The organism is Binatus sp. (SeqCode), assembly GCF_049584895.1.
In the GTDB taxonomy this organism is placed as follows: Bacteria; Desulfobacterota; Binatia; order Binatales; family Binataceae; genus Binatus.
In genome coordinates this window covers 1-57,320 of the sequence record NZ_JBAUYR010000051.1, presented here as the reverse complement: position 1 = coordinate 57,320, position 57,320 = coordinate 1, and the positions used below count along the sequence as shown (strand labels likewise).

Here is a 57,320-nt window from a genome sequence, read left to right as displayed (position 1 = left end):
ACGGGACTTCCATCTCGACGATGTGGCCGGAGTCGATGAGGCGGCGGATATGTTCGCGGGCGCGAAAGATTGCCGAGCGGCCGTCGTCGCTCTTGTAGCATCGCATCCCTTCGAAGACCCCGAGGCCGTAGTGCAGGCTGTGGGTCAAAACGTGGACGGTGGCCTCGTCGAAGGGGACCATTACGCCGTCCATCCAGATTCGATCCGAGCGGAGATTGTTCGCGGGCATAGTGGAGTCAAAAGTAGTCGAAGGTGACTGGTTAGTCGATGGGGCAGAAGAACCTAACCCCTAACCCCTAGTGGGAAGGGGGACGGAATGTGGGGCTTCCCAAGCGGGAAGGGGAACTAGAGTACAATGGTTAGTCGCGGCGCGTGGGGTCTGGCGATACGCTCGCGCCGTTCAGGTCGCCTGCGGCGATAGGTGCGACGCCGTGGCGCGAGCGGCGGCGACGACGACGGCGTCGTCGTCGAGTACTGGCGGGGGGCTGTACGCCGTTTATCGGGGATGCGGCCTGGCTTGCGGTGAAAGCGTCGGGGTCGGCGAGGAAGCGAATCGTGCGGGTCGCATCGATCGAGTAGGTCGGCGCGCTCATCTCGAAGAACATCCGGGCATCGGGAAAGTACGGCCGGCGCATCAGGCGCCGCGTGCGACGGGTGGGCGCGGCGAGATTCTGGAACGCCTCGAGGATGAGGCGCATCTGCTCGGTGTCGCCGCGCGCGAAGCCGCGTCCTCGGAGTTCGCCCAGGATGTCGACCCGGCGCGGATCGCCGCGCTCGCGCCGGTGCTCGTCGCGGTACAAGTCGAGCATCAGTGCGGCGAGCACGATCGAATGGTCGGGCGAGAGTCCGCTTCCGATGGCGCGGCCGAGCGCGGCCATGTTGCGGACGGCGGGCTGCTCTGCGAGCGTGGCGCCGCGCGATTTCAGATGTCTCGCGAGCACCGGGATTACGTGCTCGAGCAATCCCAGCTCTTCCATCAGGACGAGCGCGTGCGCGGCCTCGGGCTGGCCGAGCGTTTTATAAGTTTCATCGACCAGGCGCGGCACGCTGGCCTTGTCGAGATCGGCGCGATGACGCCCGATGGCGGCGCGCGTGGCAGGCTCGATTTCGAAGCCGAGCTTGGCGGCGAATCGCACCGCACGCATCATGCGCACCGGATCCTCGCGCATCCGCAGCTCGGGATCACCGATCGTGCGGATCAAGCGCGCCTCGAGATCGTCAACTCCACCCGGAAAATCGATTACCTCAAAAGTTTGCGGACTGTAGAACAGTGCGTTGACGGTGAAGTCGCGGCGAAACGCGTCTTCCTCCGGCGTGCCGAAAGTGTTGTCGAGACGGATCAGCGGATCGTCGGTATCGGCGACGGCCTCGGCCTGTTTGCGGAAGGTGGCGACCTCGACGTTCTGGCGGCCGAAGAAAACGTGAACCAGGCGGAAGCGCCGGCCTATCATGCGCGAGTTGCGGAACAGGTCGCGCACCTGCTGCGGATGGGCCGAAGTGGCGACGTCGAAATCCTTGGGCTTGCGCGAGAGCATCAGGTCGCGCACGCCACCGCCGACCAGGTATGCGTCGAAGCCGGCGCCTGCCAGGCGATAGAGCACCTTGAGGACGTTGGCGTCGATATCGCGGCGTGAGATCGGATGCTCGGCGCGGGGTAATATGCGGGGTTCCACTTGCCTTGCCCTTGCCCGAAATTCGTCCAAACCTAGCACGATGGCGCGCAGGCTTCATCGCCCCGCAACACCGAAAAAACTGCATTGAACCGCGTTTACCCTGCCCCCGAATCGCGAAAAGAGTTACGCTAATGAAAGAGCCAAAGGAGACCTCAACATGGATCAATTTATCACCGACGTGAAAAAGCTCCGGGACAACGCCCGCAAAAACATGGAAAAAGGCGCCGTCACAGACAGCTACAAGGCAGACGTCAAGCAGGTACTGAAGGTACTCAACGACGTGCTCGCGACCGAGTTGGTCTGCGTGCTGCGCTACAAGCGCCACTATTACATGGCGCAGGGCATCAACTCCGATTCGGTCAAGGAAGAATTTCTGCAGCACGCCAACGAAGAGCAGCAGCATGCGGATTGGGTCGCGGAGCGCATCACGCAACTCGGCGGCGAGCCAGACTTCAGACCCACGACACTCGCGGACCGCTCAGCCTCGGAGTATGCCGAAGGCAAGTCGCTGGTCGATATGATCAAGGAAGACCTGATCGCCGAGCGGGTCGCGATCCAACACTATTCAGACGTCATCCGATGGCTGGGCGACAGCGATCCCACCACCAAGATATTGATCGAGCAGATCAACAAGGTGGAAGAGGAGCACGCCAACGACATGTTGGACCTGCTCACCAAGATGGGCTGACGATCTGCGACGATGATAGGGACGCGGCTGATGCTTGTGCAGCCGCGTCTCTAATGCCCGCCATTGCGATGCGCTCTCTCGCGTCCGCTCTCAGCGCCCACGGCCGCAGAAAATCTATTGACTCGGTCGCTGTGCGTGCAATATTTGGTAGCCTGAAAGCGCGCGGGGCATCACGCTTCGCCATCGTGTTACCGGAGTCTTGCCACGATGAAGTCCGCACGCGTCGTTCCCTCTTTTCTGCTTGCAGCAACAGCGGTAGCCGTCTGCTTCAGTTTGGCTAGTGCGCAAGGGCCGGGTCCGATCGCCGATCCCAAGTCCACCAACCAGGTCGGCTTCCCGGCGACTCTCTATTCGTGGGTGATTCCGCCGGACAACGAGCAGACGCCGGCGAAGATCGCGCTCGGCAAGGCGCTGTTTTTTGAAGACGCGCTGTCTGCCGACGGCAAGATCTCGTGCGATCACTGCCACTCGCCTGCCAAGGGCTTCACCGATCAGCTGCCGACCTCGATGGGTATCCACGCGCAGTTCGGCCAGCGCAACGCACCGACAATCCTCAACGCGCTGTTCAATGTGACCCAGTTCTGGGATGGACGCTCACCGACGCTCGAAGCGCAGATCGAGGGCCCAGTTACCAATCCGGTCGAGATGGGCATGAAATCGACCGACGATGCGGTGGCGGCTATCAAGGCGATTCCCCAATATCAGAAGCAATTCCAGGAAGTCTTCGGGCGCGACGTCAACTTTGCCGATATGGAGCGCGCGATCGCGGCTTACGAGCGCACGCAGCTCTCGTTCGACTCGCCGTTCGACAAATTCATCAACGGCGATCAGAGCGCGATCAGCGATTCCGCCAAGCGTGGATGGTCGATATTCAACGGCAAGGGCCGATGCATGTCGTGTCACGGATGGAATCCGACATCGCCACTGTTCACCGATCAGAAGTTCCACAACATCGGAGTGTCCGCCCATAAGGCCGACTTCGTGCCGCTCGCGCGCAAGGCGCTCGTCATGCTCAGCACGAGTGGCGGTGGCTCCGAAGCGATCGATAAGCTGGCGATTGGGACCGACATGAGCGGGCTCGGGCGATTCCTGGTGACCAAGCAGCCGCATGACATCGGCGGATTCCGCACGATGAGTTTGCGCAACCTGCTGGTCACGGAGCCGTACTTCCACGACGGATCGCAGGCGACGCTGTGGGACACGATCGATCATTACAATAAGGGCGGAGTACAGAACCCGTACCTCGACGGCGGCATCACCCCGCTCGGACTCACCGAAGCGGAAGAGGATGACCTGGTCAATTTTCTCGCGACCCTGACCAGTCCCGAATATGCCGACGACGCGAAGCAGGAGTATGACCTGCAGTTCAAACGATCGCGCACGGACCGGCCGCAGCGCGACGAGGCCGCGGCCAACGGCGACAAAGGTCGAGGTCCGGGATTGGCGGGACCGTTTGGCGATATTGGACCACCGCAGGATCTCGAAAATCCGGCGCTGCTCGGTGGCGATTAACCTGATGAAAGAAAAAAGGCAGGCGGGCGATGGCTGCTCGGCATAAGAGCGTCGAAACGAAATACATGGAAGAGCGCGACGCGGTCCTGCGCGGACTGCGCGGCCTCGACCGGCGCACCTTCCTGAAAGTGCTGGCGGCGTCGGCGGGCGCCGTGATGGCGAAGAGCCTGATGCCGCCGCATACGTTTCAGCTGGTCGAGGTTGCCAACGCGGCGCCCGACAAGACCGCGGAAGCGACCGGGATGGCGGGCCAGCCGCCGTTCACCTTCGCCTACATCTCGGACACTCATCTATATCCGCGCACGCTCAACCAGCGCTTCGTGCGCGGAGCGGTCAAGGCGGTCGAAGACGTCAATGCACTCGATCCGCAGCCGGACTTTGTCCTGTTCGGCGGCGATCTGGCGCAGCTCGGGCGTCACGAGGAGCTCGAACTAGGCAGACAGATCCTCGCCGAGCTGAAGGCGCCGGTGAAAATGATGGTCGGCGAGCACGACTGGTTCTACGACCTGGGCGAAGCGTGGCAGGACATGTTCGGGCCGCCCAACTACTCGTTCGACTGGAAGGGCGTGCACGTCGTGGTGCTGATGAGCGTGCATGAGAAAGATTTCTGGACGGCGCGCAAAATGACGCCGGCCGAGCGCATGCAAACCGTCGCGGGTCTCGACAACGGAATCCAGTCACGCTTCGAGGTCGGCGACGAAGAGCGCAAGTGGCTGTCCGACGACCTCGCCAAAGTGCCGCACACGACGCCGCTCTTGGTCTTCTCGCATTCGCCGCTCTACAAATACTACCGCAACTGGAATTTCTGGACTGAAGATGCCGAGCAGGTGCAGGCGATTCTGAAGCCGTACAAGCACGTGACGGTGATCCACGGCCATACGCATCAAATGCTCTATAACCAGATCGCGAACATCAGTTTCTACGGGATGCTCTCGACGGCATGGCCGTGGCCGTACGCACCAACTGGGTTGCCGCCGCTGACGGTTCAGATGAACCGTGCAGATCCGTTCGATCAGTTCGACGGGCTTGGCGACGGTCAATTCAATGTGCGTCCCGACGGATTGGCCGACAAGATTTACAACCTGTGGGATCGCAACCCGGTGTCGGTCAAGGCCGATTACCTGATTTCGCACGGCAAGGTCGCGCGGCCGCCCGCGCCGCAATTCGCAAGCTACTGAGGCACGAGGTCCTTCGAGGCGAGCATGATCCGACGATCAATCGCATTGGCAACTGCCGCGGGATGTGCGGCCATCGCCGCGGCCGTCGCGTACGCGCCGCGGATTCGCGCGCAGCAGGCGCCGTCGACACCAATGCCTATCCATCAGGTGCCGCAAGCGAAAGACGGTGGCGTGGTCGTGATGCTATGCGACGGCAAGACCAGCATGGAAGTCAAAGGCCTCAAGACCGGCGAGTCGATGAGTCATGCGCAAGCGGTCGAGGTCACGCGCGAGCTGATGGCGAAGTGGCAGGCCGAGCATCCCGACGAAAAATGGCAGATGGCGCAGACTGACGAGTCCTCACAGCCGGTGCCCGCTCCGTCGGCAGCGTCGGGCGCGAATGTCTCCAAGCCAAGCAGCAACGTCCCGAGCATGGAGAATACCGGGAAGGCGCCCATCAAGGGACAGCAACAGGGCGACACCTACGCCAGCTTCACCGATCGCGACTACAAAATCTGGAAGAACGAGACCGACAACTTCGTCGCGGAAGGGAAAAAGATTTTTCACAGCGACAAGGAACTTGGCGGCACGATTGGCGTGAGCTGCGACATGTGCCATCCGGACGCGTCGAATACGCATCCCGAAACTTATCCGAAGTACCAGGTGCAGCTTCAGAAGGTGGCGCTGCTGCGCGACATGATCGATTGGTGTATCGAGAATCCGGTCAAGGGCAAGGCGCTCGATCCCAACGATCCAAAATTGCGCGCACTCGAAGCGTACATACTTGCCCAGCGCAAAGGCGTCCCGCTCGACTACGGCAAGCACTGATCGCTTGCGACCATTGAGCGCCGCGACGGCGTTGCGCAGATCTTCAATCATCTAAGCCTCGAACATTCGGCGCCGCACGCGTGTCAACGTCGCGGCACTGCTGCTGCTTCTATGGATGGCAACTGACTTTTCCGCAGCCATCCACTCACCCGCTTTATCGACGTTTGACCCGTTTTGCCTCACGGGTAGCTTGATTGCCTGACAGGCACCCTCCTTGCATTCTTGCCTCACAGGTAATTTTCACCCGCTCGCGGGCAACCGGCCAATCGCTCCTCGATGCGTTCGGCGGCTGCTCGACGAAAGTGATTCGGAGGGAATCTCTCTATGAACGCGGAATCTACCGGCTCTCTAAGGAAAGGATGCCTTAACTTCTCGGAGGTCACCTCGCTTGCGATCGCTCTGATCTCGCCGACGATGACCGCGGCGCTGATCATTCCGTTGATGTACAGCAGCGCCGGCAACGCGAGCTGGCTCGCTTACCTGTTCGGCACCGTGATGCTCCTGTTCGTCGCGTTGAATCTCAATCAGTTCGCGCGCCGATCGACGTCAGCCGGCTCGATGTATGCCTACACGGTGATGGGTCTCGGCACGACGGCGGGTGGCATTTCCGGGTGGTGCCTTGCGTGGGCGTATTTGTTTATCGGGACCGCGGGCATGACCGGTTTCACAATCTTCGCCAACACGCTGTGCGGTATGATGGGATTTCAGGTCCCGAACCTGGTGCTGTTTGCGATTTGCGCGGCGGTAATCTGGGTTCTGGCTTACAAGGACATCCAGCTTTCGAGCATCCTGATGCTCTTCCTCGAGGGCGCATCGGTCGCGCTGATCCTCTTGCTGTGCTGGGTCGTGCTTTATCATCACAGCTTCAAATTCGACACTGCACAGCTCAGCCTGAGCGGAGCGTCCTTCTCCGGCATCTCGTTGGGAGTGGTGACCGCGATTTTCAGCCTGGTCGGATTCGAGTGCGCGACCGCCTTCGGTGAGGAAGCCAAAAATCCGCTCAAGACGATCCCTCGCGCGGTCATCTGGAGCCTGATTCTGACAGGGCTGTTCTTCGTCATCGTTACCTACACCGAGGTGCTTGGATTCACCGGCTACAAGACCACGCTCGACAAGGTCGACGCGCCCCTCAACGTGTTGGCCGAATTGGTGAGCATGCCGTGGCTGAAGGCGCCCGTGTCGATCGGCGCAATGGTCAGCTTCTTCTCGCTTGCGCTCTCATGCTTGAACTCCGGCGCACGAATTCTCTACCCGATGGCGCGTCACGGCGTATTCCCGGCGGCGATGGGCAATGCGCATGAGACCAATGAAACTCCCCACGTCGCAGTCACCGTCATGGCGGCACTGATTTTCCTGGTGCCGTCGGTGATGCTGTTGGGGTTCGGAATGCAGATCCTCGACGTCTTCAACGATGCTGGAACTTTCGGCGCCTTTGGCTTCCTGGGCGCATACTTCCTGATTTCGCTGGCGGCGCCGGCGTACTTGAAGAAAGCCGGGATTCTGCGCGGCCGCGACACTGCACTAGCAGTCGCGTCGGTAGCACTCCTGCTGGTCCCTGCGGTAGGAAGCGTGTATCCGGTTCCGTCGTGGCCGGTGAACGTGTTCCCGTATATCTTCGGCGCGTATCTGCTCATCGGGATCGCCTGGATCTTCTCGGTCCACAAGCGCACACCCGGATACTCGGCTGAAGTTACGCGACGCGTGTACAGCGATCACGGCCAGCCGATCGAAGCCGAGGTTAGCGCGATGGAGCCGCAGCGGCAGGCGATTTGAGGAAATAGAACCGGTGTCACCAGAGAAAAATCATAAGTCGATAGGATCAATATTGTCGGTGTGGCGATACCCGGTGAAGTCGATGCTGGGCGAGGAGGTCGAGGCCACACTTGTAACCGAACGCGGACTGCTCGGCGACCGCGCGTACGCGCTGATGGATCGAGAGACCGGGAGAATCGTCAGCTCGAAGAACCCTCGCAGGTGGCCTACCCTGTTCAAGTTCAAAGCTGCGTTGATGGATCTTCCCGACGTGCGCGAACGAGTACCTCCCGTGATGATCGCGCTGCCCAACGGGACGCGCGTGAGCAGCGAACAGGGCGATGTGGATCGGGTCTTGTCCTGTGCGCTCGAACGGGAGGTGTCGCTGCTATCGCAAGTGCCGGAGCGAGCCCAACTCGAGCAATACTGGCCCGATCTGGAAAACCTGGCGCATCGCGAGGCGGTCACTGACGAGGAGATGCCGCCCAACGGTTTTTTCGACGGCGAGGTGATGCATCTCCTGACCACCGCAACCCTGGCCAGACTCCATAGCCTTTATCCTTCGGGAAGCTTCGATCCCCTTCGCTTTCGCCCGAACCTGGTGGTGACTCCCGCTCGCGCCGAGTCGGCATTTGTCGAAGACTCGTGGATCGGACGGACGATCGCGATTGGCGAGCAGGTTCGCCTGCGCATCCTTCGGCCCACCGGACGCTGTGTGATGACCACGCTCGCGCAAGGCGATCTTCCCAAAGACCTCGGCATTCTTCGGACCGCAGTACACGCCAATCGGGCGAAGGTCGGTGTCTACGTGACGGTCGCACATGGAGGCGTCATTCGACGCGATGACCCGGTGACAATCGAATAGAAAAATGGGTTGCCCAGCAGGCAGGATCAGTGTTAATCGACATTGCGATGGCCGCTGGAATAGACCGGCCGCTCGAGCAGATTCTGGTGACGCTGGGCACGCGGCTCAAATCCTTGCGCAGCCAACATGGATGGACGCTCGAGCAGCTGAGCAAACGCACCAAGTTGTCGGAGCCATATCTCTCCCGGCTCGAGGGAGGGACTCGCCAGCCTTCGCTGGCCGCGTTGATCACACTGGGGCAAGTCTACAACATACCGATTCGCACGCTGCTCGATGACGGCGACGAGCAATCGTTGCGATGCGCAGTGATTCGCGCCGGCAGTGCGCTCCCCAGGTCGGCAAACGGACTCAGCTACCGCCCGATTTCCGGGGGCGGCGCGCTCACCAATCTGCAAGCGATCGCAATCGAGATTCCCGCCAACCGGCACTACGAGAAATTCAACCAGCACGAAGGTGAGGAATGGCTCTACGTGCTGTCGGGGCGGGTCAAGCTGGTATTCGAGAGCGAAGAGCATCTGCTGGAGGCCGGCGATGCCGCCCATTTCGACGCCCGCACGCCCCATCGCCTGGCCGCCGACGGCAAGCGCGGCGCAGAGATCCTACTGGTAGCATCGGTGGTGCCGGGCCCATCACTTCCATTGAACCTGATTTAACCGCGTACTGCATTGAGCACTTAGCACCTTATTGGGCACTGCCGGGTTCGGGCGCGAGGGCGATCGCCACCGACTGCGTGAGAGTGATCGCGATTCGGTCGCCGATCTGCACGCCCTGCAACGCTTCCGGATTCGTCACGTGGATGTTTTCGGTTGAGCCGTCTGGAGCTTGCAATGTGACGCGCTGGTCGGCCTGATCGATCGCCGAAACTACTACGACCAGATGCGCCTGCCGCGCGACGACCGCGCCAGGAGTCGCACCCGGATTCGCCGTCCACAATCCTCCCGTCAAAGTAGCGACCGGCGGCTTATCGCTCGGCCCCTTGGCGACGATCGTCACATTTTCCGTAAATCGCGCCACGTAGCGGTCGCCAGCTTTCAAGGACTGAAGGTTGTACGGATTGTTCACGGTGAGGGTGACGTCTTTGCCGCGCGGCCCCTCCAATGTCACCTGCTTGTTTGCCTGATCGACGGAGACAATCTTGCCGTGGACCGTTAAGACGGTCTCGGCGGCAATTCCGGTTACCGGTGCTGCGCTCGCAGGTGCGGCACTCTGGGCCGGAGCACTTTGCGGCGAGCTCTGCGTGCTGGCGCATCCGCTCAGAATAATCGCCAACACCGCTAACACCGAGAATTCAAACCTCGCGCTCTTCTTCATGATGCCGTCATCCCCTTGAAAGTTTGCAAGCTCCGGCATCTTGTATCACCGGCTATCGAAAGGCGACAGGCCGGCGGTCACCGCTATCTAGTCGGGCGTATGCAAAGAGAGTGAGTCTTATTGGCGATGCGGATGGAGACGCAGCAACATCAGCATCAGCATCAGACGATCATTCGGCTTCAGCTGGCGCGCTGTGTTCTCGTCGGCCAGCATGTCGCGTTGTGCGGAATCCCCAAAGGTCTCGAATTCACCTCGCGCATCGCCGCCAATCGAGAATGGTTGCGACGAAGCCACATTCTCGGGTAGCTGGTGCGCAACTGAAAACCGTCTGGTCGAATCGATCGGACTGCTCAGGGAGTGAATATCGAGCGAAACCGGATTGAAAGCATCAACCTCAAAAGGGCTTATCGACAATGGCTGAAACTGCGCCAATAACAAATTGTTGAGGAAACCGCTCGATTCCAGGACCAGCAGGAGTATCGACGCTCCGAGGATAGCAGTCCATGCAACCGTCGCCGCGTGCCAGTCGCGCGCGCCGATGCTGACTGAGGGCAAGTGCGCTTGCAGTTTCATCGCGGGCCGCATGTGATCGAGCAAGTCCCATACCTACATTCGGTAGTGTTATCTGGTAGTTCGGTATAGCAAGGCTTGCGAGCTTTACGCTTCGCTTGAGGTTCGATTTCGAGTCAGCGCGGGCGGTAGTAGAGCCAGACGCGTTCTGAGATTGCGGCGATGTAGAACAGCGCGATCAGCGGAGCGAGGTCGCCCACGATTGTGCCGGGGAATGCAGGTGGCGGTGCAATTGCGAGCGCGATCACGAGTGCGTAGTTGATGATGCCGCCCCAATGCCCGAGACGGCTTCTGATCGGGCCGGTCGCGGGCTGACCTATAAGGAGGGAATCGATCGCGTACTGACCGAACGACAGCGCGACGAGGATCGGGATGCACAACGGTATCGCTCGCGCCGCCGCTTGGCAGAAGAGAGCAGCCAGCACGAAGGTCACGTCCGCGATTCCGTCCAGCCATCGCCCGCTGCCACTCGCGACTCCGAGCCGTCGCGCGATTCGCCCGTCGATGAAATCGCTGCCCGCGGCGACGATCGCGACAATCGCGAATGCCAACCTTCCTTCATGCCCGTGCGCGGCCAGTTGGATCCAGATTGCTGCCAGCGCGAATCTGATTGCGCTCAGGCCGTTGGGTATCTGCGCGAGAATCAGATTGCTGGGAGCGTCGCGTTTCACTTCGCTCGCCATGGCCGAATGCTCTACAATTGAACTCTTATGCTTGGAAAAACTTCCCGCACGATTCAGATCGTCAGCCACGGCCCCTCATGCCTCGACGGTGTGATGGCAGCGGCGGCGGTGGCGCGCTTTTACGATGGCCATAAAGTCTTCACGACCTTGGCCGGCAACAACGAGGCCGACCATACAATCGGGAATCTCGCGCTCAGGTCCGAAGATAACAACGATGAAATCTGGATCACCGATTTATCCTGGAACTCACCGGCGACCGGCGCGCATCTGACCGAGCTGAGCGAGCGGGGCACGCAGATTTACTGGATCGATCATCATCGGACCGCAGTCTCCCGCGCCGATGCCGCGGAGTTCAAGGTGCCCTTCGCGGGCAAAGTTCTGAGCGAACAATACTCGGCGGCGCGGCTGACATTCAATTTTCTGAAGGAATTGGGGCGCGATCTTTCCGAGGAGCAGCGCGCTGAGTTTGACGCCTTCGAGCCGTTCGTGATGATCGCCGACGATCACGATCGCTGGGTCCACCAGATTCCCGAATCGTCCCAATGGGCGCTCGCCGTGCAGACCCTGGGTGGAACGGCGTCGTATCGCGAGATTCTGAAACTGCGGGAGCCGCGGATGAGCCGCAAGCTGCGCGCCGCATTCGAGTCGGGTCAGGATGCGATGCGCCGCAGCCTCGAGTTGGCGCAGGCGACGATGGTCGATCGCAAGCTCGACAATGGCAACACGCTGCGGACGGCGTGTTGCTTCGGCTATAGCAGCGAAGTCGCGGCGCATCTCTACAAGGGGCAGACGCGCACCGTGGTCGCGCTGTTCGACTTGCGCAGCCAAGGCGTCAGCCTCCGGCGCAGCTCCGACAGCGACGTCGATTTGTCAGTCCTCGCGCAACATTTTGGCGGCGGAGGCCATGCAGCGGCGTCAGGCTTGATGATTCCCGATCTGCGCCGCGTACCGGCCGAGCGGTTGGCCGAAATTCTGGGCGATCAGCTCGAAAAGCCAGCGCCCTGAACTGACGCGCCAGCCTCTCCACACAGACTTCCCTCGGATTTCTCGATCGGCATTCCCCTTGCGTCAAATTTGGCTATTTGCCTAGACTGACCGTACGTTCATTTGACTGACTGTCCAGTTCGCTATGACCAAAGAAGAGGTAATCAAGGAATATCGCGTGCGCGAAATCCTCGAAGCCGCACGCCGCGTGATGGCTCGATACGGTATGCAGGGCACTACCGTCGATCGCGTCGCCGAGGAAGCGAAGGTCGCCAAGGGCACTATCTACCTATACTTCGACACCAAGGACGAGCTGGTGCATGCCGCCGTGCTCGAGGGTCTGCGCGAGATGGTGGCGGAGACGGTGGCGTCGGACGAACCGTCGATACCGCCGCTCGAGCGAATCCGCAAACTCATTCTGGCGCAGTTCCGAATCCAGGCGTCGAACCAGGATTTTCTGAAGACGCTGATTATCGGCAACTCGCTCGATATGGGGCTCGAATCGGAGGCTGGCCGCGAGTACATGCGGGTCTACGCCGGACACCTCGATTTCATGGCGTCGGTGCTGCAGGACGCGATCGATCGCGGCGCAATCCGGCGGATCGATCCGCACTTCGCGGCGTTCATGCTCGGCGAGATACTGACCGGTTCGTTGCGGCGTCGGCTGCTCAAGCTGGCGTCGAGTCCGATCGAGTCGGACGCGGAAGCGGTCGTGGAACTTTTCCTCAAGGGCATCGTGGCAGTTCCATGAAGCCGTTTTTGCCCATCGGAGTTCTCTCCTTGCTGGCAGCGTTCGCGCTTGCCGGATGCCATCAGCCAGCTGCGGCCGAGGTCGATAGCAAGACGGGGCCGGCGCCGATTGCGATCGCGGTTGCCGCGGCGCATCAGCAGAGCCTCGATCGCACCGCTGAGATGCAAGGCGCGTTGTTTCCGCGCGAGCATGCGGTGATGTCGTCGGAGGTCGAGGGCCGGGTGACGGAAGTAGTCGCGGACTTTGGCGACAAGGTCGCGGCCGGACAGGTGATGCTGAAGATCAATCCGCGCGAATACCAACTGCGGGTCGAGACCGCACAGGCTGCCCTCGACCAGGCGCGCGCGAAGCTCGCGAATTCGACGGCGCGTTACAATCGCGCGCAGACCCTGAAGCAAGCAGCGGCTATTTCGTCGGAGCAGTTCGATCAGTTTGCGTCACAAATGCGCGTCGACCAGGCGGACACCGAGTCGGCGGATGAAGCGCTCGCGATGGCGCGCAAGAAGCTCGGCGACACCGAAATCAAGGCGCCGTTCAGCGGCTCGGTGCAGAAGCGGATGGTCTCGCTCGGCGAGTACGTCGCGCCCGGCAAAGAAATTTACGAGCTGATCGCGACCGACCCAATCAAGTTGCGCTGCCCGATGCCGGAGCGACTCGTCCCGCTGGCGCGCGTCGGCATGCCGGTGAAGTTGGCGATCGACGCTGACCAGGGGACTTCGTACACCGGGAAGATCACGCGCATCGCGCCGGCACTCGATGAAAGCAGTCGGACCCTGCTGATCGAGGCCGAAGTCGCCAACCCCGACGGCGCCCTGAAGCCTGGATTCTTCGCGCACGTGACGATGGATCTGGGCCACGATCGCGCGCTGTTCGTGCCGACCGCCGCGGTGCTTCGCTATGCGGGCGTCGCGCGCGTGTTCATCGTCGATCAAGGCGTAGTGCGCGCGCGCGAGGTGACCACCGGCAGCGTGGTTGGCGACCAGACTGAGATCACCGGCGGACTGAAGGAGGGCGATCACGTTGCGGTGAGCGATGTCGATCGCCTGGCCGATGGCACCGCGGTTATCGCGAAGGAGCAGTCGTGATTCTCGCCGACCTGTGCGTGCGCCGCCCCGTCTTCGCGACGATGTTCGTCGGCGTGCTGGTCGTGCTCGGCTGGTTTTCCTACATGCGCCTCGGCGTCGATCTGTTTCCGCGCGTCGACGTGCCGACGGTGATGGTCACGACCTTCCTGCCCGGCGCCGCGCCTGAAGAAACCGAAGCGCGCGTCACCAAGCCGATCGAGGAAGCAGTGAACACCGTCAGCGGGATCGACGAGATGCGATCGAACACGCTCGAAGGCGTCTCCCGGATCATCATCCAGTTCAAGCTCGAACGCGACCTCGACGCCGCCGTGCAGGACGTGCGCGACAAGATCGGTACAGTGCTCGATCAACTGCCCGACGGCACCAAGCCACCGCTGGTGCAAAAGTTCGACCTCGACGCTGTCCCGGTCGTGACGATCACGGTCACAGGCTACCAGAGCCTGAAAGAACTCACCGAGCTGGCGCGCCGGCGGCTCAAGGAACCGCTCGAATCGGTCGACGGCGTCGGTTCGATCGACATCGTCGGCGGACGCCAGCGCGAAGTTCACGTCGACGTAGACGCCGACAAACTGCACGCGACCGGGGTGACGATTCAGCAGGTCGGCGCGGCGCTCTCACGGCAAAATGTCGAGTATCCCGGCGGCCGCATGAAGCAGGGGATGTCCGAGGAGATGCTGCGTACGCTCGGCCGAATCACCGAGGTGCCGGATTTCGCCAAGGTGATCGTGAGCGAAGTCGAGGGCCGGCCGGTCACGGTCGGCGACGTCGCGTCGGTCGAGGACAGCGTCAAGGAGCCGCGCTCGCTGTCGCGATGGGACAACAAGAACGCGGTGTCGCTGATCGTGCGCAAGCAATCGGGCGAGAACACGATCGAAATCGTCGACCGCGTCAAAGAGCGCTACGAAGAGATCAAGAGCACGCTGCCGCCGGGCGTCGACGTGATCTTCACGCGCGACGCGTCCAGCTTCATCCGCGCGGCAGTCGAGACCGTGCAGGAGCATCTGGTGCTCGGCGGTATCTGCGCCGCAATCGTGGTGTTCTTTTTTCTTGGATCGATCACCTCGACCCTGATCGCCGCGGTCGCGATTCCCGTTTCAATCATCGCGACTTACTCATTGCTGCTGTGGATGGGTTTCACACTCAACCGCATGACCCTGCTCGCACTAACGCTGGCAGTTGGAATCGTGATCGACGACGCGATCGTGGTGCTCGAAAATATTTTTCGCTTCATCGAAGAAAAGAACATGGACCCGATTTCCGCGGCGAAAGCGGCCACCGCTGAAGTCGGATTGGCCGTCAGCGCGACCACGCTCTCGCTCGCAGTAATTTTCGTGCCCGTCGCGTTCATCCACGGCGTGATGGGCCGCTTTCTGAATTCGTTCGGCTTGACGATGGCGTTCGCGATCATGGTGTCGCTGCTGGTCTCGTTCACGCTGACTCCCATGCTGTGTTCGCGCTACCTGAAACCAAAGGGCCCTGGGGGCGCGAAGCACAATCGCACCAAGGACTGGAAAATTTTCCGCTGGATCGAAGACTACTACGACCTGGCGCTGCGCTGGTCGCTCGACCATCGATGGGTGCTGGTCCTCGTGGCGCTCGCGCTGATCATCTCGATTCCGTTCCTGGGCAAGCTGGTCGGGGCGACGTTCATGCCCGACGACGACTCGAGCGAATTCGCCGTCAGCATCCGCACGCCGCCCGGCTATTCGCTCGCGCATACCGATGAGATAGTCGCGCAAATCGAAGATCGCCTGCGGACGATCCCCGAGGTGCGCGACCTGTTCACCACTGTCGGTGACACCAACGGCGACGATCGCGTGACGGTGGCCGAAGTCGACGCGAAGTTGTTCCCGCTCAACCAGCGCCATCGCAGCCAGGAACTCGTCATGGCCGACGCGCGCAAGTTGATGGACGCGTTTCCGGCACTGCGCGTCAGCGTCGATGCGATCAAGCCGTGGGAGCAGGGCGGCTATCGCGACGTCGCGGTCGAATATGACATGCGCGGCGCAGACCTCGACACGCTGCGAGTCTATGCCGACAACCTGATGACGCGGCTGCGGAAAATTCCGGGCATCGTCGATCTCGATTCGAGCTACGAAGGCGGGCTGCCGGAGTTGCAGGTCAATATCGATCGCGCCAAGTCGGCGGACCTCGGCGTGTCGGTCGACGATATCGCGCAGACGATGCGCACGATGGTGCAGGGCGACGTGATCACGCGGTTTCGCGAGGGCCAGGATACTTATGACGTGCGGCTGCAGTTGGCCGACAAGGATCGCAACAATCCGGTGGTGGTCGCGGGCCTGACGATTCCGTCGAGCAAGGTTGGGCAGGTGCGGCTCGACAACGTCGCCACGCTGACGCACGGGACCGGCCCGGTGCAGATCGACCGGCAGGATCGCCAGCGCAATATTGCGATCGTGTTCAACCTCGCGCCCGGATTCGCGATGAACAAGGTGATGGACGCCGTCACGCGCGAGGTGAATCAGATTCACCTGCCGCCCGGCTACATCACGGAGTTCGGCGGGCAGAGCAAGATTTACGGCGAGATGGTCACCGGCTTCGTGATAGCCTTTCTGCTCTCGATCATCTTCATGTACATGGTGCTGGCGGCGCAGTTCGAGAGCTTCATCCATCCGATCACGATCATGCTGTCGCTGCCGCTTGCGGTGCCGTTCGCGCTGATCTCGCTATTCGTTTTCCGCGAGCACCTGGCGTTGTACTCGACGCTCGGGATTTTGCTGCTCTTCGGCATCGTGAAGAAAAATTCGATCTTGCAACTCGATCAGACCCTCAACCTGATCCGCGCGGGACTGCCGCGCCGCCAGGCAATCCTCACCGCAAATCGCGATCGTCTGCGGCCGATCCTGATGACCACGGCAGCGCTGGTCGCCGGCATGATCCCCGTCGCGATCGGGCAGGGCGCCGGCGACAGCTCGGTCCGCGCAATCGCGCTGGTCGTAATCGGCGGTCAGACACTATGCCTGCTGATCACGCTCCTGTTCACGCCGGTCGCCTTCTCCCTGTTCGACGACATGGAAAACTGGTTCCGCAGCTTCCGCAAGCCAGCCGCGCGCCTCAAGCTGGTCGAACCAAACTACGAAGACGACCTCGAACGCGAAGCAATCGACTAGCCGCTCGCGGGGCTCCGTCTTCAATCCCGCTCCCGCGTTCTGATACTCTCGCGAAATTGTGAGCGCTGGAGACAAAACGACTATGGGCGAAATCGCGATCGTTCTTGCACTCGGACTTGCCGCGGGCATCCTCGGCGGTTTCATCGGCGTCGGCGGCGGCGTCCTGATCGTTCCGGTACTCGTGCTGGCGCTCGGTTTTGATCAGCATCTCGCGGTCGGCACTTCTCTCGGTGCCCTGCTGCCCCCCGTCGGAATCCTCGGCGCGTACGAGTACTACAAGCACGGCCATCTCAACGTCACTTACGCGCTGCTGCTGGGTTTGGGATTGCTGATCGGCGCTTACATCGGCGCTGTGTATGCCGTCAAAATGCCCGCGTCGACTCTTCGTCGCATTTTCGGTGTGTTCCTGCTGCTGACCTCGATTCGGATGCTCTATCAATAAAGTTGGACGCAGCGACTCAAACCGGTGCCGGCTTCGTTGGCGCGAAGCTGTCCGGAGGCCAGAAGCCAGGTCCTGCCGCTCGCGCTGCTCGCTTTGTCAGGATGACAACCGCCTTGCGATTCCGAAATCCAATTACTAAGTTCGCGATGTGGACGCCCAGCTCGAACAAGCACTCAACCTTTTGCTCGAATCAGAGCGCGCCGGCGTGATTGCGCTCGACGCTCTCATAGCCGACGTCAAGCAGGACGAGCTGAAGAAATTCCTGTCCGGCTCGCGCGCGATGGAACAGCGCAACGCCGAGGAACTCGAGACTTTGATTCGCAACAACGACGGCAAACCGTCCACCGCCGTCGGACCATTCGCGCGCAAGGCCGCCGCGCTCGGTTCGATTCGCGATCGCCTGAACCTGATGTCACGCGGCCAGGAATGGGCCGCGCGCAAAACCGAAGTCGCGCTCGCCCTCGCGCCTGCGGACGGCCCTATCCACGACTGCTTGACTGCGATGGCAAATCGGCATCGCGCCGAGGTCGAATGGGGCCGCGCCGAAGTCATCCGCCTCACAAATCTGTCATCCTGACGAAGCGAGCAACGCGAGCGGCAGGACTTGGCTTCTGGCCTCCGGACAGCTTCGCGTGAGCGAAGCCGGTACCGGTTTTGAAATCGCGCAGCGCTCCTTAGCGTGAACGCTTCGCGACGAAGATTTCCCTGCCCCACTCATCCATCAATTCGCGCGCTTCGAATCCCGCTTCGCGCAACAGGCGCATCCATTCAGCCCGCGGAAACAGGCCTTCGATGTGATAATCGTGCGTCATGCCCGTATCACCATTCCGATCGCGCAACATGATCGCGAAGTCGGTTCTATAGGTCGTGTCGGTCGGGTCGGGATCTACCGTCCACATTAGATAGCGAAGGCCACGGCCGTCGTCGCCGTCGTGGCCGCCATGCTTCGTTTCCGCGACGAAGGTCTCTCGCACGCGGTCCGGCACGAATAACGCGACGCCGCCCGCGCGACAGTGCCGGTATGCGTTACTCACCGCGGCTCCCAGCGCAGCCTCGCTCGTCATATATGCGATCGCGTCATGGATAAAGACCGCATCGAAGGTGCGTCCCAGGTTCACCGTGCACATGTCGCCCACGCGATGCTCGCATTCGGGATTGAGCTTGCGGCTGACGGCCAGCATCTGCGGCGACAGATCGACCAGCGTCATCTCGAATTTCGATTTGAGGTGGAGCGCATTGTTACCGCCGCCGGATCCGAGCTCGAGAACTGTGCGCGGCGCAGGTTCACACGCGTCAGTCAGCACCCGCGCAAAGAACGCCGCTTCCTCCGCATAGTCGGCGGGCGCCGAGAACAGCGGCCACCATTCCGCGAGCTCGTCGTACAGTTTCATCGCGCGCCTTAGGCCTTGCGCGGCGACAACGGAGCCGCTTCCCGACCCTGCGCCCCCGCCGCAGCGGGTGGCGCGGGCACTTCCTTCATGCGCACCGTCGTATCCGCGTCGTACTCGAGATGCAGCGCGCGCACGATCATTCCATGCATCCGCCACAGTCCGATCACATAGAACAGCTCCATGATCTGTTCGTCGGACAGATGACTTTTCAGCGCCGCGAACGTCTCATCTTCGACCAGATTGCGCCCGACGATTTCATCGGTCGCTTGCATCACCGCGCGCTCGACCTCGGTGAACTTGTCGCTGGTCGCCCAGCCTTTTATCGCGGCCAGCTTGTCTTCGGAAACGCCGACCATCCGCGCGACCTTCAGATGCTGCGAAAACTCGAACCGGGATTCGCCGACGATTCCAGTGCGAAGAATCGCCAGCTCGCGCAGTTTCGCCGCCAGCTTGCGGCCGGGCTGCATCAACGCCATCAGCGAGTTGCGCGCCTGAAAGAGCAGGTCGGGCACGAGCGCAAACGTCGTCCAATAATCACCGGGCGTCCCGGTTGCAGTGCCCGGCTGCGCGACAGGGTCACGGTCGCCGAAGAATTGCTTGTACAGTTCCTGGACTTCTGGTGTAGCCTCGGCCTTGCCCACCTGGCGTAGTCGTCCCATCGTTCGCTCCTCGACGTGGTGTGTTCGAAGCCACTAATATCGCCGATGTCCCGCGCTCTTGCGAGGCCGCGCGCACGGCGCGATAATCCCACCCTCCGGTGGACGCATAGCTCAGCCCGGTTAGAGCGCTTGCCTCACATGCAAGAGGTCCCTGGTTCGAGTCCAGGTGCGTCCACCAAATTAATCTACAGTTGAGAAACTTCTGTTTGGCGGTTGCCGCCGATTGAATTAGCGTTGAAGTCCTGTGATCCTGCGAATCAGGTATCGTCGCGAATTTGTACGACTACCGTGAGGTCTCGATATGTTTGAAGACGAAACGATAGACATTGCTTGTCCGAAATGCGGCTTCAAGAACTCATTGCTGGTGCGGGAAATCGAGCAGCACAGCGAGACCCATATCATCTGCCAGGGCTGCAAGGTTGGGGTGAAGGTCGAGGCCTCGGAATTTCAGCATCGGTTAAACGAAATCAACGACGAGGTCGAAGCGATGCAGGTCGAAGCCCGGCAGGGGAAGAATCCGAAACCGCGCAAAGGTGATTTTCAAATCTGAGGTTCTGGAACTTTCGAGACAAATCGCGAAAAATCGGCGCCTTAAGCTTGTCGCCTGATTCAAACTTGAAAGGAGATTTACGCGATGAAGAAAACCACGATAGCAGGGGCGATGCTCGCGACCGCAGTCGCATTGGCCTTCACCGGCAGCGCAGTAAGCGCGGCAGACTCGTCGAGCGCGTCCCCCAATGCGCCACAATTGAAGTGCCTCGGTGCGAATGCGTGCAAAGGACAGAGCGCGTGCAAAACTGCCACCAATGACTGCCAGGGCAAGAATTCGTGCAAGGGTAAGGGCTACGTCATCACGACCGACGCCAAAACCTGCGAGGACAAGGGAGGCCACGTTGGCAAGAAAGCGCCAATGCCGATGTAGCAATTGCGACCAGTGAGATCCTCGCGCCTGGGCATTTCTCTGATCGCGGTGATCTTTTTATTCTCGCTGTTCGCGACCGCGATTGCCGCCGCTGACATGGACGGCGTGATGATGCACGGCGGAAAAATGATGATGATGAAAGCGGGGCATCCGATAACCCCGATGGACCACGAAGTCACGATGTCGGATGGCACGAAGGTCGAAGTCGACGGCACCGTCAAACCCAAAGACGGCCAGATATTTCATCTGCAAGACGGTGAAACCATCCTGATGGACGGGCATCTAATGATGAAAGGCGGCAAGCCTGCGCCCATGAGCCCCTAGGAACTTTGAGGTCTGCGGAACGGTTAGACATTCAAGATGGAAGCGCGTCCGGCAAAGGATCGAAAGCCCGCGAGAGCCACCACGCCGCTTCGATTCTCGCCACCCTGGAGTGAGTCTGCCCCCTCGTCGCGCGCAGAAAGCCGGCGCAAGCGACGCCTCGCGCAGCCCGCCGTAATTCGACTGGCGCACTGGATCAACATTCCGCTACTCGTGATTATGGCCGGCAGCGGTCTGCAGATTCTGGCCGCGTACCCCGCGCTTGGACCGCGCGGCGCGCTGTACAGCTGGTATCCGTTTCAGAACGAAGCGCCGCCGTCGTGGTTGCGCTTCGGCGGATGGCTCGCGGGTGCGCGTCACTGGCATTTCGCGATCGCATGGTTCCTCATCCTCAACGGGCTCATCTATCTGATCTATATGATAGCGAGCGGCGAATGGCGCCGGCGCGTCTTCATTCCGACTCGCGACAGTTCGAACGCGATCGCGATGTTCGGCTACTACTTGCGCATTCGCAGAACTCCACCGCCCGAGGACTTTTACAACGGCCTGCAGCGCATGGCGTACACGTCCGCGATACTGTTCGGGCTAGTGGTGGTCTTCTCGGGACTGGCGATCTACAAACCGGTTCAGCTGCATTGGATCACCGCGGCGTTCGGCGGATACGATGCCGCCCGCGTGGTGCATCTGAGCTGCCTGGTCCTGCTCGCGTTGTTCACCGTGATGCACCTGGTGCTGGTTGCGCTGCATCCGCGGACGATAGTTACGATGGTAACTGGAGGACCGCGTGGCTAGGTTTTTCACGTGATCACGCGGCGAAAACTTCTGCTCGGTCTCGCCGCGAGCACCGCGCTTGCCGGATGCGACGGTCGCAGTGCCGCCAAGTCATTCCTCGCCGGGATGGGACGTTGGAACGAGCGGGTCGATCGGCTGCTGTTTTCGGAGAATCGGCTCGCGCCCGAGCCGCCTGTTTCCGAACTCACGCCCGAGACCGCTTTCCCGAGCTATTTTATTTCAGACTCGATGCCGTTCGCGCCGGACAATTGGACGCTCAAGGTTGGCGGCATGGTTGCGCGGCCAGCGGTTCTGACGCTCGAACAGATCAAGCGGATGCCGCAAACCGGGATGCGCATTCGCCATCATTGCGTCGAGGGCTGGTCTGCGGTGGCGGCGTGGAATGGGGTGCGGCTCAGCGAGATTGCGCAAATGGTCGGGGCGAGCCGCGATGCGCAGTACGTTGAATTTCTGTCATTCGACAAGGGCTACTACTCGACCTGGGACATCGAGAGCTCGCTTCATCCGCAGACGATTCTTGCCTATGGCATGAACGGGCGGCCGCTATATCCCGATCACGGCGCGCCGATTCGCCTCTACTCCCCGGTCAAGCTCGGCTACAAGTGCGTGAAGTACCTGACCGAAGTAAATTTTCTCCCGACCCGCACCGGCGGTTACTGGGAAGACCTGGGTTACGACTGGTACGCCGGCGTCTAAGACATCCTCTATGAGGTAGCTTCGCTTCCGCGGCGCGGCGGCAGGCGGAAAATCTTGTCGGCGCTGTTGTAGTAGGCGAAAATGTCGGTGATGGGGTCGGTGATCAGTTTGACGAACCAAATCATCGATGTTCGGAAGTCATGCGCCCAGATGAGATATAGGACGCGTCCGAATACTGCCGCCAGCGTCAAAAGAAACCATAGGAGCGCAACCGAAGGGAGTATCGACGTGAAGGACTCAAGGCCATATCCCTGTATCATTTGCACGACAGGAATCAGGATATAGCCGCCTACAATGATTGATTTGTTTCGAGTATTGAAACCCAGTAGCGCTTTTTCCTTGTCATGACACGGCGGCTCGAGTATCGCGTGTCCAAACTGGCGGACGAATAACGCCGCCATCCCCAGGAACATCGCGACTGTGAAATTAAAAAAGATAAAGATGTAGCAAAATATGAAAGTGCTCGAACTGAGAAGATGGAACAATTGATTGATGAGATTGCTATGCGACGCGTGATGGTCGTCCTTCTTGCGCTGCATAATCTCGAAGTAAAAGGCGGTTAGAGGCTTTGGCACTTGCACGACGCTTTTCACCATCTCCCAAATCAGGCGAGTTCGCATAGCTCTCTCCCTGCCCGGCTGTTGCTCTTCGTTTAGCCACCACCCATCACTCTTCATCGCTTGTGCGGCTCTGACTATTTTCGCTTGCAACTCCTGATAGTCTTCGACGGAAAAATCGAGACTGCTCATGCATCTGCCTGTTCCTACCCAGCTCAGGATCACTCCTTCGGCGCGCAGATAGTATTGCAGCAGCCAGTTGTAACGGCCGGGCTCCTTAAAGAGCACTGTCCAGATGGTCGTGAAGTTCATAACCCTTACGGGCAGATCGAGCTGATTCAGGGTCTCGTTCGTCGAACGAACCCACTGTGCGCAGCGTCGTTGAGCCTCTGTGTAAAGCTCCGGGGTTACGGGTCTTGAGAGCCAGTGCAGGAACTCATTCATAGCGCCCATCACCACCGGATGAGCTGAAAAGGTGCCGATCACATATGCGATTCGCATCGGATGTTCGGGATCAAATCGCCTCATCAAATCCTTCTTTCCGCAAACAACTCCTATAGGCATGCCGCCGGCGACTGATTTTCCGTAAACGACCATGTCGGCCTGAACGCCGAAATACTCCTGCGCTCCGCCCGGCGCCAACCGAAACCCACTGAACACTTCATCGAAGATCAGCGGAATGTCGTTGGCGCTGCAGACTTCCCGCAACTTATGCAACCATTGCGCATATGGTGACGATGAATCCTCGGTCTTGCGAATCTCGCTGGTGAGCAGAATCGTATCGCTCGGTGGAGGTGAATTAGGATGGAAGGACTGAACCGGGTTGATAAGAACACCCGCTATCTCGTGCGCGCGATGAAGGATCAGATCGAGAGAAGCCGGATGCAGGTCCTTGAGCGTTAAACAGTCGGTGATATTTCGCTCGCTGCCCAATCCCGGCTGCACTCCGTCCCACCATCCGTGGTAGGCGCCCGAAAAACAAACGATCAGCTTTCGGCGTTTGTTGAATCGCGCCAACCGCACCGCCGCCATCACGGCTTCGGTGCCACTCATATGAAAGGACACTTCGTCCAGCTTCGAAATCGATTTCAGAATCGAAATGTTCTCAGCAACTATAGGATGTAGCGGGCCCAGCACCGCGCCAAGGTCCTTGACCCTTTCCAATCCGCCTTCCATCCATTCCTTGTAATGGTCAAAGCCGGCGAGATTGAGCCCATATGAGCCGCTTACATCCAGGCTCCAGTTGCCATCGAGGTCGCGCAGCCTTGGACCTTTGGACTCCGTCACAACCGAGCAAAGGTTGAATTTCTCGCGCATCGCTCGCATGAAAGGGAAAGGAACTCGATTCGCGTCGGTGAAACGCAAATCGGAGAAGCTATCCCGGATATTGTTGCCCCATGCTATCGACTTAGCGCAGTGCTCTTGAAAATAAGCGGCCAGACGATTGACAGCGTCCTTGCGACGCGCAACAAATCGCTCTCCGGCTCCGTCGGCGCCCCAAACGTCGCGTTCCAAATAGTCAAGCGATTTTACCCAGCCCGACAATCGCCGGGAGACACTTGGCGCAAGAGCCAAAGCCCTGGAGGTCAGAACCATCATTATAATTTGTTGAAGAACAAACCTTAAGAGAAGGGCCGATAATAAAATTCCCAACGAGATTTCCAGGTATCTTTCGGGCTCCGACCCGGCAAGATGATAATGTTTTATCCAGCCTTGAAGCTTTTCAAGCATTTCTATAGTCATATGCTCCTCAACAAGCTAAGTGGCCAGCCTTCGCCTCAGCGGAGAAGCCGCCGCCCCGCGACCTTGCCTGCCAGTATTCAGCAGCAGAGATTCAAACCTCTCCACCACGCGATCCCAACCCAGATAGGACGCGTATTGGCGTCCTAGCCGTCCTATTCGTAAAATGTCCCGAGGTTCCCGCACCAACGCGCAAGCTGAGCCGACAAAGGACTTCGCGTCTCCGAATTTCACCAGGACGCCCGTCTCGCCATTGGTTATATGAAGCTTGGCGCAGGCGTAGTTGTAAGCGACCACAGCCAGACCGCTGGCCATCGCTTCCAGGGTTACGTTTCCAAAGGTTTCTGTTTCGCTCGGGAAGAGAAATACGTCGGCGGACGCGTAGTGTTTACCAAGCTCTTCGCCCATTCGCATGCCCGTAAAAATCAGATCTGGATTTTCTCTTTGCAGGCTTTGGCGCTGCGGTCCGTCGCCCACAAGTACAAACTTGATTCGGCTGTTGAAACGCTTAATCGCACGGTACGCTTCGACGGCCATGGCGAGATTCTTTTCAGGCGCTATGCGGCCTACATAAATTAGAGCCAGATCGTCCTTGGACAGCCCCCACTCACGCCTCAACTCGGTGCATCGTCGCTCAGGCGTGAACAACTGGCTATCCACGCCACGCTCAATGATACCCACATTGAGGAATCCAACATCTTTCAGCTGGTCTCGTAGCTCCTCATTCGAAACCAGCGTCCGTTCCGTCTGGTTGTGGAACCAGCGCAGATAGCGAAGTGCGACGTGCTGCAGCCAGCCTATACCGTAGTGCTTGCAGTAGGAGTGAAAGTTGGTATGGAAGCCACTTACTGCGGGAATTCCCATACCTTGGGCAGCTCGAACCGCAGACCATCCGAGTGGACCTTCTGTCGCGACGTACACCACCTCGGGACGGTGATGATTCCATGCTTCCTTCAGGAGCCGTCCTGCGGGCACTCCGAACTGCAATCCGTGATAACCGGGGAGAGGCAGCCCGCGAACGCGGATGTCATCAAATTCACCGTTGAGCATATCGTTCCTCTGTCTTGGATGGACCACAGAGACCCGATTGCCGCGCGCCCGCAATCCACTGACTAGACGCGACAGGGTTATGGCGACGCCATTTATTTCGGGTGAGTAGGTCTCAGTAACAACGCAGATATGCTGCTGAGTGAAGTTGCCAAGAGTCTCAGATTCGAATTCGCGAGCTATAGGGTCGCGTTCCTCGAGGTTTGAGAAACGCGCAGGAGAACGGTCGCCGCACCGGACCCGGTGTTCTTCCATAAAAACCCCCAGCACTCATCCGACCGGTCCAAGGATCAGTAAGACCCTGACTTATAACGCTATAGGAAGATCGTTGCGGCGGTTTGACAGTCCTTTGAACAATACGGGAGGAACGTGTGAACTCCGTAAGTCTCCGGCACGGGACAGGAAAGCAAGGAGGGGTAGGCGGGCTAGTCGATCGCGAGGCTTGCGAACGATACCGCCGACTCGCTCTGCGGTTCCATCGCGATTCCGTACTTGAGCAGGCGTGCGCTGTGGCCGCGCAGCAGCTCGAGTTGCGTGTACATCGGAGACAGGCCGCAAATTCGGCGCGCGTCGCGATCCTTCAGGATGTCGGCGAAGAAGCCATCGGGGTCACCGCGCTTGATATTTTCGATGAGTCCGAGATCCTCGCGTTGGACTCGCTCGGCCACCGCGCGATCGGCGGCGAATTCGTCCCCGAATTTCTTGCCAACGTGCGCGAAATCGACACCCGCCAGAATTAGCACCCGGCGATTCTCAGCGTCGAGCTCGGCTCTCATCGCCGCGATGAACGATCCGACGCGCGAATCGCGCGCGGGAGAGACGCCGCTCTCGACCAATTCGTGGAATGAGCTGACCAGGATCGGCACGACCTGGTAGCCGCGTATTCCGAGCGCGTAGGCGAGAAACACTGCCTGGAATTCGATCGAGTGCTCGCCGCGATGCAGCATCTCGTCGGCGAACAGATCGCCGTCGTAGCGCGCCGCGAGCCGATCGATAAATGCCCCGTCAGTTTCAACCGCGCCGAAGGGCGTCGCATAGTTCTTACGCGTCGCGCTGAACAATTCGGGACCGGCGCCGTAATGCGAGGTTCCAAGGATCACGACCAGCTCGGGCAGTTCTTGCGACATCAGCTCGTGGTACGCATGCGCATAGGCGGCAGCGCCTCGGCGCGGATCGATATGCGGAGCAATCAGACCTGCAAGCGACGCCGAGTTTTTCCTCGTCGGGACGCGACCGGGGCCTTCAGGCGGATCGAAGAACGCCGCCAACTCGAGGCGCAGCTTCGCCGGGTCCTTCTCGTAGCAAAGGCCCGCAAGCGCCGCCGGACGGTCGGGGCTCGCGAGAAATTCTTCGCGCACCCGCCGCTCGCGCTCGTGAAATGCGGGCGAGTCGAGATAGTACGCGCGATCGAGCGCCGCGATCAGTTCATCGAGCTTCTCGAGCGGAATCATCTCGCCGAAGCGCTTCGCAAACGCGGCCTGGATGTCCTTCAGCGACATCCGGCCGTCGAACAACGTGACGATGAAGTACGCGCCCATCCCGAGCATGATCGGCTCGGGCGCCAGCCCGCTCGGGTCGCGCAGACAGATCAGCGTCTGATCCTGCTGCTCGACGGGGAAAGCCTCGACGGCGCGAATCTTTGGGTATTCCATCACGAAATATAAATCTTAAAAGTCGTCAGCGGCCTGGAACTAACGCCGCGTTTACAGATGCTATGAGCTTTGACAAACTGCGGCAAGCTGACAGGAATTCCGCGCCCGAAAGTCCGTCCATATAGAATGTCCGACCAACATCGACGCCGCGCTGCTCTGACCGGATCGCGTTCGAGACGCAAGGACGCGCCCACGCGCGCTCGCTACAGAGTCGCGCGCACCGATTCGCTCGCGCCGGGCGAGTCGCTGAAGTTCATGCTGCCGATTCGCGGCGCCGACGAGGAATGTTTTCTGATCAACTTCGGCGGCGAGTTCCACGCCTACGTCAATCGATGCCGGCATGTGCCGATGGCGATGGACTGGGTGGACAATCAGTTTTTCGCGGAAGACGGGCGGTACCTGATGTGCCAGACGCACAACGCCTACTATGAACCGGCGAGCGGCGAATGTATCGCGGGACCGCCGACTGCATGCGGCAAATATCTCTACCGGGTGATGACCGAAATAGAGGACGGAGTCATCTACGCGCGGCCACCGCAGGAAGAGTTCGAAGACTGAGAAAGCGACTACGGTTTATTCGTACTCGTCGCCGAAGTGAGCGCGCACGATACGCGCCTTGAGGTACTCGAGCGTGCCGAGGTCCTCGACGATGTCGCCGCCGGTGTCGTAGAAGAACAGCTCGCCGTTCTTCGTGCGCCCGACCGCGATGATCCATTCGAGGTCGTCCCGGTCCTCAAGCAAATAATTAATCGTCTGCGCGACCCCGCGGCCCGGGATAATCGTAATCTTCGGCCTCGGGAGCTTTTCCTTTTCCTGCTTGGGCATCTCTTTGATCAACCCTCTGGCGGGAGGATGCGGGAATCGACCGCTCAATTACTCTAAGAATGCCCTGCGATCTAAGTCAATAGCGCGTGCACTGCGATCTCCACATGATGCGTGTTGGGAAAAAAATCGAATCCGCGCACGCGATTGATTTTGTAGCCCGCTCCCGCTAGCACGCGCAAATCCCGCGCGAGCGTCGTCACGTCGCACGATACGTAAATGACAGCGGGCGCGCGCAGTTTGACGATCGGTTCCATCAGATCCAGCGCGCCGGTGCGCGGTGGATCGAGAATGATGACCTCGGGGCGATAGCGCGCTCGATGCAGAAAATCCGCGGTCGCCGACGCTTTCATCGCGATGAATTGTGCGGCGCGAAATTTCAGGCGCTCCGCATTGCGCGCCGCCGCCGCGATTGCGCCCGCATCATCATCGACGCCCGTCACTCGCGCACCGCGTCGCGATGCGGGCAGGCTGAAGTTTCCAGCTCCACAAAACAGATCGAGCACCGGCGACGACTCGTGAATCGCCGCCATTTCCATCACGCTCGCGACCAGCTTCTGGTTCTGCGCGCGATTCACCTGGCTGAAAAGATCGGCGTCGACGTCGATCGAAAGTTCGGGTTCGAGTTCAATTGAAATTGCGGTATTGCCGACCGTCGCCCGACTCGTGCCCGCGCGCAGCACGATTCCCGCGATCTCGCTGTCTGCCTCGAGCACGTTCTGCGCACGCCGTAGGTCCTCGTCGGACACCGGCTTCTTAAGATGTGCAACCTGCACCTCTCGCGCGTTGTCGCGCACCACCTCGATCTCTTCGACGCGCTTGCCGAGCGATCGCGCCAGGTGCAGAGGCATCCGGATGCCCGCCTCGGCGACCATGCATGAATCGATCTCGACGATCGTGTTGCTGCCCGCCTCGTAAAATCCGAGCACGCCTTTGGCGCCGACCCTGAGCCGGATCCTTGATCGATAGCCGAACTCGGCAGGCGCCGGCTCGACCAGTCCGACCGGATCGATCTCGAGGCCAAGCGTATAGCCCAGTTCGCGCGCGACGACCTCGCCCTTGAAACGCACTTGCGCGCTGTAGTCGATATGCTGCCAGTCGCATCCGCCGCATCGCGGCAAGTATGGACACGGCGCGACGCGCCGATCGGCGCTCGCGCTGACGACCTCGCGAATTTTCGCGACCGCGTAGTCGCGGCGCTCTGAAACTATCTCGACCTCCAGCTTGTCGCCCGCCACCGCGCCGGGAACCATCACTGCCTTGCCGTCATGACGACCGACGCCGAACGGCCCGAACGTCATCGCGCTGATCTCAATCTGCGGCATCGGCATCCAAGTTTATCCCCCCTACGCAATCTGCGCGACGCGCCTTATAATGAAGCACGCGCACGCGCCGTCCGTTTCATCTCAAACTCCCACCCGGTGACTACCCTTGGCGATCGAGACTGAACTTCGCGAACTAATCGACAGGAATCTTCCGGCGGATTCGGCTCCGCTCGTGTCCGCATTTGCCGAGCGGCTTTTCGCGCGCGACTCCGCCGACAATCGGGAGCGCGTCCCGGCCAAGCGCCGGCTTGCTCTGGTGCAGTCGGCGTTCGAATTCTTTTCGGTTCGCACCGAGCCGGTCATCGCGCGGGTCGAGACCGTCACCGGCGACGACAACGACACGCTAACAATCGTCGAGACCGTCACCACCGATTGCCCGTTCATCGTCGACAGCCTGCTCGAATATTTCCATCACCTCGGCGCGAGCGTTCGCACGATTCTACATCCAATCATCAAAGTCACTCGCGACAAGGAGGGCCGGATCGCAACCTTCGAACGGTCGGTATCGACCGAGCGCGGCGAGTCGTTCGTTCACGCGGAACTCGAACTCATTCCGACGCCCGAGCAGGCGCGTGAAATCGAGCGCGACGTCATCTCGATTCTGACCGAAGTCCACGAGGCCACCAGCGACTTCGACGCGATGATCTCCCGCGCGTTGCAGATTTGCGAGGAGACCGCGGCCAGGCGCGATCTGATCGAGGTCCGCGACCTTCTGCGATGGCTCATCAACGGCGGCTTCGTGTTTCTCGGCTATCGACGCTACCTGGTGAGCGGCGAGGACGGCACCGCCAAATTCGTTCTCGATCCCGGCACTGAGCTCGGCATCATGCGCGAGGACGACGAGTCGCGATTTCGCAGTTCGGTCCCGCTCGAGGAACTGTCGCCCGCGCGCCGCAAGCTTTTCTTCGAAGGGCCGCCGCTGGTGATCGGCAAGAGTCGCGCCGAGTCGCACGTACATCGGCGGCGCCCGATGGACAGTGTCTCGATTCGCCGCGTAGACGATTTCGGCCGCGTCGTCGCGTTCGACAATTTTATCGGGCTGTTCACGTCGAAGGCCTACGCGGAAGAGGCGCAACACATTCCGGTCCTGCGCGCGAAGCTGAACGAAGTGCTGGCATCCGAGGGCGCAGCGCCGGGCTCGCACGACTACAAGGAAATCGTTTCCGCCTTCAACAGCTTCCCCAAGGACGAACTTTTTCGCGCGCCTGTCGCCGAACTGCGCGCGCAACTGCGGCTGATCCTCGACCTTAAGAGCGAGGCCACGGTGCGGCTGTTCATCGCGCCCGACTTGCGTCACGGCAACGTGATCGCTCTGGTCGTGATGCCGCGCGAGGCAGGCTCAGCCGATCTCAGCCGGCGCATCCAGGACACTCTGGCCGCGGCGCTCCACGGCACACTGGTTTATTTCTATCTGGCGCTCGGCGAAGGTTACACGGCGCGCCTGCATTTCTGCTTCGTTGCCGATCCTCCGAAGACTTCGGTGATCCATAGCCTTGAAACCGCGATCGCTGAGCTCGCACGGCGATGGGACGATCGGTTCAGCGAGCAGTTGATCAAAAAATTTGGACCAAAGCGTGGACGTTTGCTCGCCGATCGATGGGCCAGTGCGTTCAGCCCCGACTACCAGGCCGCGATCGACGTGGCGCGCGCGGTCGATGACGTCGGAGACGTCGAAACGTTGATCGCCGGCGGCCGCGATTTCATGGTCGAGGCCGGACCTCACGCATCCGGCACCCACGACGGCGACGCGCACAGCGACATACGGATTGTCGGCCTCGGCGAGGCTCCGATTCTCTCCGACTTGATGCCGACGTTGCAGAACTTCGCGATCGAGGTGTTGTCCGAGGACGCGCATGAGCTTCACCCTCGCACCGACGGCAAGGTGACGCGCGCGTACCTGGAGGTTTTTTCGGTCCAGGGCCCCGACCATCGGCCGTTCGCGGAATTTCCCGGCGCCGCGCTGATTGCCGATGCGATCGCAGCAGTGCGCAACGGCCTTGCCGCCGACGATTCCCTCAACGCGCTCACTTTGACTGCGGGCCTCGCCTGGCGCGAGGTCGCGCTGCTGCGGGCGTATCTCGTCGCCGCGTTTCAGATGCGCCTTGCGCCCTCGCGGCTCAGCTTGCAACGCGTTCTGTTGCTGTATCCGGATCTCGCGAGATCTTTGTTCGAACTGTTTACCGCGCGCCTCTCGTTCGACAGTCCGGCCACGCCGGAAAAAGTAGCGGAGTTGCGCGAAGCCTTTCTCGCTCGGCTCACCTCGATCGACAACATCGTTGACGATCGCACCGCGCGCGCGCTGCTATCGCTGGTGGAAGCGACCGTGCGCACGAATTTTTTCTGCGCGATGCCGTCGCCCGACCCCTACATCGCGCTCAAGTTCGAGAGCGCGCGCATCACGAGGCTGCCCGACACGGCGCCGCTCTACGAGATTCACGTGAACAGTCCACGCATGGAAGGATGCCATCTGCGCCACGGGCGCCTCGCGCGCGGCGGTATTCGCTTCAGTGATCGGCCTGACGATTACCGCACCGAGATTCTCGATCTGATGAAGACGCAGACCGTGAAGAACGCGATCATCGTCCCGCGCGGCGCGAAGGGCGGCTTCATAGTGAAGCCGCGCGCTCGTCAACAGACCGGCGCGACCGACGGCGTCGAGGCTTACAAGACGCTGATGAACGCGATGCTTGATCTCACCGACAATCTTACCGACGACGGCCCGGTGCATCCCGCGCGAGTCAGGGTGCTCGATAACGACGGTCCGTATCTGGTCGTTGCGGCGGACAAAGGCACCGCGAGTTTCTCGGACATCGCCAATCAGATCGCAATCGAGCGCTGCTTCTGGCTGGGCGACGCGTTCGCGTCCGGCGGCGAGCACGGCTACGACCACAAGAAGATGGCGATCACGGCGCGCGGCGCGTGGGAGTCTGCGCGCCGGCATCTGCGCGAGATGGGCCGCGACCCCGATCGCGGCGCGCCCATCACGATGATCGGCATCGGCGACATGTCGGGCGACGTGTTCGGCAACGGCCTGCTGCGCTCGCGCAACTTGAAGCTCATAGCAGCCTTCGACCATCGTCACATCTTCATCGATCCCGATCCCGACCCCGCGGCCAGCTTCGACGAACGCAAGCGCCTGTTCGATCTGCCGCGCTCGAGCTGGGCGGACTACGATCCCAAGCTCATCAGTCCCGGCGGGGGTGTGTTCCGGCGCGGGCAGAAGCGAATCGAGTTGAGTCCGCAAGCGCGCGCTGCGATCGGATGCGACGCCGACGCGCTCGACGGCGAGTCGTTGATCCAATGCATCCTGCGCGCGCCGGTCGATCTGTTCTACAACGGCGGCATCGGCACTTACGTCCGCGCCACCACCGAGACCGACGCCGAAGTCGCCGACCACGCCAACGACGCGTGCCGAATCACCGGGCCGGAGCTTCGCGCGAAGATTGTCGTTGAAGGCGGCAATCTCGGCTTCACTCAAAAGGGGCGCATCGAGTACGCGCTCAAAGGCGGACGCATCAACACTGACGCGATCGATAACTCGGCCGGCGTCGATATGTCGGATCACGAGGTCAATCTGAAGATTCTGCTCGAGCCCGCAGTGGCCCGCGGCGAACTCTCTTTCGATGCCCGCAACCGAGCGCTCGCCGCATGCGCCGACGAAGTCGCCGACCGTGTCATCGCCGATAATCGCGACCAGGTATTGTCGCTCAGCCTCGAGCAGCTTCGCAGCCGCACGCTCTTGAACGAATTTCGCGACCATCTTCAGGCCATCGAGGATCGCGGCATCCTGACCGGCATGGCGCCTGCGATACCTCCGCGCGAAGTACTCCATGAACGCCACGCGCACTATCCGGGGCTCACCCGGCCCGAGCTCGCGCTGGCGACTGCGTATACCAAGATCGACCTAATCCAGCGCCTCGAGACCACGGTGCTGGTTGACGATTCGTACCTGGTCGGGCGTTTTCTCCAGCCGTACTTTCCGCCCTCGCTGGCCGAGCATGCGGACATCGGCACTCATCGCCTTCGTCACGAGCTCATCGCGACTCGCGCCGTCAACGAACTGGTCGATCTGGTCGGATCGACCTTCGTCTTCAGCCACGTGCGCGATCGCGGCGTCGCGGCCGAGGACGTCGTCCGCGCATGGATAATCGCGACCGACGTGCTTTCGATTCATGAGCGCGCCGCCGAACTCAAGCGCAACAGCTCGATGATGGCGGCCGATTCTGAACTAGGCGCATTTCTCGCACTCGAACGCGCATCTCGCAGCGCGACCGGGTGGGCGCTCGGCGAATTGGAACAGGCCATGTCGATCGGCGCCGCAGTAACCCGCTTTAAGCCCGCGTTCGAAACGCTGAGCGGTGAGTTCGAGACGATGCTCGCAGGTGGTGAGCGCGATCGCTTCGAGCGGCTCTACCGCGAGCTACGGGTTGACGTGCTGGACGGCGAGTTGGCGCACGGACTCGCGCGCCTCGCCTTCGCAGATCACATTCTGAGCGTGCTGAGCCTAAGCTTCTCCCGCGAAATCGAATCCACCAAAGCGGCGCACGCATACTTCCAGCTAAGCGCGCAACTCCACTTCGCTATGCTAGAAGAGGCACTTGAATCGGTCGGCACTGACGACCGCTGGGAGCGGCGCGCCGCCAACGAGCTCGCGTCCGAACTTCGCGCCGCGCGCATCAAGATGTGCTGCGCGGTGCTAGACGCAATCGCCGACGATCGCTATCTGACGGTGGATGAATCGATCGAACAGCTGAAGCGCGTCCGCGCCAACCGCTTCGCAGAAGTCGCCCGCCTGTTCGACGAACTAAAGACCCTGCAACCGCCGAGCCTCCCCGCAATCCAGGTCACAATCTGCGCCCTATCCCGCCTGGCCGCATGACAAATGTGTGAGATTGCTTCATTTCCCAAACCGCGTAGAGGAGAACAGTTACCGCGAGAGCGCGGCTTGCGGTAGTTGAGCTGTTGGCTGCATCGCGACCTGCGCTACGGAGTCGACGCGCTCCGCTGCCTCCGGCTCCCTCAAGTCCTGGTATAGTCTCAGGCTGGCCGCCACGAGGAACGCAGTCGTCGCGAAGTTGACGGCGATCTCGGCCATACCGACAAGAAAGATCGTCGTTCCGAGAAAGCCCGTCACCACTCCGACTGGTCCGAACAGCAGGCTCACCACCACGAACGCGCCCGCGGCCCAGGTGTTGTATCCCGACCAGACCGCGAGAAACACGACGATGCGCGTCGCGACTTTGAAAAAGCGCTTGCGCATCAGATCGCGGCTGAACAGCAGCGCATGCCAACTGTGCTTGCCGTCGAAAACCAGCGCATACTGCGCGAAGTACAACCATGCGTAAATCAACGCGCCGAGCATGATCATCAGCACCAGCACGATATAGGCCCACACCCCAAGCGAACCGGAACCGGGTAGAAAACTCGACGCCTCCTGGAACAGGAACAGCCCCAACGCCGGCGCGAGCAGTTGTAGAATCGTCACCCAGATAAATCCGGGCGCAAGCGGAATCGATCGACGATAAATTTCGATCGCTTCGTGGATAAGAGTCGGCTCGCGGATTCCCGCCTGGATCCGCTTGAGCGAACACAACGTAACCAGCGTCACCATCAGCGTGACCAGCCCGATCACGAGGTGAAGCGTCTTGGTGACCCACGGCGAGTATGGTTGCGGCTCCACCAGCGGCGGGGCCTTGCTCGGCGTGTTTGCGGTATCGACCTGCGTGTAGCTGATGTTTTGCGAGCCCGGCTCGAAGGTCGTTGCCAGGCGGTATTGCAGATTCAAGGCGTCGGGCAGCAAGCACAACGACGCCGCGAGCAGCAGCGGCGCAAGCACCACGGCCAGCAATGTCCAATTTCCGCGCAGATCGTTTACGGCGTTTGCAAGATATATGAAGCTGCTTTTGAGGCGGACAGGATTCACTGCGCGGTAAAGGTTGGCATCCCGACACAATCGAAACAAGCCCGCGGCTTTTGCCGATGACCACTCGATGCTTCGATGATATAATGAAACCTCACGAGATTCACACGGAGAAGGCACTCATGGCCGACGACGACCGCGCAGCGAAAATCGAGCATGAGAACAAAATGATTCGCCGGCTGCGCTTCCTGGTCGAGCTGACCTTCGCAACCATCGCGCAGGACAACGACATGACCCTCGAGCTCGGATGGGAGCACGTGCTCGCGCTCAAGGGCGCGGCGGTTGCGATGTTCCCCGGCAAGGAAGAGACCTTCGACCTGGTGTACCTGCCGCGCTTCTCGCGTTTGCTCGCCGAGCGATTCGGCGCGAATTGAAGCTCTCGGGCCTTATCGCAAAGCCCGACGGCTCGATCGTGCGCGGGCAGGTCTCGTTCGCCGATCGGATCACCGCGCTCGATGCCGTCAATGACGCCGGCGACGATCACATCCTGCCCGGCTTTGTCGATCTACAAGTGAATGGCTCGCACGGTATCGACGTGATGAACGCGTCGGCTGACGCACTCGCCGCTCTCAGCCGTCATCTCGCGCGCGAAGGCACAACAGCATGGATGCCAACTGCCGTGACGGCGCCGATCGAAAAAATCGAGAAGGTTAGCGAGTCGACCGCGACTGCGTTTGAAAATTCGAACCGCGATGACTCCGCCGACTTTGCCGCAATCCTCGGGATGCATCTCGAAGGTCCTTTCATCTCGCCGCTCCGCCTCGGCGCGCATCCCCCACTCAACCTCGAGCCGAGCGGCGACGCCCTCGAGCGAGTGCTCGCGATGCGCGCGCTTCGATTGATCACGCTCGCGCCCGAGTTGCCTGGCGCACTCGACGCGATTCGCAGACTTACTGCGCGCGACGTGGTCGTTTCCATCGGCCATACCAACGCGACCCTTGACGAGGCGAATGCTGGCGTCGACGCCGGCGCGCGGATGTTCACACATCTGTTCAATGCGATGCGCCCGCTGAACCATCGCGATCCCGGGGTCATCGCCGCCGCACTTGCGCCGTCGCGCGCAATCCCCGCGATCATTTCCGACGGCGTCCACGTCCATCCTGCAATGCTGAGGCTCGCGTTCGGCGCTCGCGGCAGAGACGGCCTGATCCTGGTAACCGACAAAGTCGCGCTGGCAGGAACTAGCAGTTCGGAAAAAATTGTCGGGCGAGCTCGCGCGACGATTCGCGACGGCGCCGCTCGTCTCGATGACGGGACGCTCGCCGGCAGCATCATCTCGATGCTCGACGGCGTCCGCATCATGGTTGAAACAGTTCATGTAAGCATCGGCGATGCGGCCGTGATGGCCGCTACCAATCCCGCCAGAGTCATCGGTGCAAATGATCGCGGCAGCATTCGGATCGGCGCGCGCGCCGATTTAATCCTGCTCAGCCGGGCGCTACAGTTGAAGTCAGTATTCATCGGCGGTCGCGAGCTGAACTAAGTCGCCGGCAGACTTTCACTGAAAAAAATCGGAGCCAACAGATGCCCCTGAACACCGCCTGCGTCGGCCGCGAGTACCCGGCCGTCACCATCAACGTCACCCTCGACGCGCTCCAGAAGTACGCGCGCGCCTATAACGACGACAACCCCGCCTTCGTTGATGCGACCCGCACCGGCGGTATCGTCGCGCCGCCGATGTTCGGCGTCACCGTCACGTGGGACGCGCTGATGAAAGCCATGATGGATCCCGATCTGCACGTCGACCTGCTGCGACTCGTGCACGGCGAGCAAGACATGGAGTTTCCACATCCAATTCGTCCCGGCGACGTCATCACCGCGACCGCAAAGGTCCTTTCGATCGATGCCAAGTCTACTGGCGAGACGATGACCGTTGAACTCAAGGCTTCCAATCAGAAAGGTCAGCCGGTTCAGAAGACGCACTTCATTATTTTTATTCGAGGCGCTCGCAACCGCGACGCTGCATCTTCGGAACCGCGCCCCGTCGAGCCTGAGCGCGGTGCTCCGCTCTTCTCGGTCGCGCAAACCATCGACCAGGATCAGACCTTCCGTTACGCGGAGGCTTCAGGCGATCCAAATCCGATCCACGTCGACGAGAACATCGCAAAGATGGCGGGTTTGCCGGGAATCATCGTGCACGGCCTCTGCACGATGGCGTTTACCTCGAAGGTCGCGATCGACAGGCTATGTGCCGGCGACCCGACTCGCCTAAAACGCCTGCGCGTCCGCTTCTCCCGCCCTGTGCTGCCCGGCCAGACCATCACCACTAAAGTATGGACCGACGGCGATCGCGAGGGCCGCAAAGTTTTCGCCTACGAGACTTTCAATCCCGGTGGCCAGCCCGTCATCAAGGGCGGCATCGCCGAAGTCGCACCCTGACTTTGTGAAAATCACCATCGGCCTCTCGCTCTCGCTGACCGGCGAATATGCGCCGATGGGCCGGCAGGCTGAACGCGCGATTCAACTGTTCATCGCCGACGCCAACGCCACCAGCGCGCTACGCGTCGGCGGCGATCGATGTGAGTTCGCGCTCGAATGCCACGACGACGCGAGCGATCCCGTCCGATGCGCTGAAATCTATCGCTCCCTATGTGCAGATCGGCGCGCAGATATCATCTTCGGCCCCTACTCCAACCGCCTCGCGCGCATCGCCGCGCCCATCGTCGAGCAATCCGGCCGCCTTTTCGTGAATCATGGCGGCGCCGGCGATGAACTATACGAACACGGCTACAAGCTAATCGTCGGAGTACTCACTCCCGCAAGTGACTATTTGCGCGGCTTCGTCCGATTACTCACTCAGCTCAAGTTGTGGCGCAAGCGCGTCGCGATCGTCGCATCGAAGTCTGCTTTCGGACGCGCGGTTGCATCGGGCTTCGAGCGCGCCGCCGACGAACGATCAGCTCGCCGCCGAGGCGTCCGCGTCCGCGTAAAATGGAACGGCGCGTTCGACCCGGAGTCCACTCCCGCGCGGCTCTTTCCAGCCCTCAGACGCAACCGCGTCGATGCGCTCGCCAGCGCCGGCAGCTATCAGCATGACGTCGCCGTGATGCGCGCGGTCGCGAAATCCACGCTCAACATCCTGGTGCTCGGATGCGTAGCGGCAGGAGTCGCTCGCTTCGCGTCGGACCTGGGCGAACTTGCCGACGGACTCGTCGGCCCGTCGCAATGGGAGGATTCCTTCGAGATTGAACCAGCGCTCGGCCCGACGCCCGCGGAGTTTGCGCGCCGAATGCGCGCGGCAGGCGCCGTTGATTCTCCCGATTATCCCGCCGCGCAGATCTACGCCGCAGGTCTGCTGACCGCCGCCGCGCTTGCGAGCGCCGGCCGTCTAGACGACGCGATGCTCCGTGCCGCATTCTCCGATTTGCGCACCACCACGATGTTCGGCGACTTCTCGATCGATCGCGTCACCGGCCGCCAGCTCGGTCATCAGATGCTGCTGGTGCAATGGCACCGCGGGCGCAAGGTGATCATCGTGCCCGAATCGCACGACGATTCAGGCTCGCTCGATTTTCCCGCCGGATGGCGACTGTTGCTTGCGGGATTCGAGGCGCTTCGTTTAACTCGTCCTGCCGATTTGGACGACAGCGAAAGCGAATCTGACGATCCGGACGTGGACGAAGATGAGCCCGATCACGATTAGACTCCAACGCGGTAAGCTCGAGGCGATCGGGCTGATGTCGGGGACGTCGCATGACGGCATCAGCGCGGCCGTCGTGGAGCTGGACGAGCGTACGCGTCCGCCCGCGCGATTGATCGCGTTTCAGACTTTCCCGTACCCTGCGCGCTTCCGCAAAGAACTGCTCGACGCTTCCGCCGACGAGAAAATCGGCGCCGCTGCCATTTCCACGCTCAACTTCGCCCTCGGCCGCGAGCTTGCACGCGCCGCAATCGAAGTCGCACGCCGCGCGCGCGTTTCGCTGTCGGACGTCGCCTTCATCGGATCGCACGGCCACACATTTTTTCACCTGCCGCCGCGCCGCGCGACGCGCGGACAGGTCGCCTCCACACTGCAACTCGGCGAGTCCGCGATCATCGCCGCGGCCACCGGCGTTCCGGTCGTCGCCGACTTCCGCGCGATGGATGTTGCGCTCGGCGGCGAGGGCGCTCCTCTCGCACCGCTCGCTCATCTCTGGCTGTTCGCCGATCCGAAGCGCGGCCGCGTCGTGCTGAACATCGGCGGCATCGCCAACGCCACTTACATTCCGCCGCGCGCGCGGCTCGGCGACACCGACTTGGTCGCGTTCGACACCGGCCCAGGCAACGGAACGATCGATGCGCTCGCATCGCGAATCTCCGGCGGGCGCTTGCGAATGGATCGCAACGGTCGCATCGCGGCAGGCGGCCACGTCAACCGGCCGCTGCTAGCGAGAATGATGCAACATCCTTATTTCCGTCGCCGCCCGCCAAAATCCACCGGCCGCGAGGAATTCGGCACCCACTTGCTCGATCGCTTCGTCGCCGACGCCCGCAGCATTAGAGTCGTTGACCACGATCTACTCGCGACCGTCACCGCGTTGACTGCGCGCTCGATCGCCGACGCATGCCGCCGCTTCATTTTTCCGCGCGGCCGCGTCGATCAGCTGATCGTCACCGGTGGCGGCGCGAAAAATCCCACCCTCATGCGCATGATCGCGGCCGAGCTTCCCGATGTCGAAGTGATCACCGCCGAGAAGGTAGGCGTCGACGGCGACGCTGTCGAGGCAGTCGCATTCGCGATCCTCGGCTTCCAGATGCTGCGTGGCCGCCAGGGGAACATCCCGAGCGTCACCGGCGCGCGCGCCCCCGCCATCCTCGGCAAACTAACTCTGCCGCCGGCCCCACTGGCATGATCGCCTTCGAACGCAACGGCTTGCAGTTCGATTTTCGCGTCGCCGCGATCGCAATTCACCGCGATCACGTTCTCCTGGTCCGCGTCGAGCAGTACCCCTCCTGGTTCCTCCCCGGTGGCCACGTCGAAATCGGCGAGCTCGCCGACGCCGCGATGCGCCGGGAGATGCGCGAGGAAACCGGCCTGACCGTGGTAATCGATCGCCTGATCTGGGTGGCCGAGAACTTCTACACGCTCGACGGCAAACCCCATCATGAGCTCGGCTTCTTCTATCTGGTGACGCCGCCGGCCGAAGCCCCTCAGCTGAATCTTGAGCAGGAGTTTTACGGCAAGGAAGAAAACGGCACTCCACTGATCTTCCGATGGCACCGCCTCGACGCACTCGCGAACTTGAATCTCTTCCCGGCCTTTATAAAAACCCGCCTGACTGCTTTACCCGCTTCGATTACTCACATCGTCCAAAAAGAGACGGACTGACTAATCCAGACGGGCTGGTATCGCGAACAACGCGAAGAACCTAACCCCTAACCCCTTCCCGCACGGGAAGGGGAACCGGACGCGGAGAGAGAGGATCGCTGTCCTCTCCCCTAACCAGTTCTAACAGGGACGAAGTCCCGCATCATTTTTTCTTAACACTGGGTGCAAGGCTCAGCCCTGCCGAAGGAAGCGTGAAACCCACCGCGGGTTTCACATTAGATAAGGTCTCTCCCTTGATCCCCCTCACGCGCTCCTCTTATCCTCCGGCGCCGCGACTCCCGCCTTCGCCGCCGACTCGACCACCGCCGATCGAAAGATCCCATGCGCCATCGTCGATTCCTCGCGATCCGCCCGCGCCGCATACACTCTCATCCTTACCTCATGCGCCGACTTGTCATCCGGCGCTGCCGCCACCGCCCAATCCGCCAGATGACATGCGAGCATGACTTCGCCCGCCGCAAGTTTCTCGTTAGCGCGCGCAATCACCGCCTCGACGCCACCCGCGAGCGCTGCGATCTCCCGCGCCCGCTCGGCGTCGGTTGCGGGTTTCAGATTCGACGGCATGCCGTCGTACCATCCGCCTTCGAGCCGCCAGATGTTTCGCACGATGAACTCGGGCTCGTCGTAAACCGCCTGCAGCCACGGCTTCTCCGCAAGATTCGCCGGCGGCTTCACCGTATGAATTACTTCGTCGAGCGGCGCGCCCGCATTCATCATCGCAATCGTCTGATCGTATAAACTTTGCAGATAGTTCGCCGTGTCGTTCAACACCGCGCGCACTCGAATCGCGCCGAACACCGGGTAGCCATGTCCCGGCACGAGCACTTCAGCTCCCAGCCGTGCCATCACCCGCAACGCCTCTGCCCATTCGCGCGCATAGCGTTGCGCTTTCTGCGGATTGCCTGCGTTGGGCGCCGCCCAGATGATCAAATCGCCGGTGCACAGCACTTTGCGCTGCGGAATATAAATCCAGCAATGGTCGTCAGTCTCGCCGCGCGCATGATGGCATTCGAACTTGTCGTCGCCCGCAACTACATTCAACTGACTATCGAAGTAAGTATCCGGATATACATACTCAGTCGGCCACGATGCGGGCCGGTTGAACTGCCGCGTATTGACTACATTGTTATAGCCAGCGGTTCGCTTGTAGCGATCGAAGCGCGCCGCGACCGCGCGATGCCCCACGACGCGCGGGCGAGCGACCTTGTTCCTCTGCGCATCCGCAACAATCGCCGGCATCCCGCACGCGTGATCGACGTGCCCATGCGTGTAGATCGCCGTGTTCACCCGCTCCGGCGAGAACTGCCGAATCAGCTTGACGGTGGCGTCCTGGTTGAAGTAGCCGCCCGTGTCGATCAGCACCAACCCTTCGCGGGTCTTGGCCGCCGTCACGTTCGCAAACCAGCGATAGAACATCACCCCATCAGCAACTTCCTCATACTCGCCAGTCGGCAGCAACGGATGAAACTGCCGAGTCGTAATCGCGCCGGTAAAAATCTTTTCCGATTGATCTCTAATCACGCCCATAGCTGCCGCTCCCTTCGATCCGGTGCAGCTCCCTGATGTGCAAGATCTTCTCGTGCTCGACCCACGTATAGCGGCGATGCTGATCGATCAGCCGCGCTTCGATTCCAGCGGCTCGCGCACCTTCGACGTCGATCGAATAAATGTCGCCGGTAAATTTCACTTCGTCTGGACCGACGCCGAGCCGCTCGAGTGCGATCTGAAAGATCCGCGGGTCCGGCTTCGCGACGCCGACGATATGCGAGTCGATAATCACGTCGAAGTACTTCGCCAACCCGAATCGTTTCGCATCGGCTTCGACCTGCCCCTCCGCATTCGACACGATCGCCAGCTTGTAGCCCGCCGACTTGAACGCCTCCAGCGCCTCAAAAACTCCCGGCCGCACCACGCGCCACAGCGTCGCCTCGCGATGTATCGCGCCAAACCTGGTTGCGCATTCCTGAAACTCCTCCTCAGGAATTCCTGCCGCCGTCATCCAGCCGCGAAAAAAATGCTCGTACGCGGCTGAGGTGGCCTGTCCGTTCCCCGGGCTCATCAGATGTCGATCTATAGCCTCGCGACCCGCGTACTCCGCATGCTCGAGCGCGAGCGCATCGAGCTTCCGCCCCTCGCGCGAGAATTCGCGCGCCAGCAATTCGAAATCCAGGAACGCGAGTGTGCCGCCAAAGTCGAATAGTAGTGCTTTCAGTTTTGGTTTTTTCTTGGAACTCATTCTGCATCAGCTTAGCAGGGCACCGCGGTTTCCTCGTCATTAGTTGCGCGGCCATCTCTCAAAAAGATATGATTTTTCTGGAGATTTCTCGCCGCTCCGCAACGCGCCAGGAGAAGTGATGTTCACCGGCATTATAGAAGACCTCGGCACCGTCGAAAGCCTCAAACCGACCGACCAGGGCGCGGTAATTTCGGTGCACACCTCGCTGCCGATTTCCGAAATCAACATCGGCGACTCGATCACCGTCAACGGCGCGTGCCTGACCGTGATTTCCAAAAGTCCCGGCCGCTTTGCGATGGACATCTCCGCCGAGACTCTCCGATGCACCGGGCTTGGCGATCTTAAACCCGGCAGCCGCGTCAATCTCGAGCGATGCCTCACGCTCGGCAAGCTGCTGGGCGGTCATCTGGTGTCCGGTCACGTTGACGGCATTGGCCGCGTCGTGTCGATCAAGCCCGAGGGCGACTCGAAACTTTTCAGCTTCGAGGTGGCGCCCGCGCAAGCGCGCTACCTGGTCGAGAAGGGCTCGGTTGGCATCGACGGCATCAGCCTCACGATTTTTTCGATCAAGGACAATAGTTTTTCGGTCGAGGTGATTCCGCACACGCTGCGATCGACCACGCTCGGTTTCAAGCAGGCCGGTGACTCGGTCAACATCGAGAACGACATGCTGGTGAAATACGTGGAGAAGATTCTGGCGGTGCGAGCCGCCGCAACCCCCGCATAGACAGTGAACAGATGAGCCTGATGCAGATACCGCGCAAGATCGAGTACGCATTGCGTGCGATGATCTACCTCGCCGATCATCCGGCGGGCGTGGCGCGCGGCACCGAAATAGCTACTCGCGAGCACATTCCGAAGTACTACCTCGAAAAAGTGATCCGCGATCTGATGCGCCGCGGACTCGTCCATGCGCGTCGCGGTCCGGGCGGCGGCTACCAGCTCGCGCGCAAGGCCGACACCGTCACGTTCCGCGACATCATCGAAGCCGTCGAGGGACCGATCACTCTCAACGTATGCACCGACGGTAGCAGTTCGTGCGCGCTGCAGCCGACTTGCCGCATGTATCGCGTGTGGGAGAAGGGCCAGCGCGTGTTGCTGGAAGTGTTCTCCGACACCTCGCTCGCCGAAATCGCGGCGTCCCGTCCTTCGCTCCCGATCTGTCCTCCCGAGGCACCCTCGATATCGCCCGCGAAGTCCCAGCCCGCGTAGCCCAATTGAAGACATCTCGAACCCCGACGTCGCGAACACCCTCCGCGCGATTATTCCCCTTCCCTCGAGGGAAGGGGTTAGGGGTTAGGTTCCTCTCTTCTCTGGACCCAACACCGTGAGTGACTTCGCAGCTATCAACCTCAACGATTTCATCGACAAACCGCGTCGCGGCGCCCCGGTCTTTACCGAGAAAACTTTCTATCTCGAAGAATTCTACGGCAAGAGCCTGCTCTTCGCGCTGATTCCTCCCGCCGGACAGCGTATTTCAGACTTCGATTCTCTCGTCCTCACGCTCCGCGAATTGCGCCGCAATCAAACCCGATGCGTTGTCATAGTGTCGCCGAGCGCGCTCCCGAAGCTGATGCGCCGCCTGGGCAAGCTCGCGCCGAAAGAACCGCCTCCCGTTTTTAATCCCTCTGAAGGATTGCGCTCGCGCCCATATCCTCCCGATTCTGCAGTCGCCGAGATCTGGGCGAGGCTTCGCGCCGGTTCGATCGTCGTTGCCTCGATGAGCCGCGACGACGCCGACGATCTCACCGTCTTCGCGCGCGAGCTCGCGAGCCGCCTTCGCGTCTTCAAGCTCCTGATGCTCGATCGGCGTGGCGGCTTAATCGACAAGGACGGTAACCGTCTCTCGTTCGTCGAGGAACATCGGATCCGCCGCACCATGCGCAACATCCGCGGGCGCGCTCGCAGAGCCATCGTGCGCGCTGCACTCGACGCGCTCGAAGACGGCGTCGGCTCGGTCAACCTGGTTGCGCCGGGCGACGTTTACGAAGAGTTGTTCAGTTTTATTGGTGCCGGAACGCTGTTCACCGAGATGCAATACGGCTTCGTCCGCCCGGTCTCGATCGACGACTTCGAGGAAGTCGAGGCGCTAATCGTCCGCGGTCAGACTGAAGGCCACCTTCTTCCTCGCACTCCAGAACAGATCGCGCAGATTCTGCCTTCATGCTTTGGCTATAGAATCGGCGACGAGCACCTCGCTGGAATCTGCTCGCTGTTGACCGAGCCCTACCGCCGCGACCGCGCCGGCGAGATCACCGCGATGTACACGTTGACGCGTTTCCAGGGCGAGGGCGTCGCCGCAGTGCTGGTCCGCGAGATCCTGAAGGAAGCCGAAGCGCGTCACCTCAAGTACGTCTTTGCTTGCACCAGTGACGATCGCGTAGCACATCTCTTCACGCGGCTCGGCTTCAAACTCGCGACGGCTCGCGACGTCTCGCAGGCCAAGTGGAAAGACTACGATACCGCACGCATCGAGAGCCTGAGTATATTGCGCACTGACCTCGACTGACTATTCGACTGACTATTCGATGCTGGTTAAACTTCCACCGGCCGTTGCCATCCTGGCGATCGCTCTTATCGTAGCGGTTTTGACCTTTCATCGGCTCGGAGCGGGCGACGTATGCACTGGCAACGAGGCGGTCGAGGGCGTGTTCGTCCAGCAGATGGTCGAGCACGGGCATTTTCTGTTCCCGGTCGAGAACGGCAACGTCCCGATGTACAAGCCGCCGCTGTTCCACTGGACCGCGGTCGCGATTGATCGAGTCCTCGGCATCAGCAAAGTAACTGCCGCGAATCTGCGGCTACCCGCCGCGCTCTACGCGATCGCCGGCGCGCTTCTCACGATGATCTGCGCGTACGAAATCCTCGGTCTCGACGTCGCCGTCCTCGCCGGACTGACGCTGGCGGCGTCCTACCAGTACATCAGCCAGGGGCGCTTCGGCCGCGTCGACATGACGCTATGTTTCTTCGAGTCCCTGTCCCTGTTCGCTTTTCTGTGGTGGCTGCCGCGCGAGCCGACTTTGTCCGGCCGCGACGCGCGCTTCGAGTCCAATCTGCCCGCGCTATATTCACTCGCGGCCGCTCTCGGTCTCGGAGTGCTCGCCAAGGGTCCGGTTGGCGCAATTCTTCCGGGAGTTTCGATCCTGATTTTCATGGTCGCCGAGCACCGCGGACGCCAAATCCTGACGATGCTCGATCCGGGCGCAATCATTCTCGGCGCCGCGATCGCTTCGAGCTGGTATCTCGCATGCTATCTCGGCGGCCGCAACGCCTTCCTCAATCGCCAACTCGACACCGAAAACGTCGGCCGCTTCTTCGGCTCACTGGGCGCGATGGCGCCGTGGTACTACTTGAAACCAATCCTGCTCAACTCGGCTCCGCTGAGCCTGCTGGTCCCGGTCGCCGCCGTTTACGCATTACTCAGTCCAATAGTCACTCCTAACGGCGATGATTCTACTTCTCGTCCCGAGAAAGGACGCTCCGCCGTCCGACTCTTCGCGATTTTCTACTTCGCCACCGTTATCTTCTTCAGCATCGCAGCCTACAAACGCCGATCGTATTTGCTGCCCGTATGGCCCGCGGCCGCCGTAATTCTCGGGTGGTGGATCGTCACTGTGGCGCCGCCTGCATTCCGCCGCGCCGCGATCTGGTCGTTCGCCGCGCTATGCGCCGGGCTCGTCGTCTTCAATTTCATCTATATTCCACGAGCGGAAATGGAATCCTGCCGCGACGATTCATTTCGCCCCGCCGCCGAAGAAATCGCTCGCGTAGTCGCGCCTGCCGACCCACTCTACCTCTACGGATTCCATGAAGAGGTCGCGCCTCTCCTGTTCTATCTCGATCGCGATGCACCTGTGCTCGACGGCCGCCTCGGCGAGGCGCCGCCGGGCTTTATCATCATGCCCGCCAGCGTCTGGAAAACGCATCAGAGTGAGGCGCTCGACTTCGAACCCGTCCTGACCTCCGATCACGGCAACCGCCACCTGGTACTCGTCAAGCGCGGCAAATCCTACGCGGCGAATCCGCTTCATCACTTCGCAGACCGCATCACCGCTTTGTACCTCGCGCAATCGACCAGGTGATCGTTCACCATCCCGGTCGCCTGCATCATCGCGTAGCAGATTGTCGATCCTACGAACTTGAAGCCGCGGCCAAGCAGCTCCTTGCTCATCGCGTCCGACTCGTCCGTTCGTGCCGGCAGCTGCTTCAACTCGCGCCACTTGTTGATCCGAGACCGTCCGCCGACGAATCGCCAGATGAAATCGTCGAAGCTGCCAAACTCCTTCTGTACCGCGATGAACGCCTTCGCGTTGCTGATCGCCGAATTGATCTTCAACCGATTGCGAACGATCCCCGCGTCCGCGAGCAGTCTCGTCACGTCGCGGTCTCCGAACTTCGCGACGCGCGCCGGATCGAACTCCTTGAAGGCGCTCCGATAGCCCTCGCGCTTGCGCAGAATCGTGTCCCAGCTCAATCCAGCTTGCGCACCTTCGAGCGAAATGAACTCGAACCATCGCCGATCGTCATGCACCGGCACGCCCCACTCTTCATCGTGATAGCGAATAGCCAATTCATTGCGCGCCCATCCGCAACGCATAACCTAACCCCTAGCCCCTTCCCATAGTGGGAAGGGGAACCGGACGTGGAGAAGAGGAGTGGCGCACTTGCTGCCCGTAAAAGTTCTAACAGGGACGAGTCCCGCATCCTTTCTTAGCAGTGGGTGCAGGGGTCACCCCTGCCGAGGGAAGCGTGAAACCCACCGCGGGTTTCACATTTGATTGCGTGATCTACCCTTCCCCTCACGCGCCGCTGGCGAGTTGGCGTTCTGGCTCGAGCTCAGCCTTCTCGGCTGATTTTTCCGCGCATCGACGCTTCATCTCCGCGAACGCGTCATCGACGAACGCTTTCATCAGTGCAACGTCGGGCATGACGCGCGGGTCCGCCATCATTCCGAAGTATAAACTCTTATAGTAACTGAGTATCGCGACTGCATACCCCATGGTCGCGCCGAGTGGTACTAGCGGTACCATGTCCAGGCATACGTGACCGTTTATATATTGCGGCACCTGCACGCCCGGCACGTTGGTCGCGATAAAGTTTATTCCGAATGCGGGCAGCCCGAATCCGTCGGGCCGCGGCTTCCAGTCCGTCCACTTCGCCATCCGTCCCGCCACGTCCATCATCGTGGTCGCGGCGCGCGCGGCCGGTCCGATCAGGCTCGGCGGAATCGCGTCACCGAGCTGCATTACGGCTTCCAGAGCCTGTGCCGAGCCGGCCGCTTTGATTCGCTCGGTCTCTTCGTTGATAAGTTTGAGCCGTTCGATAATATCCATCGGCGCCGCCGGCGCGGTCGGGAACATCATCGAGACGCGATTTCCCAGCGAACTCTTTTCGCTTTTGTGCCGCACGTTGACCGGACATCCAATACACAGTTGCTGTCCCTCGACGGCGTACCCATGATGCTGCAAGTAGCGTGCGGCGCCCTCGGTCAGCATAGCCAGTACGACGTCGTTGACCGATCCGCCGAAGGCCGATCTGATTGCGCGAAAGTCCGAGAACGACTGGCGCGTCCATGCCACGACGCGATCCTGCGTAACCGGCGTCGAGTTCCATGGCGTCGCAACTATTCGCCGCGTCGCGAGCTCCGTCATCACCCGCGACGCCTCTGCGAGTTGGCGCGCGCGCTCCGCCACCGACCCCGGGTCCTCGATCGCTTCGACCGCGGCGTTAATCGTCGAGTTAACCGTGCGTTGAACCTGATCGCGCAACGCCTCCGCGAAACGCCGAATCATGCTCGAGGGCCGCGCCGCGACCCACGGTTCCGGCGGCTGCGGGACATCGTCGGGCTCCGCGCGAAAATCGTACATCACCTTGAGCAGCTCGACCCCCGACACGCCATCGACCAGGCAATGATGCACTTTCCACATCAGGGCCGTGCGATTTCCGTCGAGGTTGTGGAATGTGTGCAATTCCCACAGCGGATGCTTGCGATCGAGCGGCTTCTGGTAAACCCGCATCATTTCCGCGAGCGCGTCGGCGTCGCTCATTCCCTCGGGGAGCTCATGCAGAAACACATGATTCTCGAGCGCGAATTCCGGATCATCTTCCATCATCGCGTGCGAGAAGTTCAGCGGAACTTCGTTCAGCCGCTGTCGGTAGCGCGGCACCAGATGCATCCGCTCCTCGAAATGCCCCAGTAGCGCGTTGAAGTCGACTCGTCCTTCGAACAGCCCGATCGAACCGATATGCAGCGGACCGCTTTGCGATTCGCCATAGATGAACGTCGCGTCCTGTGTCGACAGCCGATAGCTCGCGGGGGATGGAAACGTTGATTTTTCGGCCATTCGAACCTCACCTTTCGAACCAGTTGCCCCCGGGGTTTGGGCCACGGCTCGGGGCTCTGTCCGAGCCGAAAAATCCTGAAAATCACAATGCCGTAGTGCGCAAAGTTTGGCAGGCATGCCATCCAAAGTGCAAGCCGAATTTTATTCCAGCTACGCTTGCCGACGGCCTATCACTGATCTAAGGATAGCGCTGGCGCGGGTTAAGAGCGTCTTACGAGTATTCTCGACGGCTGCGCTTGCCCGGAGTAGTTTCGCCGGAGGTTTCGATGGCCGAGCAGATTAAGACTAATCGCCCTTATCCAATTCAGCTTAAATTGCGCGACGGTCGCAGCGCCGCCATTCGCGTCATGGAGCCGGGCGACCTCGACCGCATAATCGATTTCGCCAGAAACCTGCCCGCCGACGATCTGCTCTTCCTCCGCACCGACATCACGGACCGCCACGTCGTCCAGCAATGGATCGACAATATCAAGAACGGACACACCATCACACTGCTCGCCGAGGTTGACGGCGAGCTCGCGGCCTACGCCAGCGTTCATCTCGACCAGGCGCGATGGACCCGGCGGGTGGGCGAAATCCGCATCATCACTTCGTCGCGCTATCGTGGCGCGGGACTGGGCCGCCGTCTGGCCGCCGAGGTATTCGATCTCGCGCGATCGCTTGGCCTCAAAAAGATCACCGCGCAAATGACGACCGATCAGTCCGCCGCACGCGCCGCTTTCGAGCATCTGGGCTTTCAGGTCGAGGCGATACTGTCGGACTGGGTCGAGGACCGTCGCGGCCGCGCCCGCGATCTCCTGATAATGAGCTACGACGTAAACGGATTCTCCGACCACGTCGTCGCCTGAGATCAATCCTTCTTTACCTCTCCCGCCGGGAGAGGACGCGCCAGCGGCGCGGGTGAGGGCCCGTGGATCGAGCTGAATGCGAGCGCCCTCACCCGATGCTCGCGGGCTCGCATCGACCTCTCCCGCGGGGAGAGGTAATTAGGGCGTCACCACCAGTATTCTGAACGTTTCGGGAACCGGCACTGGTCGCGGATGCGCCGGATTCGAGCCGGCAGGAAACGTCAGGTCCGCCGTCGGCAGATAAATCATCACGCCGGTAGGATCGACGGCCATCGTCCGCGCACCCACCTCGGTCTTCAACACTTGCGCGACTTCGAACTTGTCCGGTGACACTTCGCGAATGATCGTCAAAGTTCCGTCGCCGCAACTCGCGAAAGCCAGGCCGTCACGAAACGCAGTCGCGTCGACGAACGCGCCGATTGAAAGATCCGCCACGATCTTGCCGTCATCTGCGTTCATCACGATCAGATGTTTGTTTCGACATCCGATGAACAGGCGTCGCGTCGCGCGATCCATCGACATCCCGGTCGGCCGCATTCCGGGCGCAGTCGGCCATCGTGCGACAACTTTCATCGTCTTCGTATCGACAACCGCAACCTCGTCCTTGTCCGCGATATTGACGTAGACCTTGCCCTTCTCGTCGGCGACCGCGAACTCCGGCGAGCCGCCCAGATCGACGCTCGCGGCAGGTTGACCACCGTTCGGATTCACATCGGGAGCAATCGCGACCAGCTTATGTGCGTCGCCGCACATCACCAGCACGCGATTGCTCGCGCGATCATAGATGATACCGTCGGCGTCATCTGCCGCCGGCACGTGGCCCAGCACCGCGTGAGACCTCAGGTCGAAGATCAATACCGAGCCGCTGCCGCCGTCGCTGATAAATCCGCGATGCGCGTCCGGGACCAGCGCCACGCCATGAGATCTCTTCTGGCCGTAAATATCCGCCACGACTCTTCCCGTCGATACGTCGATCGCCATCGTATGGGTGACGCGAGTGACGTACAGGATGCCGTGGTGAAGCGTCGCGTAGTCCCATCCGCCCTCGCCGCCAATCTTATAGGTCGCGGCCAGCTTGTATTCGGGCGTCGCTACGTCTGCCGCAAATCCCGCTCCAGTGGCGAGCGTCGCGCCCACAATCACCAACAATAAGACTCGCAAACCATTCTTCATCTTTTAATTCCTGGTCAGATTCATCTAGCTCTCTCCAGCAACTCGTCGGGCAATCGAAACGATCCGTCGGCCTCGCACGGCAACTCGACCACCCGCGCGACCGCCTCGACATTCAACTCACCATATAGATGAGGAAACAACTCGCCCGGCGCTTCATCGCGCGGCATTGCGGGCGCCTCATACTTCAACTCCGCCGTCAGCCGCGACTCCTCGATACACAAGACGACCAGGTCCCGTTGCCCGCGATAAAAACGATTAGCAGTGTCGATCACTTGTGTGAGCTTCGAGCAATGGATGAACCCCTCCGAGCGCAAACTATCAGCCGCGTACGTCCCGCGCCCGACTGCAAGCATCCACTCAATCCGCCTGACGATATGTACGATCATCCCTGTCACTGGATACGTTCCCAAATCGCCGGCACTTTACCGAAGCGAAGTATCGAGGATACTTACTCGCCCCGCGGCGCAGGTGAGAAGAGCTTTGCAATTTTACTAAACGATTGGTATGTGATTGGAAGTCTCAATTATCGGGTTGTGGTACGTTCTGGCGAACGACTGAAGACCCGACCCACGGAGGATCTCCGAATGAAAGTTGGTGGCGCTGTTATCTTTCAGAATCCGCACAATGTCCGATCGGACCGCGACGTTTACGTCGAAGATCTGCGGATCGGCGACCTCTACGAGCCGCTCGGATTCGATTCCATCTGGAGCGTCGAGCATCATTTCGACGACTACACGATGTGCCCCGACGTGCTGCAGTTCCTGACCTACTACGCCGGCCGCACCAAGACGATCCAGCTCGGATCGATGGTGGTCGTGATGCCGTGGCATGATCCGATGCGTGTCGCGGAGCAGGTGTCGGTGGTCGATCACATGTCGAACGGGCGCATGATTCTGGGACTCGGGCGCGGACTTGCGCGGATCGAGTTCGAGGGCTTCCGCGTACCGCTCGGTGAATCGCGCGAGCGCTTTATCGAGTCGGCCGAGATGCTGCTCGAGGGGCTCGAGAAGGGCTACTGCGAATACGACGGCAAGTACATCAAACAGCCGCGCCGCGACATCCGGCCCAAGCCGTTCAAGTCGTTCAAGGGACGCACTTACGCTGCGGCGGTGTCGCCCGAGTCCGCGCGAATCATGGCGAAGCTCGGCATCGGCATCCTGATCATTCCGCAGAAGCCGTGGGAGGCCGTCGCGCAGGAACTGGGCGAGTATCGCACTATCTACAAACAGGTGAACGGCGGTGAGCCGTTGCCGACGATCGCGGCGGGATGGACCTTCTGCGACAAGAGCGCCGACCGCGCGCGCGAGATGGCGGTAAAATACATCGGCGGCTACTGGGACACCGCGCTGCGGCATTACGAGATGGCGAGCGAGCATTTCGGCAAAGCCAAGGGCTACGAGTACTACGAGCAGATGGCGAAGAACCTGAAGGGCAACACCAGCGCGTCGATCGAGTACTTCCTGAGCCTCCAGGTCTGGGGCACCCCCGAGATGTGCTTCAACAAGATCGATGAGATTCGGCAGAAGGTCGGCGCGGATCATTTCACCGGCGTGTTCAGCTACGCTGGGATGCCAATCGAGGACGCGGAGAAGAGCCTGCGGCTGTTCGCGAGCGACGTGATGCCGGAATTAAAGAAGCTGAACGGAGTGAAGGCTGAAGCGGCGTAAGAAAGAATCGAAGATGTTGAGCTTTTGAGACAGCCCGGGCAACCGGGCTGTCTCTTTTTAAATCTGGTTCCCCTTCCCGCTCGGGAAGGGGTTAGGGGTTGGGTTCTTCGCCGCGAGCGCTTCGCTTACTTGCCGATGAACTTGCCCGGACGCCTCTCGCTTACTGCTTTGACGCCTTCGCGGTGGTCTTCGGTTTTGAAGAGCCGGGATTGTTCCTTGAATTCGTGATCGGTTTGCGCCTTGACGGCGTCGGCGAGGCCCTGGCGCATCGTCGCGCGCGTCGATAGCAGCGCGAGCGGGGCGCCCTCCGCGATTTCCTTCGCAAGCGCGAGCGCGGAGTTGCGGAGATCGTCCGGCTCAACCAGCTGATCGCACAGGCCCCATTCGAGCGCTTCTTTACCATCGATGCGGCGGCCGGTGTAGAACATCAGGCTGGCTTTCTGCACACCGATCAAACGCGGCAGCGTGTACGTCAAGCCGAAGCCGGGGTGGATGCCGAGCTTGACGAAGTTCGCGGCGAAGCGACTGTCGGCGGTCGCGACCCGGAAGTCTGCTACCAGCGCGAGTCCGAAACCTCCGCCGATCGCGGAGCCTTGAACTGCGGCGACGACGGGCTTTTTGCATCGGAACAGTCGCACGCCTTCGATGTAGAGCGGATTCTCGCCGGGACGCGCGGGGGCCTCGCCGCTCTGCGCGTCGCGATTGGCGAAGTTGGCACCGGCGCAAAACGACTTGCCCTCAGAGCAGAGCATCAGCGCGCGGCATTCGGGGGTCTGGTCGAGCGCCTCGAACGCGTCGGCGAGATCGTGAATCAGATTGAAATCGAAGAAGTTGTGCGGCGGGCGATGAATCTCGAGTGTCGCCACATTGCCGTCGAGCTTCACGGATACGTCGCCATATTTTGGTTCGAACATCGTCAGCTCCTATGCGGTCGCGATTCAGGTCCCAGAATTAGTTCCCGCCAATCGAATGTGCAACGGGAACAAATCGCTCATTGAACGATCGTTTAAGATTTCGCTTGCGTGATCGTATCAAGATGCGCGATTCTTCTGGTGGGAGAACTAAGCCATGCACGATCTGGTAATTCGAAACGGCAAAATTGTCGATGGCAGCGGAGCGCCTGCGTTCACCGGCGACATCGCGATCGACGACGGTGTAATCACCAGCGTTGGCGCGAAAGCTGGCGCGGCGCGGCGCGAAATCGATGCGGCGGGCCTCGTCGTGACACCGGGATGGGTCGATATCCACACGCACTACGACGGCCAGGTCACGTGGGATCCGTACCTCAGCCCTTCGAGCTGGCACGGCGTTACGACGATCGTGATGGGTAACTGCGGAGTCGGCTTTGCGCCGGTCCATCCGGGGCAGCAGGAGTTTCTGATCGGGCTGATGGAAGGCGTCGAGGACATCCCCGGCAGCGCGCTCTCCGAAGGAATCAAGTGGGGCTGGGAATCGTTTCCCGAATACATGAACGCGATCGAGAAGATGCCGCGCGTGCTCGACGTTGGCGCGCAAATGCCGCACGGCTCGCTGCGCACCTACGTGATGGGCGAGCGCGGCGCGCGCAACGAGGAAGCGACGCCCGACGATATCGCGAAGATGGCGGCCCTCGTGCGCGATTCGCTCAAGGCCGGCGCGCTTGGATTCACGACTTCGCGCACGATGCTGCATCGCGCGAAGAACAAGGATCTCGTGCCGGGAACTTTTGCCAGCGAGGCTGAACTGCTCGGGATCGGGCGCGCGATGGGCGACGTCGGGCACGGCGTGTTCGAAATGGCGTCGGACATGGTCGGCGCCGACGCGACGATGGAGTGGATGATCAAGCTCTCGACCGAGACCGGGCTGCCGATCACGTTCGCCATGGCGCAGGTCGACAGCAATCCCGACGGCTTCCGCCATATGCTCGAGCGCGTGCGCAAATACAACGCGAATGGCGCGCACTTGGTGCCGCAGATTCCGGGCAGGCCGACGGGGATGCTGATGGGACTGCAAAGCTCGCTGCACCCGTTCATCGCGCATCGGAGCTACCAGGAGATTGCGCATCTGCCGATTGATGAGCGCGTTGCAAGGATGCGCGATCCGCAGGTCCGCGCGCGAATCCTCGCCGACCAGCCGGCGGTGAAGGATCGCGTGACACTGTATCTGCTGACCAACTTCGCGAAGTACTTCGCGCTCGGCGATCCTCCCAACTACGAGCCCGCGCGCGAGACCAGCGTTGCCGCACGCGCCGAGCGCGAGGGCAAGTCGCCAGCGGAGCTGACTTACGACTTGATGCTCGAGCGGGAAGGACGCGAGCTGCTCTACATGCCGTTTGCCAACTATTCGGATTACAACTTCGACGCGCTGCGCGAGATGCTGCTCAATCCGGCGACCGCGCTCGGACTTAGCGACGGCGGCGCGCATTGCGGACTGATCTGCGACGCCAGCATGCCGACCTACATGCTCACGCACTGGGTGCGCGATCGCAGCCGCGGCGAGCGCCTGCCGATCGAGATGATCGTGAAGCGGCAGACGAGCGACACCGCGAAGTTCTACGGATTGCGGGATCGCGGAGTGCTCGTGCCCGGAATGAAGGGCGACGTCAACGTGATCGACATGGACGCGCTGCGGTTGCATCCGCCGCAGATGGTGTTCGATCTTCCTGCAGGTGGACGCCGATTGATTCAGCGCGCCGAGGGTTACAGGCACACCGTGGTGAGCGGCGAAATTTCGTTCGAGGACGGCAAGGCGACCGACGCGATGCCCGGCAAGCTGATTCGCGGCCCTCAACCGGCGCCGCGCGCGACGGCTTGAGGCTATCAAACGCGCGATTCAGATAGAACTCGAACATAAAAGTACCGCCAGTGGGTACTGTCTCAGTTTGAAATTTCAAAAAGGAATCTCAAAAACCAGAAGCATACTCGCAACGGTAAATAGCAAAAGGATCGCCCGCGCTGGTCGTTTCAAGTTTCTCACAATTAAAGCAGTCATTACCGAAATGAAGACAATGTCTATCAGCACAGTGAGTGCCAGTTCTCCATGGTCTTGGTTTTCGAATGCGAAGATCGGCAACAGTAATATGGATATTGGAGCCGCCAGGTAAACCTGCCATGGCCAACGCATAAGGGCTCCGAACAACGCTATTGATGCAATTTCAGTCGCAAGCAATTGATTGACACACGAACGCAGCGTCCCCGCTTTGCTCACGATTCTGGTTCTTTCTGGCTCGTCTCCCATTCGTCCACGATTCCAACCAGTTCCTCGAACGAGAATAGTTGATCCACGATGCCCGATTCCATCGCGGAGTCGCGGGACCTCTAGCCCTTAAGCGAAGAAGCTGCTAGATACTAAAAGCGCGAACTCGCAGGAAGACACTAACGATGAATCCGAATATCGAAAGGGCACGGGGAACCTCCCGTGGTGGTGTGTCTGCGACGTTCGATCATCATTGACTCAATAGCATAATCAGAACGCGTAAGACGGCCACGGGTGCTAGCACTCCGTGGCCGTTTTGTTTTTTGGCGGGACGAAAAACGCGCACGCGCGTTGAAGGCAGGTAATTCGATGTTGGTAGAAGTGGAAAATTTGAGTAAGACCTTCGGCGACTTTCGCGCGGTCGATGACGTCAGTTTCGGGATCGAGCGCGGCGAGATCATAGGCCTGCTCGGGGCGAACGGTGCCGGCAAGACCACCACGATTCATATGGTCCTCGGGCTGATCACGCCGACCTCGGGGCGCATCAGCATTTTCGGCAAGTCGATGGCGACGCATCGCGGAGAAATCCTGGAGAAGGTGAACTTCACGTCGCCCTACTCCACCTTTCCGTTTCGGCTGACGGTGCTCGAGAACCTGAAGGTCTTCGCGCGCATCTACAATCTGAAAAAGCCGCGCGAACGAATCGACGAACAGTTAGAGCGGTTCGGAATCACCAAGCTGCGCGACAAGGCCATTTCGGGGCTGTCGTCGGGCGAGAATACGCGGGTCGGGCTGTGCAAGGCTTTCATGAACGATCCGGAGCTGCTGCTGCTCGACGAGCCGACCGCGTATCTCGATCCCGAAATCGCGTGGCAGGTGAAGAACGCGCTGCTCGACGCTCAACGCGAAAAGGGCACGACGATTCTGTACACGTCGCACAACATGGATGAGGTCGAGCGGATGTGTAAGCGGATTATTTTTCTGCATCACGGGAAAATAATTGCGGCGGGCAGTCCGATCGAAATCACGCAGGCGATTCTCGAAGAAGAACGCGAGGAGCCCGCGCTGGAGGAAGTCTTCATGCGCGTGGTCAAAGGCAAGGCAGCATGAAATTACATCGAGTCAACGCCGTGATCGCGCGGCATGTATATGAGTCGCGGCGCAACTTTGATCGCGTCGTCGACACGCTCTGGTGGCCGGTGCTTGACATCGTCATGTGGGGCTTTTTCTCGATCTACCTGACGCACGGGAAAGGGCTGCAGCCCAGCTTCATAAGCGTGATGCTTGGCGCCGC

The 57,320-nt window shown here is 60.7% G+C and carries 55 protein-coding genes, 1 tRNA gene and 1 pseudogene (1 of these 57 running past the window's edge); 36 read left to right on the top strand and 21 right to left on the bottom strand.

All coding sequences use genetic code 11. The annotated features are described in order from the left end of the window. Positions 1 to 229, bottom strand: partial view of a branched-chain amino acid transaminase gene (locus WB650_RS10235; RefSeq protein WP_422295243.1) — the 5' end (the start) only. 698 nt of this gene lie to the left of the window's left edge; 229 of the gene's 927 nt are visible here — the first part of the coding sequence; the start codon lies at positions 227 to 229; its stop codon lies beyond the left edge, outside the window. 130 nt (positions 230 to 359) lie between these two features. Next, the gene (gene pcnB, locus WB650_RS10230) at positions 360 to 1,673 is read right to left on the bottom strand and encodes a polynucleotide adenylyltransferase PcnB (RefSeq protein WP_423960336.1); all 1,314 of its coding nucleotides are present in this window, start codon (positions 1,671 to 1,673) and stop codon (positions 360 to 362) included. A 157-nt stretch (positions 1,674 to 1,830) separates the two neighbouring features. Here pcnB and WB650_RS10225 point away from each other — a divergent pair, with 157 nt between their 5' ends. The 7 genes from WB650_RS10225 to WB650_RS10195 all read left to right on the top strand — a co-directional run bounded on the left by WB650_RS10225 (position 1,831) and on the right by WB650_RS10195 (position 9,128). After that, positions 1,831 to 2,361 (top strand): ferritin-like domain-containing protein, encoded by a 531-nt coding sequence (locus tag WB650_RS10225; RefSeq protein ID WP_422303340.1) that lies wholly within the window; start codon positions 1,831 to 1,833, stop codon positions 2,359 to 2,361. A gap of 207 nt (positions 2,362 to 2,568) precedes the next feature. Further along, entirely contained in the window at positions 2,569 to 3,873 is a 1,305-nt protein-coding gene (locus tag WB650_RS10220; RefSeq protein ID WP_423960334.1) for a cytochrome-c peroxidase, read from the top strand. Positions 3,874 to 3,902: 29 nt separating this feature from the next. Further along, positions 3,903 to 5,051, top strand: coding sequence for a metallophosphoesterase family protein (locus tag WB650_RS10215; RefSeq protein ID WP_422303941.1), 1,149 nt, complete (start codon positions 3,903 to 3,905; stop codon positions 5,049 to 5,051). Between the two features lie 24 nt (positions 5,052 to 5,075). After that, on the top strand, positions 5,076 to 5,858 hold the full coding sequence (locus tag WB650_RS10210; protein WP_423960332.1) for a c-type cytochrome: 783 nt from the start codon (positions 5,076 to 5,078) through the stop codon (positions 5,856 to 5,858). 324 nt (positions 5,859 to 6,182) lie between these two features. Continuing rightward, positions 6,183 to 7,631, top strand: a complete 1,449-nt coding sequence (locus WB650_RS10205; protein WP_422306321.1) for an APC family permease — start codon at positions 6,183 to 6,185, stop codon at positions 7,629 to 7,631. Positions 7,632 to 7,689: 58 nt separating this feature from the next. Beyond that, positions 7,690 to 8,475, top strand: coding sequence for an MOSC domain-containing protein (locus tag WB650_RS10200; RefSeq protein ID WP_422306325.1), 786 nt, complete (start codon positions 7,690 to 7,692; stop codon positions 8,473 to 8,475). Positions 8,476 to 8,522: 47 nt separating this feature from the next. After that, on the top strand, positions 8,523 to 9,128 hold the full coding sequence (locus WB650_RS10195) for a helix-turn-helix domain-containing protein (RefSeq protein WP_423960330.1): 606 nt from the start codon (positions 8,523 to 8,525) through the stop codon (positions 9,126 to 9,128). A gap of 28 nt (positions 9,129 to 9,156) precedes the next feature. Here the strand turns inward: WB650_RS10195 and WB650_RS10190 are convergent, their stop codons facing one another. The 3 genes from WB650_RS10190 to WB650_RS10180 form a co-directional block, all read right to left on the bottom strand. Next, positions 9,157 to 9,825, bottom strand: a complete 669-nt coding sequence (locus WB650_RS10190; protein WP_422306317.1) for a hypothetical protein — start codon at positions 9,823 to 9,825, stop codon at positions 9,157 to 9,159. A gap of 78 nt (positions 9,826 to 9,903) precedes the next feature. Next, positions 9,904 to 10,359: a hypothetical protein gene (locus tag WB650_RS10185; protein ID WP_423960328.1), complete on the bottom strand. Its 456-nt coding sequence runs from the start codon at positions 10,357 to 10,359 to the stop codon at positions 9,904 to 9,906. Between the two features lie 113 nt (positions 10,360 to 10,472). Continuing rightward, positions 10,473 to 11,039 (bottom strand): CDP-alcohol phosphatidyltransferase family protein, encoded by a 567-nt coding sequence (locus tag WB650_RS10180; protein ID WP_422306313.1) that lies wholly within the window; start codon positions 11,037 to 11,039, stop codon positions 10,473 to 10,475. Positions 11,040 to 11,066: 27 nt separating this feature from the next. On the opposite strand from WB650_RS10180, the gene WB650_RS10175 reads away from it, so the two are divergent. The 6 genes from WB650_RS10175 (at position 11,067) to WB650_RS10150 (ending at position 18,009) form a co-directional block, all read left to right on the top strand. Next, on the top strand, positions 11,067 to 12,044 hold the full coding sequence (locus tag WB650_RS10175; protein WP_423960326.1) for a hypothetical protein: 978 nt from the start codon (positions 11,067 to 11,069) through the stop codon (positions 12,042 to 12,044). A gap of 124 nt (positions 12,045 to 12,168) precedes the next feature. Continuing rightward, complete coding sequence (locus tag WB650_RS10170) at positions 12,169 to 12,774, top strand: TetR/AcrR family transcriptional regulator (RefSeq protein ID WP_422306309.1); 606 nt, start codon at positions 12,169 to 12,171, stop codon at positions 12,772 to 12,774. Further along, complete coding sequence (locus tag WB650_RS10165; RefSeq protein WP_423960324.1) at positions 12,771 to 13,859, top strand: efflux RND transporter periplasmic adaptor subunit; 1,089 nt, start codon at positions 12,771 to 12,773, stop codon at positions 13,857 to 13,859. Before WB650_RS10170 ends, WB650_RS10165 begins: the two co-directional genes overlap by 4 nt. Then, a complete protein-coding gene (locus WB650_RS10160) occupies positions 13,856 to 16,990 on the top strand; it encodes an efflux RND transporter permease subunit (RefSeq protein WP_423960323.1) in 3,135 nt (1,044 codons plus the stop codon). Before WB650_RS10165 ends, WB650_RS10160 begins: the two co-directional genes overlap by 4 nt. Before the next feature lie 82 nt (positions 16,991 to 17,072). After that, entirely contained in the window at positions 17,073 to 17,432 is a 360-nt protein-coding gene (locus WB650_RS10155) for a TSUP family transporter (RefSeq protein WP_422306303.1), read from the top strand. A gap of 148 nt (positions 17,433 to 17,580) precedes the next feature. Continuing rightward, positions 17,581 to 18,009 carry a DUF6306 domain-containing protein gene (locus WB650_RS10150; protein WP_422306301.1) on the top strand — a complete coding sequence of 143 codons (429 nt, stop codon included), beginning with the start codon at positions 17,581 to 17,583 and terminating at the stop codon, positions 18,007 to 18,009. A 97-nt stretch (positions 18,010 to 18,106) separates the two neighbouring features. Here WB650_RS10150 and WB650_RS10145 read toward each other — a convergent pair whose 3' ends face one another. Both WB650_RS10145 and WB650_RS10140 read right to left on the bottom strand, forming a co-directional pair. Further along, positions 18,107 to 18,823, bottom strand: coding sequence for a class I SAM-dependent methyltransferase (locus tag WB650_RS10145; protein WP_422306299.1), 717 nt, complete (start codon positions 18,821 to 18,823; stop codon positions 18,107 to 18,109). Between the two features lie 8 nt (positions 18,824 to 18,831). Further along, positions 18,832 to 19,482: a carboxymuconolactone decarboxylase family protein gene (locus WB650_RS10140; protein WP_422306297.1), complete on the bottom strand. Its 651-nt coding sequence runs from the start codon at positions 19,480 to 19,482 to the stop codon at positions 18,832 to 18,834. Between the two features lie 100 nt (positions 19,483 to 19,582). Between WB650_RS10140 and WB650_RS10135 the strand changes: the two genes are divergently transcribed. The 6 genes from WB650_RS10135 (at position 19,583) to WB650_RS10110 (ending at position 22,213) form a co-directional block, all read left to right on the top strand. Next, positions 19,583 to 19,660 (top strand) — tRNA-Val (locus WB650_RS10135). 123 nt (positions 19,661 to 19,783) lie between these two features. Beyond that, positions 19,784 to 20,032 (top strand): hypothetical protein, encoded by a 249-nt coding sequence (locus WB650_RS10130; protein WP_422306295.1) that lies wholly within the window; start codon positions 19,784 to 19,786, stop codon positions 20,030 to 20,032. A gap of 84 nt (positions 20,033 to 20,116) precedes the next feature. Further along, the gene (locus tag WB650_RS10125; RefSeq protein WP_422306293.1) at positions 20,117 to 20,404 is read left to right on the top strand and encodes a hypothetical protein; all 288 of its coding nucleotides are present in this window, start codon (positions 20,117 to 20,119) and stop codon (positions 20,402 to 20,404) included. A 48-nt stretch (positions 20,405 to 20,452) separates the two neighbouring features. Then, on the top strand, positions 20,453 to 20,728 hold the full coding sequence (locus WB650_RS10120) for a DUF6799 domain-containing protein (RefSeq protein WP_422306291.1): 276 nt from the start codon (positions 20,453 to 20,455) through the stop codon (positions 20,726 to 20,728). Positions 20,729 to 20,764: 36 nt separating this feature from the next. Beyond that, a complete protein-coding gene (locus WB650_RS10115; RefSeq protein WP_422306289.1) occupies positions 20,765 to 21,517 on the top strand; it encodes a cytochrome b/b6 domain-containing protein in 753 nt (250 codons plus the stop codon). 9 nt (positions 21,518 to 21,526) lie between these two features. Continuing rightward, positions 21,527 to 22,213 (top strand): molybdopterin-dependent oxidoreductase, encoded by a 687-nt coding sequence (locus WB650_RS10110; RefSeq protein WP_422306287.1) that lies wholly within the window; start codon positions 21,527 to 21,529, stop codon positions 22,211 to 22,213. Between the two features lie 8 nt (positions 22,214 to 22,221). Here the strand turns inward: WB650_RS10110 and WB650_RS10105 are convergent, their stop codons facing one another. The 3 genes from WB650_RS10105 to amrB form a co-directional block, all read right to left on the bottom strand. Next, complete coding sequence (locus WB650_RS10105) at positions 22,222 to 24,285, bottom strand: aminotransferase class III-fold pyridoxal phosphate-dependent enzyme (RefSeq protein ID WP_422306285.1); 2,064 nt, start codon at positions 24,283 to 24,285, stop codon at positions 22,222 to 22,224. Positions 24,286 to 24,528: 243 nt separating this feature from the next. Then, entirely contained in the window at positions 24,529 to 25,740 is a 1,212-nt protein-coding gene (locus WB650_RS10100; protein WP_423960339.1) for a glycosyltransferase family 4 protein, read from the bottom strand. A 242-nt stretch (positions 25,741 to 25,982) separates the two neighbouring features. Beyond that, on the bottom strand, positions 25,983 to 27,209 hold the full coding sequence (gene amrB / locus WB650_RS10095; protein WP_422303177.1) for an AmmeMemoRadiSam system protein B: 1,227 nt from the start codon (positions 27,207 to 27,209) through the stop codon (positions 25,983 to 25,985). Positions 27,210 to 27,335: 126 nt separating this feature from the next. Between amrB and WB650_RS10090 the strand changes: the two genes are divergently transcribed. Beyond that, positions 27,336 to 27,767, top strand: coding sequence for a Rieske (2Fe-2S) protein (locus WB650_RS10090; RefSeq protein ID WP_422303176.1), 432 nt, complete (start codon positions 27,336 to 27,338; stop codon positions 27,765 to 27,767). Between the two features lie 15 nt (positions 27,768 to 27,782). Here WB650_RS10090 and WB650_RS10085 read toward each other — a convergent pair whose 3' ends face one another. Then, entirely contained in the window at positions 27,783 to 28,034 is a 252-nt protein-coding gene (locus WB650_RS10085) for a hypothetical protein (protein WP_304819693.1), read from the bottom strand. Positions 28,035 to 28,105: 71 nt separating this feature from the next. Then, positions 28,106 to 29,356: a class I SAM-dependent RNA methyltransferase gene (locus tag WB650_RS10080; protein ID WP_422303175.1), complete on the bottom strand. Its 1,251-nt coding sequence runs from the start codon at positions 29,354 to 29,356 to the stop codon at positions 28,106 to 28,108. A gap of 106 nt (positions 29,357 to 29,462) precedes the next feature. Between WB650_RS10080 and WB650_RS10075 the strand changes: the two genes are divergently transcribed. Then, on the top strand, positions 29,463 to 34,235 hold the full coding sequence (locus WB650_RS10075) for an NAD-glutamate dehydrogenase domain-containing protein (RefSeq protein WP_422303174.1): 4,773 nt from the start codon (positions 29,463 to 29,465) through the stop codon (positions 34,233 to 34,235). Positions 34,236 to 34,283: 48 nt separating this feature from the next. On the opposite strand, the gene WB650_RS10070 is transcribed toward WB650_RS10075, so the two are convergent. Continuing rightward, positions 34,284 to 35,204, bottom strand: a complete 921-nt coding sequence (locus tag WB650_RS10070; RefSeq protein ID WP_422303173.1) for a hypothetical protein — start codon at positions 35,202 to 35,204, stop codon at positions 34,284 to 34,286. Between the two features lie 158 nt (positions 35,205 to 35,362). On the opposite strand from WB650_RS10070, the gene WB650_RS10065 reads away from it, so the two are divergent. Genes WB650_RS10065 through WB650_RS10040 form a run of 6 tightly spaced genes read left to right on the top strand, consistent with a single transcriptional unit; the run spans position 35,363 to position 40,584 of the window. Beyond that, positions 35,363 to 35,650: a hypothetical protein gene (locus tag WB650_RS10065; protein ID WP_422303172.1), complete on the top strand. Its 288-nt coding sequence runs from the start codon at positions 35,363 to 35,365 to the stop codon at positions 35,648 to 35,650. Then, positions 35,647 to 36,759: an N-acetylglucosamine-6-phosphate deacetylase gene (gene nagA, locus WB650_RS10060; protein ID WP_423960318.1), complete on the top strand. Its 1,113-nt coding sequence runs from the start codon at positions 35,647 to 35,649 to the stop codon at positions 36,757 to 36,759. Before WB650_RS10065 ends, nagA begins: the two co-directional genes overlap by 4 nt. Positions 36,760 to 36,800: 41 nt before the next feature. After that, entirely contained in the window at positions 36,801 to 37,655 is an 855-nt protein-coding gene (locus WB650_RS10055) for a MaoC/PaaZ C-terminal domain-containing protein (RefSeq protein ID WP_422303170.1), read from the top strand. Between the two features lie 4 nt (positions 37,656 to 37,659). After that, a complete protein-coding gene (locus tag WB650_RS10050; protein WP_423960316.1) occupies positions 37,660 to 38,919 on the top strand; it encodes an ABC transporter substrate-binding protein in 1,260 nt (419 codons plus the stop codon). Further along, complete coding sequence (locus WB650_RS10045) at positions 38,900 to 40,108, top strand: anhydro-N-acetylmuramic acid kinase (protein WP_423960314.1); 1,209 nt, start codon at positions 38,900 to 38,902, stop codon at positions 40,106 to 40,108. Before WB650_RS10050 ends, WB650_RS10045 begins: the two co-directional genes overlap by 20 nt. Next, the gene (locus tag WB650_RS10040) at positions 40,105 to 40,584 is read left to right on the top strand and encodes an NUDIX hydrolase (protein ID WP_423960312.1); all 480 of its coding nucleotides are present in this window, start codon (positions 40,105 to 40,107) and stop codon (positions 40,582 to 40,584) included. Before WB650_RS10045 ends, WB650_RS10040 begins: the two co-directional genes overlap by 4 nt. 243 nt (positions 40,585 to 40,827) lie before the next feature. Here WB650_RS10040 and WB650_RS10035 read toward each other — a convergent pair whose 3' ends face one another. Together WB650_RS10035 and WB650_RS10030 are read right to left on the bottom strand one after the other, a co-directional pair. Continuing rightward, positions 40,828 to 42,111, bottom strand: coding sequence for an alkyl sulfatase dimerization domain-containing protein (locus WB650_RS10035; protein WP_423960310.1), 1,284 nt, complete (start codon positions 42,109 to 42,111; stop codon positions 40,828 to 40,830). Further along, positions 42,098 to 42,820, bottom strand: coding sequence for an HAD family hydrolase (locus tag WB650_RS10030; protein WP_422304762.1), 723 nt, complete (start codon positions 42,818 to 42,820; stop codon positions 42,098 to 42,100). Before WB650_RS10030 ends, WB650_RS10035 begins: the two co-directional genes overlap by 14 nt. Before the next feature lie 118 nt (positions 42,821 to 42,938). Here WB650_RS10030 and WB650_RS10025 point away from each other — a divergent pair, with 118 nt between their 5' ends. The 4 genes from WB650_RS10025 to WB650_RS10010 all read left to right on the top strand — a co-directional run bounded on the left by WB650_RS10025 (position 42,939) and on the right by WB650_RS10010 (position 46,902). After that, on the top strand, positions 42,939 to 43,547 hold the full coding sequence (locus tag WB650_RS10025) for a riboflavin synthase (RefSeq protein WP_422304760.1): 609 nt from the start codon (positions 42,939 to 42,941) through the stop codon (positions 43,545 to 43,547). Positions 43,548 to 43,558: 11 nt separating this feature from the next. Next, complete coding sequence (locus WB650_RS10020; protein ID WP_423960309.1) at positions 43,559 to 44,032, top strand: RrF2 family transcriptional regulator; 474 nt, start codon at positions 43,559 to 43,561, stop codon at positions 44,030 to 44,032. Between the two features lie 115 nt (positions 44,033 to 44,147). Beyond that, entirely contained in the window at positions 44,148 to 45,329 is a 1,182-nt protein-coding gene (locus tag WB650_RS10015) for a GNAT family N-acetyltransferase (protein WP_422301027.1), read from the top strand. A 19-nt stretch (positions 45,330 to 45,348) separates the two neighbouring features. After that, complete coding sequence (locus WB650_RS10010) at positions 45,349 to 46,902, top strand: ArnT family glycosyltransferase (RefSeq protein ID WP_422301028.1); 1,554 nt, start codon at positions 45,349 to 45,351, stop codon at positions 46,900 to 46,902. On the opposite strand, the gene WB650_RS10005 is transcribed toward WB650_RS10010, so the two are convergent. Together WB650_RS10005 and WB650_RS10000 are read right to left on the bottom strand one after the other, a co-directional pair. After that, positions 46,851 to 47,417 carry a DNA-3-methyladenine glycosylase I gene (locus tag WB650_RS10005; protein WP_422301029.1) on the bottom strand — a complete coding sequence of 189 codons (567 nt, stop codon included), beginning with the start codon at positions 47,415 to 47,417 and terminating at the stop codon, positions 46,851 to 46,853. The two genes, WB650_RS10010 and WB650_RS10005, sit on opposite strands and share 52 nt — an antisense overlap. A gap of 202 nt (positions 47,418 to 47,619) precedes the next feature. Next, complete coding sequence (locus WB650_RS10000; protein WP_422301030.1) at positions 47,620 to 49,164, bottom strand: wax ester/triacylglycerol synthase family O-acyltransferase; 1,545 nt, start codon at positions 49,162 to 49,164, stop codon at positions 47,620 to 47,622. A gap of 266 nt (positions 49,165 to 49,430) precedes the next feature. On the opposite strand from WB650_RS10000, the gene WB650_RS09995 reads away from it, so the two are divergent. Then, positions 49,431 to 50,012, top strand: coding sequence for a GNAT family N-acetyltransferase (locus WB650_RS09995; protein WP_422292661.1), 582 nt, complete (start codon positions 49,431 to 49,433; stop codon positions 50,010 to 50,012). Positions 50,013 to 50,150: 138 nt separating this feature from the next. Here WB650_RS09995 and WB650_RS09990 read toward each other — a convergent pair whose 3' ends face one another. Then, positions 50,151 to 51,185 (bottom strand): YncE family protein, encoded by a 1,035-nt coding sequence (locus WB650_RS09990; protein WP_422301031.1) that lies wholly within the window; start codon positions 51,183 to 51,185, stop codon positions 50,151 to 50,153. Positions 51,186 to 51,205: 20 nt separating this feature from the next. Then, positions 51,206 to 51,571: a DUF952 domain-containing protein gene (locus tag WB650_RS09985; RefSeq protein ID WP_422301032.1), complete on the bottom strand. Its 366-nt coding sequence runs from the start codon at positions 51,569 to 51,571 to the stop codon at positions 51,206 to 51,208. A 198-nt stretch (positions 51,572 to 51,769) separates the two neighbouring features. Here WB650_RS09985 and WB650_RS09980 point away from each other — a divergent pair, with 198 nt between their 5' ends. Next, positions 51,770 to 52,852 (top strand): LLM class flavin-dependent oxidoreductase, encoded by a 1,083-nt coding sequence (locus tag WB650_RS09980; protein WP_422301033.1) that lies wholly within the window; start codon positions 51,770 to 51,772, stop codon positions 52,850 to 52,852. Between the two features lie 125 nt (positions 52,853 to 52,977). Here the strand turns inward: WB650_RS09980 and WB650_RS09975 are convergent, their stop codons facing one another. Further along, entirely contained in the window at positions 52,978 to 53,766 is a 789-nt protein-coding gene (locus tag WB650_RS09975; RefSeq protein ID WP_423960305.1) for an enoyl-CoA hydratase/isomerase family protein, read from the bottom strand. A 154-nt stretch (positions 53,767 to 53,920) separates the two neighbouring features. On the opposite strand from WB650_RS09975, the gene WB650_RS09970 reads away from it, so the two are divergent. Then, positions 53,921 to 55,645: an N-acyl-D-amino-acid deacylase family protein gene (locus WB650_RS09970; protein WP_422301034.1), complete on the top strand. Its 1,725-nt coding sequence runs from the start codon at positions 53,921 to 53,923 to the stop codon at positions 55,643 to 55,645. A gap of 75 nt (positions 55,646 to 55,720) precedes the next feature. Here the strand turns inward: WB650_RS09970 and WB650_RS09965 are convergent, their stop codons facing one another. After that, positions 55,721 to 56,038, bottom strand: coding sequence for a hypothetical protein (locus WB650_RS09965; protein WP_423960303.1), 318 nt, complete (start codon positions 56,036 to 56,038; stop codon positions 55,721 to 55,723). Positions 56,039 to 56,395: 357 nt separating this feature from the next. Between WB650_RS09965 and WB650_RS09960 the strand changes: the two genes are divergently transcribed. Continuing rightward, a complete protein-coding gene (locus tag WB650_RS09960) occupies positions 56,396 to 57,136 on the top strand; it encodes an ABC transporter ATP-binding protein (protein WP_423960302.1) in 741 nt (246 codons plus the stop codon). After that, a pseudogene (locus WB650_RS09955) lies at positions 57,133 to 57,320 on the top strand (ABC transporter permease); the annotation flags it as partial. The gene WB650_RS09960 and the pseudogene WB650_RS09955, both read left to right, overlap by 4 nt.

Coding starts and splice junctions, on each gene's coding strand:
- WB650_RS10225 (WP_422303340.1), top strand. CDS start 1,831: ATGGATCAATTTATCACCGACGTGAAAAAGCTCCGGGACAACGCCCGC.
- WB650_RS10220 (WP_423960334.1), top strand. CDS start 2,569: ATGAAGTCCGCACGCGTCGTTCCCTCTTTTCTGCTTGCAGCAACAGCG.
- WB650_RS10215 (WP_422303941.1), top strand. CDS start 3,903: ATGGCTGCTCGGCATAAGAGCGTCGAAACGAAATACATGGAAGAGCGC.
- WB650_RS10210 (WP_423960332.1), top strand. CDS start 5,076: ATGATCCGACGATCAATCGCATTGGCAACTGCCGCGGGATGTGCGGCC.
- WB650_RS10205 (WP_422306321.1), top strand. CDS start 6,183: ATGAACGCGGAATCTACCGGCTCTCTAAGGAAAGGATGCCTTAACTTC.
- WB650_RS10195 (WP_423960330.1), top strand. CDS start 8,523: ATGGCCGCTGGAATAGACCGGCCGCTCGAGCAGATTCTGGTGACGCTG.
- WB650_RS10190 (WP_422306317.1), bottom strand. CDS start 9,825: ATGCCGGAGCTTGCAAACTTTCAAGGGGATGACGGCATCATGAAGAAG.
- WB650_RS10185 (WP_423960328.1), bottom strand. CDS start 10,359: ATGAAACTGCAAGCGCACTTGCCCTCAGTCAGCATCGGCGCGCGCGAC.
- WB650_RS10180 (WP_422306313.1), bottom strand. CDS start 11,039: ATGGCGAGCGAAGTGAAACGCGACGCTCCCAGCAATCTGATTCTCGCG.
- WB650_RS10175 (WP_423960326.1), top strand. CDS start 11,067: ATGCTTGGAAAAACTTCCCGCACGATTCAGATCGTCAGCCACGGCCCC.
- WB650_RS10170 (WP_422306309.1), top strand. CDS start 12,169: ATGACCAAAGAAGAGGTAATCAAGGAATATCGCGTGCGCGAAATCCTC.
- WB650_RS10165 (WP_423960324.1), top strand. CDS start 12,771: ATGAAGCCGTTTTTGCCCATCGGAGTTCTCTCCTTGCTGGCAGCGTTC.
- WB650_RS10155 (WP_422306303.1), top strand. CDS start 17,073: ATGGGCGAAATCGCGATCGTTCTTGCACTCGGACTTGCCGCGGGCATC.
- WB650_RS10145 (WP_422306299.1), bottom strand. CDS start 18,823: ATGAAACTGTACGACGAGCTCGCGGAATGGTGGCCGCTGTTCTCGGCG.
- WB650_RS10140 (WP_422306297.1), bottom strand. CDS start 19,482: ATGGGACGACTACGCCAGGTGGGCAAGGCCGAGGCTACACCAGAAGTC.
- WB650_RS10130 (WP_422306295.1), top strand. CDS start 19,784: ATGTTTGAAGACGAAACGATAGACATTGCTTGTCCGAAATGCGGCTTC.
- WB650_RS10125 (WP_422306293.1), top strand. CDS start 20,117: ATGAAGAAAACCACGATAGCAGGGGCGATGCTCGCGACCGCAGTCGCA.
- WB650_RS10115 (WP_422306289.1), top strand. CDS start 20,765: ATGGAAGCGCGTCCGGCAAAGGATCGAAAGCCCGCGAGAGCCACCACG.
- amrB (WP_422303177.1), bottom strand. CDS start 27,209: ATGGAATACCCAAAGATTCGCGCCGTCGAGGCTTTCCCCGTCGAGCAG.
- WB650_RS10090 (WP_422303176.1), top strand. CDS start 27,336: ATGTCCGACCAACATCGACGCCGCGCTGCTCTGACCGGATCGCGTTCG.
- WB650_RS10085 (WP_304819693.1), bottom strand. CDS start 28,034: ATGCCCAAGCAGGAAAAGGAAAAGCTCCCGAGGCCGAAGATTACGATT.
- WB650_RS10080 (WP_422303175.1), bottom strand. CDS start 29,356: ATGCCGCAGATTGAGATCAGCGCGATGACGTTCGGGCCGTTCGGCGTC.
- WB650_RS10065 (WP_422303172.1), top strand. CDS start 35,363: ATGAAACCTCACGAGATTCACACGGAGAAGGCACTCATGGCCGACGAC.
- WB650_RS10055 (WP_422303170.1), top strand. CDS start 36,801: ATGCCCCTGAACACCGCCTGCGTCGGCCGCGAGTACCCGGCCGTCACC.
- WB650_RS10045 (WP_423960314.1), top strand. CDS start 38,900: ATGAGCCCGATCACGATTAGACTCCAACGCGGTAAGCTCGAGGCGATC.
- WB650_RS10040 (WP_423960312.1), top strand. CDS start 40,105: ATGATCGCCTTCGAACGCAACGGCTTGCAGTTCGATTTTCGCGTCGCC.
- WB650_RS10035 (WP_423960310.1), bottom strand. CDS start 42,111: ATGGGCGTGATTAGAGATCAATCGGAAAAGATTTTTACCGGCGCGATT.
- WB650_RS10030 (WP_422304762.1), bottom strand. CDS start 42,820: ATGAGTTCCAAGAAAAAACCAAAACTGAAAGCACTACTATTCGACTTT.
- WB650_RS10025 (WP_422304760.1), top strand. CDS start 42,939: ATGTTCACCGGCATTATAGAAGACCTCGGCACCGTCGAAAGCCTCAAA.
- WB650_RS10020 (WP_423960309.1), top strand. CDS start 43,559: ATGAGCCTGATGCAGATACCGCGCAAGATCGAGTACGCATTGCGTGCG.
- WB650_RS10010 (WP_422301028.1), top strand. CDS start 45,349: ATGCTGGTTAAACTTCCACCGGCCGTTGCCATCCTGGCGATCGCTCTT.
- WB650_RS10005 (WP_422301029.1), bottom strand. CDS start 47,417: ATGCGTTGCGGATGGGCGCGCAATGAATTGGCTATTCGCTATCACGAT.
- WB650_RS10000 (WP_422301030.1), bottom strand. CDS start 49,164: ATGGCCGAAAAATCAACGTTTCCATCCCCCGCGAGCTATCGGCTGTCG.
- WB650_RS09995 (WP_422292661.1), top strand. CDS start 49,431: ATGGCCGAGCAGATTAAGACTAATCGCCCTTATCCAATTCAGCTTAAA.
- WB650_RS09990 (WP_422301031.1), bottom strand. CDS start 51,185: ATGAAGAATGGTTTGCGAGTCTTATTGTTGGTGATTGTGGGCGCGACG.
- WB650_RS09985 (WP_422301032.1), bottom strand. CDS start 51,571: ATGATCGTACATATCGTCAGGCGGATTGAGTGGATGCTTGCAGTCGGG.
- WB650_RS09980 (WP_422301033.1), top strand. CDS start 51,770: ATGAAAGTTGGTGGCGCTGTTATCTTTCAGAATCCGCACAATGTCCGA.
- WB650_RS09975 (WP_423960305.1), bottom strand. CDS start 53,766: ATGTTCGAACCAAAATATGGCGACGTATCCGTGAAGCTCGACGGCAAT.
- WB650_RS09970 (WP_422301034.1), top strand. CDS start 53,921: ATGCACGATCTGGTAATTCGAAACGGCAAAATTGTCGATGGCAGCGGA.
- WB650_RS09960 (WP_423960302.1), top strand. CDS start 56,396: ATGTTGGTAGAAGTGGAAAATTTGAGTAAGACCTTCGGCGACTTTCGC.